The sequence below is a fragment of the Rhodococcus sp. NPDC055112 genome, from assembly GCF_053607505.1.
Genome location: NZ_JBSGTR010000019.1, coordinates 1 through 55766 on the forward strand (window position 1 = coordinate 1; position 55766 = coordinate 55766).

Below are 55766 nucleotides of genomic sequence, written 5' to 3' on the forward strand. Positions count from 1 at the left end.
CAACGGAAGAAGCGGTGGAGCCCGGTGCACCGGGCTCCACCGCTTCTTCCGTTGTCCCGCACGGTCGACCGATACCGTGGGGTGAGCCCGGATTCACGCCACGGGGTGATGCCCGCTGCCGCTCCCGGGCGGCACGCTCGGAAACCATGACCACCACCGAGATTCGCACCCGCCCGCCACATCAGGTCGAGCTCTCCTTCACCCTGCTCTGCGTCGCCTTGCTCGCGGGCATCGTCGAGGCGATCCTCCAGGCCGCTCGCGCGCTGGAGGAGGGCGGCGCGAGTCCGTCCGCGGTTGCCGTCAATGGCGCGATCCGGCTGGCGATCTACGGCGCGGTGTACGCGCTCGCCGTGGCGATGCGGCGCGGCTCGAACCCCGCCCGGACGACCCTGCTGGTAGGCCTCGGGACGGTGGGGATCGCGTCGCTGGTGATCGAACCGGCGGCCTGGCTGTTGTCGGCGAACGGATTCGACGTCGCGGACCTCACCGTCGCGTCGACCCTCATCGGTCTGGCACGGACGGTCCACCTGATCGCGGTGGTCGCCGGGCTCGGCCTGCTGCTGGGCACGAACTCCCGGCGGTACTTCGCGCGCCTCTAGACCGCGCAGGAGTCGTCGGCGCAGCTGCCAACGTCGTCGCCGAGCACGGCGATCGCCCCCGACTGCGCGTAGGCCTGCTCGAGCAGCTGGACGAACACCTCGACGGGCTGCGCGCCGGAGACGCCGATCGCCCGGTCGGCGGCGAAGAACGGCACCCCGGTGACGCCGAGCAGCCGCGCCTCCTCGATGTCCCCACGCACCTGCTCCGCCGCGGCGTCGGTCTCGAGCGCTGCCCGGATCGCGGTCGCGTCGAGCCCGCTCTCGGCGGCGATCGCGACGAGTTCGTCGCGGTCGTCCACCACCCGGCCGTCGGTGAAGTGGGCGCGGAACAGCGCCTCCATCACGTCCTCGCTCCTGTCCCCCGCCAGGTGGACCAGCCGGTGGGCGTCGAAGGTGTTCGCGGCGATCACGGTGTCGAAGTCCATCGTGAGGCCGTCGGCCGCCGCGGTGGACGCGACGTGGGCGAACATCTGCTGGATCTGATCGGCTGGCAGGCCCTTGTGCCGGGCCAGCGCCTCGAGCTCGCCGACCCTGGCACCGACCGGCGTCTCGGGGGCGAGCTGGTAGGAACGCCACACCACCCGTACCCGGTCACGGTGCTCGAACTGTTCCAGCGCGGCCGCGAAGCGGCGCTTGCCGATGTAGCACCACGGGCAGGCGATGTCCGACCAGACCTCCATCACCACGGCGGGCTCGACGGCGGATTCGGGCTGGCTGTTCGTTTCGAGGCTCACAGATGGTTGAAACGTCCACCATCGCGATTCTGTTCCTGGCCCCTAGGTGACCAGCGCCGCATCGAGGGTGATCGGGACCCCGGTCAGGGCCTTGCTCACCGGGCAGGTCTGCTTGGCGGCCTGCGCCGCAGCGGCGAACCCGTCGGCGTCGAGTCCGTCGACCTCACCTCGGACGGTGAGCGCGATCCCGGTCAGCTTGAATCCGGGATCGTCGGGGCCGAGCGTCACGTCGGCGGTCACCTCCAGGCTCTGCGGGGTGCCGCCCGCCTCGGCGATCAACGCGGAGAGCTGCATGGCGTAGCAGGACGTGTGCGCCGCGGCGATCAACTCCTCCGGGCTCGTGGTCCCGTCGGCGTTGTCGGCGGCACGCTTGGGGAACGAGACCTCGAAGGTGCCCGCACCGGAACTGCTGAGTTCGACCTGCCCTGACCCGTCCTGCAGGGTGCCGTTCCAGGCCGTGCGGGCGGTGCGTGTTGGCATGGGTGTTCCTTCCGTCGGGCGTGAGTGCGGTCAGGACCAGTGTTCCCGCGTTCGCGCCAGGGAACACCCAAATCCGGCACACCGGCCGCGGGCGCTACCGCACGTCGCTCGACTGCTCCGCGGCGGTATCCGTCTCGTGATATCCCGCCAACAGGGTTCGTTCCTGCTCGCGCTTCGGGAAGGCGAAGAAGACGAGGGCGGCGCCGACCAGCACGATGAGGATCGCCGCCGCGTAGGCCTTGGTGTCGCCGTCGAGGAAGGCCGAACGCGCCGCGCTCATGATCGGCTCCGCGTACTGCGGGTACCGCTCGGCGATGTCCGCTGCGCCCGCGAAGGACTTCTCCAGGGCGGACTCCACCTCCGAGCTGACCTGATCCGACTCGGGGGACGAGGCGATGGCCGCGGCGAACGAGGCCGTGTACCCGGCGGTGAGCAGTGCCCCGAGAACGGACTGGACGATGGCGCCGCCGAGGTCGCGCTGCAGATCCGCCGTGCCCGAGGCCATCCCGGCCCTGGACACCGGCACCGAGCCCGTCAGCGACCGGGACGCAGGCGTGCCCGCGAGGCCGACACCGATGCCGAGGAAGATGTAGCCGAGCGCGATCTTCCAGTACTGGGCGTCCTCCTTCCACAGCAGCAGCGCCACCAGCAGCCCCGCCACGATCGCCGCGTACCCGAGCAGCAGGGTGAACCGGGCGCCGTGGGATTCGACCAGCTTCGCGGATTGCGGTGCGACCAGGACCATCACCGCGGCGGCTGGCAGCCCGGCCGATCCTGCCGCGAGCGTGGAATAACCGAGGACGTTCTGCATGAACTGCTGGCCGATGTACATCGTGCCCATCAACGTCCCGAACACCACGATGCCGGCGACCGCGGCCACCCAGAAGATCCTGCGACGGGCCACACTGAGATCGAAAAGCGGAGCGGGAGCCCGTAGTTGGCGCCAGAAGAACACCACCCCGGCAGCGAGTGCGATCGACAACAGACCCAGCGCGGTGGCGCCCATCCCGTCCACGGGCGCGAAGTTGATGCCCAGCACGAGTGCGGCGACCAGCACCACGGACACCATTCCGCCGAGGTGGTCGACCGGATCCGTCGACTCGTTCACGTGGCTGGGCACGAAGACGATCGAGAGGCCGAGCGCGATCAGCGCGAGGGGCAGCGTGATGAAGAAGACCGAGCCCCACTCGAACCACTGCAACAACGCCCCGGAGGCGAGCGGCCCGAGCGCCGAGATGCCGCCACCGATCGCCGACCACAGCGCGATCGCCTTGGTCCGCGCCGCCCCGGACCACAGCGCGGTGATCAGTGCCAGCGTGGTCGGGAAGGCCAGCCCCGCGCTGATGCCGCCGAACAGTCTGGCCGCGAACAGCACCTCGAAGTTGGGCGCGAACGCGGCGATCAGGCTGGCAGGCACCGAGAGTGCCATGCCGAGGACCAGCATCGTCTTGCGCCCGTACCGGTCGCCGAGGGCGCCCAGGTACAGCACGGACGCGGCCAGCCCGACCGAGTAGCCGACCGCGATCAAGTTGAGCTGCGTCTGGCTGGCGTCGAAGGCCTTCCCGATGTCCGGCAGCGCGACGTTGGCCACCGCGAGGTTAAGGTTCGCGACGGCGGCGACGATGATCAGCGACAGTAGGACGAGCCGCGGCCGTGCGGGCTGGTCTCCGAGGGATGCGATTGCCACGCGCCCAGTTCACACCATCGAGGGCCCGCCGGTGCGATTTGCGGTCCGTGGCGCGGTAGCCATTCCGAAGGAAACGGGGGTCGGCCTCGGCGGGCGGTGTAATCTCAGAAGGCCGCGACACTGTGATCGAGGATCAGCTCCCCGACCGCGAGAACACGCCGACCTTCGCATGGAACCACGGGACGTCCCGTTACCAGGAGGAACCATGGCAGTAGTCCATTCACCAAGCGGGACAGTGGAATCGCTCGGCGCCATCGCGCTCACCATCGGAGTGATCCTGTTCGCGCTGCTCACTCTCTACCTGGTCGGATTCGACCAGGGCGCGGTCTCACGCGCCGGCATGTACATGCACGAACTGATGCACGACGGCAGGCACCTGCTCGGCCTGCCCTGCCACTAGCCGAACCGGAGAACATGAGCCACCGGTTCGGACACCCCGGCCATCGCCCCTGGCGATCGGCCGAAGGCTCGACGAACGACGGAGACCTCGATGAGTTCACCGAACAGTTTCGACGCGCTGCAGACTCGCGTCGCAGATATCGCACCGGTCTATCGCAATCCGCTCGACTCGCCCTACGAGATCTCCAACGAGATGTTCGCGGCGTTGCGGCACGTCCTCCACGACGTCGGCGGACAGCCCGATCTGCCGATCGAGTACAAGGAGAAGGACGAGGAACCATGGGAGATGCGCACGTACGTCACCTGTGAATGCCTTGGCTGGCGCGGGGTGTGGAACTCCGAGGAACGGCGCCGGGCCGAGAACGACCTCGGCGCGACGCTCTACTTCGGACTCCCCTACTACGCCCGCTGGGCCACCGTCGCCGCGAAGACCCTGATCAACAAGGGCCTGATCACCCCAGACGAACTGTCGGCCAAGCTGGACGAGGTGCGGGCACGCTCGGGGGCGACGTCATGACGAAGTTCCAGATCGGAGACCGCGTCACCGTCCGGGACGCGACGTCGATGTTCCACACCAGGACCCAGGCATACACCCGCGGCCGGACCGGGGTGGTGGTCGAATACCGCCCGGAGTGGGTGATCCCCGAGGACGAGGCGTGGGGACGCGAGGACGGCCGCACGGAACCCTTCTACGTCGTGCGGTTCAAGCAGCGCGACCTGTGGCCGAAGTACACCGGATTTGACGCCGACACCCTCGAGACCGAGTGCTCGGAGCGGTGGCTGGAACCCGCCGAGGAGGAGCCGAAGTGAGCCAGACGCACGATCACCACGCACCGATCCAGGAATCGGGCGAGATCAGCGAGTTCGAGATCCTCGAGACGGCCGTCCGGGAACTGGCGATCGAGAAGGGCCTGTTCTCGGCGGAGGACCACCGCCGCTTCTCGGAGTGGGCCGAGTCCGTCGGCCCCGCGGGCGGATCCCGGCTGGTGGCCAAGGCCTGGACGGACCCCGAGTTCAAGGCACGACTGCTCGCAGATGGCACCGAGACCTGCAAGGAGGTCGGCATCGACTGGCGGGACCCGACCGGGTCAGGGACCCCGAGCGACTACACGTACTTCTATGTCCTGGAGAACACCCCGACGGTGCACAACGTGATCGTCTGCACCCTGTGTTCCTGCTACCCGCGGCCGGTGCTCGGTATGTCGCCGGACTGGTATCGCACCCCGAACTATCGCAGGCGCCTGGTCCGCTGGCCGCGAGAGGTGCTCGCGGAGTTCGGGTTACACATGCCACCCGAGGTCGAGGTGCGGGTGCACGACTCCAACCAGAAGTCGCGGTTCATGGTGATGCCGATGCGGCCCGATGGCACCGAGGGATGGACCGAGGAACAGCTCGCCGCCATCGTCACCCGCGACACCATGATCGGGGTCGCGCTGCCCCAGGTCGACTGGACCGCCGCCGAGCCTCCGTCCGAGGCCGGTGCGTGATGGGCGACGGATACCGGGTGCTGTTCGACACGCTCGCGCCGGGATCCCGGCGCGAGTCGAGCCTGCCCGAACTGGACGGGAAGCCGGCACCGTGGGAGTCGAGCATGCAGGCCACCTGCGAATGCCTGTCCTGGCGGGGGGCGCTGGACAACCTGGAGCGACGCGAGGCCGAGGACGAGCTCGGCGAGACCATCTACCTCGATTTCCCGGTCCGTGCGCGCTCGGCGGTGGTGACCGCGCACGCCCTGCTGGACCTGGGCATCATCGACCAGGAGGAACTGCGGTCGAAGATGCAGGCGGTGCGGGAGCGGTTCGAGCGGGAGTGACCGTACGCCGCGGCGCGGTCCGTCGGCTGGCCGTGAACCGGAAGTGGCGTCCGTGACAAATGGGCATGTGGACACTGATGCACTCCGCGATGACCCTGTTCCGCGGGACAACGAGCTGATCGCCCGGTCGCTGACCGATCCGGAGGCCTTCGCGGGGATCTTCGACCGTCACTTCGGGACGATTCACCGCTATCTGGCCCGTCGGGCCGGGACGGATGCGGCGGACGACCTCGCCTCTGACGTGTTCGTGGTCGCGTTCGGTCGTCGGGCAGATTTCGACCTGTCCTACGAGCAGGCGCTGCCCTGGCTGTACGGCATCGCGGGCAACCTGCTGAATTCGAATCGTCGTCGCCTCCACCGGGACGTCGCCCTGCTCGCCCGTCATCCGACGCCCGTCAGCCCGTTGCCCTTCGAGGACCGGGTGAACGCCTCGCTCGATGCCAGGCGCGAGGTGCGGGCACTCGAGCGGCGGCTGCGGAGGCTGTCGCAGGCAGATCTCGACACCTTGCTGCTCTACTCGTGGGAAGACCTCAGCTATCCCGAGATCGCAGTGGCACTGCAGATCCCTGTCGGAACCGTGCGTTCCCGCCTGAACCGGCTCCGGCGCAAGCTGCGCGAACCGGAAGCCGACGAACTCACAAGAACTAGACGACAGCAGACCGAACCGGGGCAAGGAGATGGACATGGGTGACTTCGCGGAGATTCGTGGCCGGCGACCCGAGTCGCAGCCTCCCCGGGACGAGGTCATCCTCCGAGCGAGACGGAACCTGATGCGCACCATAGAAAGCAGCACGTCCACGCAGCCGCCTGCCTCCGATACCACCGGCGCACCCACCACCACCGTCGTCGCCCTCGACACGCGCCACCGACGGGGACGGCGCGTGTTGGCTGGTGTGGGTGCCGCCTGCGTCGCCGCCGCGGCGATAGCCTTCGGTGTAGGACACGACGGACTGGGCGGTCCCGAGCAGACTCAGGTCGTCGCCGCCGGACCGCAGTTCACGTTGCGGCACACGGCGACCCTGATCGCGGCGACGTCCACGCCGGTCGGGCCAGGGCCGATCCGGCACCTGCGGTTCACCAATCTCACCGACGAGGGGCAGCCGACCTACGACACCTTCGTGCGCCCGGACGGAACCGCGCTCGTGGGCCCGGCCGGTGGGGTCCTCGAAGAAACGTCCGGGTACCGGACGCGCGCCCAGCTGGACGGTCTTCCCACCGACCCTGATCAGTTGCGGACACGGATGCTGAGCCTGTCGCACGAGCTGGGGCTGGGGTATGCCGACGAGGCCCCGGACAGGGCGCTGTACCGGTTGGCGACCGAGCTGCTCCCTGACCCCGCAGTCACCGCCGAGGTCAAGGCCGGGATCTACCAGGTCCTGGCCGCTCTCGACCTCGAGGCGATCAGGGCACGCGATCTCGGCGTCGGCGCGGATCGGACCGGTCGGCCCGGCTTCGTCCTCGAGTTCACCTTCGAGGAGGGCTACGTCGACCGGATGGTGATCGACAGTGGAACCGGAGCGTTGATGAGCGTCGAGACCCTCGACCGAGACGGGACGCTTGCCGGCGGCCAGGTCTACGTCTTTGCCGAGATGGTCGACGCGATGCCCCAGACAACATGACCCCACGCGACTCGATACTCGGACGCCGTCGGTCCTCGCGCACCGGTCAGCCCGACACGGAAGCGGGCAATCCGACGTGCGTCTCCGTTCAGCCGACCTGATAGGTCCCCATGCCCTTGGCCACCAGTGTGCCCCCGACCGTGGTCACGATGTCCACGGAGCAACTGCTCAGCCTGCGGCCCTGCCGCACCCGCGTTCCGATGATGTCGACGTCCTCGGCGAACGCCGGCTCCAGGAACTGGATCGACATGGCGACGGTGACGCCCCGCAGCTTTTCGGGGACCCTCGGCCCGGCCCACGCCGCGGCCATGATCCCGATGTCGATGCACCCGGCGAGCGCACCGCCGTGGACCATCTCGCCGACGGTGACCAGGTTCTCGCGAAAGGGCATGCGCAGGCGGGCGTGATCGTCGCCGATGTCGATGAGCTCGATACCGAGGTGTTGCACGAAGGGCGAATGCGGCAGGAACAGCCGCATCGCCTCGGAGCCCGTGGTGGGTGCCTGGATTGTTGCCTCGGACATGACCTCACCCCTAAATCAGAGTTTGACTACGTTTTCGGAACTGTACTACGGTTTCTTTCATGAGCCTAGACCCGCCCGCCGACCGCAGGCGCCGCCGCACGCACACGGCGGTCCTCGACGCCGCGGATCTACTGTTCGCCAGGGACGGGTACCGCGCGACCAGCGTCGACGCCCTGGCGAACGAGGCGGATGTCGCGCTCAGCTCCATCTATGCGAACTTCCCCGGCGGCAAGTCCGACGTGTATGCCGCCCTCGCCTGCCGCACGGCGAGCGAGCACGCAGAGGGCATGCGCGAGGCGATGACCGGCGTCACCGCCGAGGACCGACTCCTGGCTACCTTCGACGCGTACGTCGCATTTCATCGCGCCCGACCGCTGGCCTTCCGGATCCTCGGCCTGACGGACGTCGACGACCGGGATTCCGAGGTCGTGGCGCAGGCCCGCACGCGCATCGATGCGACGCTGATCGGGATCACCCGCGAACTGGTGACGGCGATCGGTTCGCCCCTCCCCGGCATCGAGGAGATCGTGCTGCTGGCGTGGGCGACCGTCAACGGCGTGCTCAGCCTCGAGCATCGCCGCACGATCTCCCGCGGCAGCGCGGATTCGCTCATCGAGATGGCCAGGGCGGACGGCGCCCGCAGACTGAAGGAGTCGGCACATGCTCAGCGGTGAACTGGGCCGGGCCGACCGGCTTCGGGTCATGCTGCAGGCGGCGGCCATCCAGACCCGTGCGCTGCCAAGCCAATTGGCGGGAATACCGAGGTCCGGCCCGACGGCCCCGCCGCTGTTCGACCCGCCCGATTCCGCCCTGGCCACGGAGGCCCTCGAACATGCCCGCGAGGTGCTAAGCCCGGGCATCCTCGCGCACAGCCTGCGGTGCTGGCAGTGGGCCATGCGATTTCGCACGGTGGACGGCCTCGAACCCGACCCCGAGGCACTGTTCGTCGCGTGCGTCCTGCACGACACGGCGCTCGGCGCGCCCACCGATGCGCACGTCGGCTGCTTCGCGCTGCTGGGGGCCGACGAGGCCAGGCGGTTCGTGGCCGCCCGCGGCGCCCCCGCCGCCTCGGCGGAGACGGTGGCCACCGCGATCGCGCGCCACAACGACCCGCGCACACCGGCCGGGCACGGACCCGAGGCAGTCCTGCTGCACGACGCAACCCACCTGGACATCGGCGGGTATCGGGTTCGGGACATGCCGCCGGACTTCCTGCGCTCCGTCATCGCGGCGCTCCCCCGCGACGGGCTCGGCGCGGAGTTCGGCGCGCTCGCCCGGCACGAGAGCCGGGTCAGGCCCCGATCGACGATGGCCGTGCTGTGGCGCGGCGGGATGCGGATCCCCCTGCGCCTCAACCCCCTCGATCGGCTCGGAGATCGCTGACCGCCGACGACGGCATAGCGTGCCCGTCATGACCACCGATGACGATCCGACATCCCCTGCGCAGAGCGGGGGTGCCACCCGGATCGTGGTGCTGGCACGCGCCGCCCATCGACGGCGGCGGGGACGCGGGCCGACATTGGTGGGCATCGACGGCCCCTCGGGCGGCGGGAAATCCGCCCTCGCCGAGCAGGTCGCCGCGGCACTGGACGACGCACCGGTCGTCCGGATGGACGACCTGTACCCCGGCTGGGACGGCCTTGCCGCGGCCGTTCCCCTGCTGGTGCGGTGGGTCCTCTCCCCCGCCGGGCGCGGCCTGGTCCCGCGGTATCGGCGCTACGACTGGCATCGGGGCGGATACGCGGAGTGGCGGACGATCCACCGCCATCGATACCTGATCGTCGAGGGCGCGGGCGCGACGACCGGGCGGGCGCGGGGGTACTACGCGGTGCGGGTGTGGGTCGACGCCGACCCGGACGAGCGGATGCGGCGCGCCCTGCGGCGCGACGGCGACATGTTCCGGCCGCACTGGGACCGCTGGGCCCGGCAGGAGACGGCGCTGTTCGGGCCCGACCAGACGCGGCGGGCCGCACAGGTCGTCGTAATCACGAGTTCGACTCCCCCTGGCGACGATCGCCCGTAGGCCCACGGTAGGAGAACGGACGGACCAAGATCAGTTCCGGGGCGGATGCCCCGGCGGGAGTGCCCGCGCGAGGCTGGGCCGGTCGGTCTCTCGAAAGAAGGTCCCCGCGTGTTCCCACGCCTGCCCGATCGCACCGCGGCGATCGCCTACATCGCCCTCGTCCTTGCGGTCGCTCTCGGCACCGCGAACATCGCCGAGGGACTGCTGCTCGCCTTCTCGCCACTACTGGTTGTGCTGGTCATGATGCTGGTCGTCACGCGGGAGGGCTACCGCCGCGACGGGTGGCGCCCGCTGGGCATGACCCGCATGGGCCTGCGGTACTGGCCCTTCGCGCTGCTGGCGACCGCGGGGGTCTCGGCGCTCGCGATCGTCGGCGTCGCGCTGGCAGGCGCCGGGAGCCTCGGCGCCCCTTCGGGGGACTGGCTGCAGTCCTCGCTCGTCCTCTGCATCACCGGGCCGATCCTCGCGTTCGCCGAGGAGATCGGCTGGCGGGGATACCTGCAGCCGCGCCTGGAGTTCCTCGGCGAGCGACGGGCGATGCTCGTGGTGGGCGTGGTGTGGATCTGCTGGCACCTCCCGTACATCCTGCTGACGCCGTACTACCACGCCGAGGGGCAGCGCACCCTCGTGCTCATCCTGTTCAGCGGCACGGTGGTCGCGTTCTCGTTCCTCTTCGGCTACCTGCGCATCCGCTCCGGCAGCGTGTGGCCCGCCGTCCTCGCGCACTTCGCGCACAACGCCTCGTTCGCGGTTCTCGCCACCTACGTGGTCACCACCGACCGTCCCGTGGTCGTCAACGAGTATCTGGCAGGGGACACAGGCCTTTTCGTGCTGGTCGGCACCGCGGCCTTCGCGATCGTGCTCGCGCGGCGCGGGGCAGCCGTCAGCGGGGATCCGGTGGAGCGCTCAACCCTGACGTCCAGGCGTGGATGACCGCGTGCATCCGGGCACGGCGCCTACGCCGCTGCACCCGTCCACGCCTGCAGCGCCGTGCGCCACCCGCCGTCGCCCGCTGTGGTCCCGGCCCATGCGATGTATCCGTCGGGGCGCACCAGCAGATCGGGTCCAGCGTCGGTTCGTTCGGCCTGGAGAACGTCGGAGTCGCGGTTGGTCGCGCCGCGCCGACGGACGAGGACGAATCCCGGGGTGCGCTGCACTTCGGTCAGGCGCCCCCGCCGTAGGGGCACCTCGGTGGCGCGGGTGCCGACGAGGGAATGCTGTCCGCGAGCGTGCCGATAGCGCAGAGTGACGCCAGAGAAGGCGCCGGAGATCAGGTTCGAGATCGGCCGGATCTCGAGGGTCTTCGGCACAAGGAAGTCGCGGGCCCTCCGCGCCAGGACCGGCTTCAGCGTCACGGCCCGCATCAAGGCGCCGCTCTGGAACAGCACGAGGCGGCCGATAGGGTGCCGCTCGGACTGGTACGTGTCGAGGATCGCGTCATCGGCGCCACCGAGAGCGAGGTCGAGTTTCCATGCGAGGTTGGCGCCGTCCTGGATGCCGGTGTTCATGCCCTGGCCGCCCATCGGGGAATGCACGTGCGCGGCGTCTCCTCCGAGGAACACGCGTCCGTGTCGATAGTTCTCGACCTGCCGCTCGTCGCAGTGGAACCGAGACCGCCAGCTGATCTCGCCGAGGCCGACCGTGCGCCCGAGAGCCCGGTCGAGCGCCTCCTCGATCTCGCCTGGCTCCACAGGGGCGCTGTCCGGGAGCCGATGGTTGCGGTCCCACGTCACGGACCGATACCAGCCGTCGTCCCCGTACGGCACCAGGAAGGCGAACTCGTTCGCGGTGCTGCCGAGAAGGGGACCGCCGCCCCCAGGGCCGTTCGCGAGACGGACGTCCGCGAGGACGACGGACTGGAGGACGGTCTTGCCGGGGAACGGTGCGCCGAGCAACTCGCGGACGGTGCTGTGGGCGCCGTCCGCACCGACGACGTAGCGGGCCCGCCAGGATCGGGTGACGCCGCCGCCCTTGGGTTGGGCGGTGACCGTGACACCATCCGATTCCTGTTCCAGGCCAATGACTTCGGTACCCCGATGAATGACGGCACCCTGCTCACAGGCGTACCGCGCGAGCGCCTGATCCACGTTGGTCTGCGGAGTGATCAGGGCATACCGGTATCGCGACGGCAGCCGCGTCAGGTCGAGTGTCGCGCCGCCGAACAGATGAACCAGGCCGATCGTGGTGCCCATGTCGAGCAGACCATCCGCCAGGTTGCGGCTGTCGAGCACCTCGAGCGTGCGGGCCATCGTCGCGAAGGCCCGGCTGGACGGATTGATCTGCGGCCAGCGTTCGAGGACAGCGACCTCACGGCCGGCGCGGGACAGATCGCCCGCGATGGTCAGGCCGGTCGGGCCACCGCCCACCACAACCACATCGACATTTTCCATGACTCGCGCTCCCGCTATGTCACCGCCTGTTGACATAGACGCTACGCCGCCCCATCCGGTAAGTCCACGGTCGGTGACTTATCGGATCGTGCGGGATAGGTTCGGGGCATGAGCGGCACGAGCAGCGGCGACACCGGACCCACCCGCACCAGGAACGCCGAACAGACCCGCGCGGACATCCTCGCCGCGGCCAGGGCACGCTTCGCCGCGGACGGCTTCGAACGCACCACCCTGCGGGCCGTCGCGGCCGACGTGGGAATCGACCCCGCGCTGGTCATTCGCTACTTCGGCAGCAAGAAGGACCTGTTCGCGGCCGCTGCCCATGTCACGCTCGATTTCCCGGACCTGCGCGGCGTCCGACCGGACGGGCTGGCCGAGGTCCTGCTGCCCCGCTTCTTCGCCGTATGGGAGGGCCAGAGCACCTTCCTGGCCCTGCTGCGCTCGGCGATGACCAGCGAGAGCGCCGCGGCCACGATGAGGGCGGTCTTCGTCACCCAGGTGGCACCCGCGCTGTCGGTTGTCACACCCGACGAACCTGCCCGGCGGATCGGGATGCTCGGGTCGTTCATCATCGGTCTGGCAACCGCCCGCTACGTGCTCGCCACCCCCGGGATAGCCGAGGCCAGCCATGCCGAGATCACGCGGTGGGCGGGTCCCGTCATCCAGCACCTCCTGACCGGTCCGGCACCGCACCCCGATGTTCGCCCCGACGACGGCTGATGGTCACCCGGCGCCCCTAGGTTCAGCCCTCATGCGCACTCACACAACCATGTTGACCGCGGCCGCCGCCGCGGTGCTCGCCGCCGTCGGGGCCGCTCCCGCCTCCGCCGCGCCGCCCGCGGCCCCGATCGTGAAGTCGTCCGCGACCCTGCCCGCCACCGCACTCTCCGACGTCGAGCGGCAGATCACCGACGACCGGGGCGTCACCCTCGGCGGCATCGGCAGCGGCATCTTCCCCATCGGTGGAAACGAGTACTGGACCGTCACCGATCGCGGGCCCAACGGCGAGGTGAAGGTGGACGGCTCGGACCGACGCACCTTCGTCGTTCCGGAGTTCACCCCCGCGCTGGTCAGGATCCGGGTCCAGGGCGACCGGATCGCCGTGCTCGAGACGCTGCCGCTGACCACCCCCGCAGGCGCGCCCGTCACCGGCCTCTCGAACCTCCCCCGCGACGAGAAGCCGTACGCCGCCGATGCCGCCACGCCGCTCCCGCTGAACCCCAACGGACTCGACACCGAAGGCGTGGTCCGCACCCCGGACGGCCACTTCTGGCTGGTCGACGAGTACGGCCCCTCGATCGTCGAGGCCGACGCCACGGGCCGCGTCGTCGCCCGGCACGTGCCCGCGGGACTCGAGGACGACTACACCGCGGCAGGGGTCGCGTACCCGGTGACCGGCAGCCTCCCCGCCGGCCTGGCCGACCGGAAGGTCAACCGCGGCTTCGAGGACATCGCCCTACTGCCCGACGGCCACACCGTCGCCGTCGCGCTGCAGAGTTCGCTCGTGGTCAGCGGCGACAAGGACCGCACCGTCACCGAGCTGCTCACCTTCGACACCGCGACCCGTGCCACCGTGCACGAGTTCGGGTACCAGTTCGACGACCCGTCCACCTTCGCAGCGGGCACCAGGGGTCGCGACCTGAAGATCTCGGCGCTGATCCCGCTGTCGCAGACCCGGGTCCTCGTCGAGGAGCGCACCGACACCGAGGCCCGCTTCCACGCCGTGGACCTGGACCCCACCCGCGCACTGATCACCGGCGCCGACAAGACGCTGTTCGCGAACCTCGCCGGGGTCGCGGGTGTGCCCGGCAAGATCGAGGGCGCCGCGCTGCGCGGCAACCGACTGATCCTGATCTCCGACAACGACTTCGGGTTCGACGGCACCCGCGCCTATCCCGCGGGCCAGGACGTCGCGGCCAGCGGGATCGAGACGGTGCTGGTCGAGGTGAAGGTGGACGACGGCGGCGGATCCTCGGATCTCCCCTTCCCGGTGACGCCGCTCTCCTGAGCCCGCGATTGCGCCCGAGACACGAAAACGCCCCGCGAGCTCTCGCTCGCGGGGCGTTTGTCGTACGTGAAACCTAGTCGGCGGAACCGCCCTCGACGGGGGCCTCGCCTGCACCCGCCAGCGCCTCCGCGGGCGAATCGGGCACCTTGACCGGCTTCGGGCTACCGGTGAACGTGAACTTCGCGTCCTCGCCGGAGCTCTCGCCGTCCCAGCCCTCGACGTCGACCAGGACGATCTGGCCTGCACCGAGCTCGTTGAAGAGGATCTTCTCCGAGAGCTGGTCCTCGATCTCGCGCTGGATGGTGCGACGCAGCGGCCGCGCACCCAGGACGGGATCGAACCCGCGCTTGGCGAGCAGCGACTTCGCCTGCTCGGTCAGCTCGATGTCCATGTCCTTGTTCTTCAGCTGCTTCTCGACGCGGCCGATCATCAGGTCCACCATCTGGATGATCTGATCCTTGGTCAGCTGGTGGAAGACGATGATGTCGTCGATGCGGTTGAGGAACTCGGGCCGGAAGTGCTTCTTGAGCTCGTCGTTGACCTTGAGCTTCATCCGCTCGTAGTTCGACTCGCTGCCCGTTCCGGACGAGAAGCCCAGGCCGACGGCCTTGGAGATGTCCGAGGTGCCCAGGTTCGAGGTGAAGATCAGCACGGTGTTCTTGAAGTCGACCGTGCGGCCCTGACCGTCGGTGAGACGGCCGTCCTCGAGCACCTGCAGGAGGGTGTTGTAGATCTCCTGGTGCGCCTTCTCGATCTCGTCGAACAGCACCACCGAGAACGGCTTGCGCCGGACCTTCTCCGTGAGCTGGCCGCCCTCCTCGTAGCCGACGTACCCGGGAGGGGCACCGAACAGCCGCGAGGCGGTGAAGCGGTCGTGGAACTCGCCCATGTCGATCTGGATGAGCGCGTCGTCGTCGCCGAACAGGAAGTTCGCCAGCGCCTTGGACAGCTCGGTCTTACCGACACCGGACGGGCCGGCGAAGATGAACGATCCGGACGGACGCTTCGGGTCCTTCAGGCCTGCGCGGGTGCGGCGGATCGCCTTGGAGACCGCCTTGACGGCGTCCTCCTGGCCGATGATCCGCTTGTGCAGCTCGTCCTCCATGCGGAGCAGACGGGTGGTCTCCTCCTCGGTGAGCTTGAACACCGGGATGCCGGTCCAGTTGCCCAGGACCTCGGCGATCTGCTCGTCGTCGACCTCGGCGATGACGTCCAGGTCACCGGAACGCCACTGCTTCTCCCGCTCGGAGCGCTGGGCGACCAGCTGCTTCTCCTTGTCGCGGAGGTTCGCGGCCTTCTCGAAGTCCTGCGCGTCGATCGCGGACTCCTTCTCCCGGCGCGCGTCGGCGATCTTGTCGTCGAACTCGCGCAGGTCCGGCGGCGCGGTCATCCGGCGGATGCGCATCCGGGCGCCCGCCTCGTCGATCAGGTCGATCGCCTTGTCCGGCAGGAAGCGGTCGTTGATGTACCGGTCGGCCAGGGTGGCCGCGGCCACCAGCGCGCCGTCGGTGATCGAGACGCGGTGATGCGCCTCGTAACGGTCCCGCAGACCCTTGAGGATCTCGATGGTGTGTTCGACCGTCGGCTCGCCGACCTGGACCGGCTGGAACCGGCGCTCGAGTGCGGCGTCCTTCTCGATGTACTTGCGGTACTCGTCGAGGGTGGTCGCACCGATGGTCTGCAGCTCGCCGCGCGCCAGCTTCGGCTTGAGGATCGAGGCCGCGTCGATGGCGCCCTCGGCCGCGCCCGCACCGACCAGCGTGTGCAGCTCGTCGATGAACAGGATGATGTCGCCGCGGGTGTTGATCTCCTTGAGCACCTTCTTCAGGCGCTCCTCGAAGTCACCGCGGTAGCGGCTGCCCGCGACCAGGGAACCAAGGTCGAGGGTGTACAGCTGCTTGTCCTTGAGCGTCTCCGGGACCTCGCCGTTGACGATGGCCTGTGCCAGGCCCTCGACGACCGCGGTCTTGCCGACGCCGGGCTCACCGATGAGGACCGGGTTGTTCTTGGTCCTGCGGCTGAGCACCTGCATGACCCGCTCGATTTCCTTCGAGCGGCCGATGACCGGGTCGAGCTTGCCCTCGAGTGCGGCCTGGGTCAGGTTCCGGCCGAACTGGTCGAGGACCAGCGACGTCGACGGGGTGCCCGCCTCGCCGCGGGTACCGCCCGCCTCGGAGGGTTCCTTACCCTGGTAGCCGGACAGCAGCTGGATGACCTGCTGACGGACCCTGTTCAGGTCGGCGCCCAGCTTGACCAGCACCTGGGCTGCCACGCCCTCGCCCTCACGGATGAGGCCGAGCAGGATGTGCTCGGTACCGATGTAGTTGTGGCCGAGCTGCAGCGCCTCGCGCAGGCTCAGCTCCAGCACCTTCTTGGCGCGCGGGGTGAAGGGGATGTGACCGGACGGGGCCTGCTGACCCTGGCCGATGATCTCTTCCACCTGGCTGCGCACGCCTTCAAGGGAGATACCCAACGACTCCAGCGACTTCGCCGCCACGCCCTCACCCTCGTGGATGAGGCCGAGCAGGATGTGCTCTGTGCCGATGTAGTTGTGGTTGAGCATCCGGGCCTCTTCTTGGGCCAGGACAACAACGCGCCGCGCGCGGTCGGTGAACCTCTCGAACATCGCTCTCCCTCACGTTCTTCTTGGGGTAGATCCCTACACGGAATCCACGAGCCGCACCTCTACTCTAGTGGCCAGTGGTGCGACCTGCGCCGCCTCTATCCCATTCACTGCGGGACAGTGTGCCTGCTTACTGGTCCTAACGCAGCAGCCAGGGGTTTCGTTTCCCGTCGGCTCTACGCCAGCAGCGAACAGGGGCGGATGCGGGCGATCCGAGACTCGTCAGGGGCCGGGAGAGGGGCTCAGCCCACGACGGGCGGCACGAATACGCATGGCACCGCACGCTGATGCGCGGGATCGAGCGCGTTGAGCACCATCGTCCGCGCCCGCCGGGCGCCGGCGATCGACAGGTGGTCCGAGTAATCCTGTTCGCAGCCGTCCTGCACGACGATGTTGGTCGCCTGCGGCCCCGGCTCGATGCCGGAGATGTACGGAACCACGATCTCGTCGTAGCGGGTGACGATGTTGGTGTACTCGATACCCGGCACGTACAGGCCGCCGGACCGCATACGGTCCACGAAACCCGAGCCGTGCATCATCTCGGGACAAGCCTTGCAGGCCGGGAACCCGAGCTCGAATTCGTCGTCGACGCCCAACCCGCGCAGCGCGGCTCCGAGGCTGAACCCGTCGACCCCGTAGGTCCCGTCCCACGGCGGCGCCAACGAGACGATCCGGCCGACCTTGCTCGCCCCGCCGCCGAACTTCGCGTAGTTGTTGGCCACCACGGTGCCCTGGGAATGGCCGACCAGGTCCACCTTGTCGGCGCCGGTCGCGGCGAGCACCTGGTCCACGAACGCCGCGAGCTGCTCGGTGCTCTCGTCCACGGGGAGCATGCCGCCGATCGCGCTCAGCGGCCACGGCAGATCGGCGAAGTTGCCATAGGTGAGGGCGAAGACGCAGAAACCCTCGTTCGCCAGCATCGGCGCGTAGGCGGCCCAATTGTCCTGCCGATTTCCTGCGGTGCCGTGCACCAGGACGACGGGTGTGGGGTGTTCCGCGGTCGGCCGGCACGACCAGTCATTACTACCGGGCGCCGATCCGCCCGGATTGGTCAATTCCGGCACAACGCCGGAAAGAAAGGTATCGGGTTCGGGGAGGGGCGCTGCGCCCGCGGCGACTGCGCTCCAGAACAACGCGGCCGCCGAAATCAATGAACCGATCACAATTCGCCAGCGCATGACACTCCCCCTCGAGTTGCTCCCTCGTCCGCCCGCCCGATCGCGAGGCTAACAGCCTGCATACGATGGGGCGGGCGAAACGAGAGCACAAACTTCGGGAAGATCAGTTGGCTTTGTTGTACGCCTCGGTGATTTCCGCCGAGATACGACCGCGGGCCGAAACCTTGTGGCCATTGCGCCGTGCCCACTCACGAATCGCCGCACTCTGTTCGCGGTCGATCGCCACCCGACTCTTGCCGCCTGCTACAGCGGCCTTGGCCCGCCGACGCCCGGTTGAACGTCGGGCGTGGGAAACCCAAACCTCAAGCTGCTCTCGCAGTTTTGCGGCATTCGCTGACGACAGGTCGATCTCGTAGGTGACGCCATCGAGACCGAACTCGACCGTTTCGTCGGCGGCCGCTTCCTGGTCCACATCATCGATCAGGGTGACGGTGACCTTTTTCGCCATGGATCGAGTTTCCTTCCAATGAACTGCAATTTTGCGCTTCCCCGCGCCGGCTGCGACGAGTCTACGCCCATTCCGACGGACGCAATACCGGAGAAAAGCAAATTAGCAATTGAAAGAGGTCAGCGAGCCGAGGGGCGCACAATTGGGAAGAGGATAGTTTCGCGGATTCCCAATCCCGTCAAGGCCATCAACAGGCGGTCGATCCCCATACCGGTGCCCGTCGTGGGCGGCATTCCCTGCTCCATCGCGGCGAGGAACTCCTCATCGAGGGCCATCGCCTCGTCATCCCCAGCCGAGGCCAGCCGGGCCTGGTCGACGAACCGCTCGCGCTGGATCACCGGGTCGACGAGTTCCGAGTAGCCGGTGGCCAGCTCGAACCCACGCACGTAGAGGTCCCACTTCTCCGTCACGCCCGGCTCGGTGCGGTGCTGACGGGTCAGCGGCGAGGTCTCCACCGGGAAGTTCCGCACGAAGGTGGGCGCGAAGAGCTGGTCGCCGCACTGGTGCTCCCACAACTCCTCGACGAGCTTGCCGTGGCCGTACCCCTTGTCCTTGGGCACCTCGAGTCCGACCTTCTCCGCGAGGGCCAGCAGTTCGTCGACGGTCGTCTCGGGGGTGACGGACACCCCGATCGCCTCGGACAGCGACGGGTACATCTCGAGCGTCTTCCACTCGCCGCCGAGGTCGTACTCGGTGCCGTCCGCGAGCGTCACCAGCTGCGTCCCGAAGGCGGCCTGGGCCACCTCCTGGATCAATTCCCGGGTCATCGTCGCGGAATCGTCGTAGGTGCCGTACGCCTCGTACGTCTCGAGCATCGCGAACTCCGGCGAGTGCGTCGAATCGATGCCCTCATTGCGGAAGTTCCTGTTGATCTCGAAAACCTTCTCGATTCCGCCGACGACGCATCGCTTGAGGAACAGTTCCGGGGCGATGCGCAGGTACAGATCGATGTCGAGGGCATTCGAGTGGGTGATGAAGGGGCGCGCCGCGGCGCCGCCTGCCAGCGTCTGCAGCATCGGGGTCTCCACCTCGAGGAACCCACGCCGCTCGAGCGCGTTGCGCAGCTCCCGGACCACCGCCACGCGCTTGCGGGCCATCTCCCGCGCCTCGGGCCGCACGATCAGGTCGGCGTACCGCTGACGGACCCGCGACTCCTCGTTCATCTCCTTGTGCGCGACCGGCAGCGGACGCAGCGACTTCGAGGCGATCTGCCAGGCGTCGGCCATCACGCTGAGCTCACCGCGGCGGGAGCTGATCACCTCGCCGTGCACGAAGACGAAGTCGCCGAGGTCGACATCCGACTTCCACGCGGCCAGCGCGTCCTCGCCGACGGAGGCCAGGCTGATCATGGCCTGCAGCTGGGTGCCATCGCCTTCCTGCAACGTCGCGAAGCAGAGCTTGCCGGTGTTGCGGACGAAGATCACGCGGCCGACGACGCCGACCTCGGTGCCCGTGGCAGTGTCCGGCTCCAGGTCAGGGTGCTGCGCGCGCACCTGTGCGAGCGTGTGGGTGCGCGGCACCGAGACCGGGTAGGCCTCCTGACCCTGCGCCAGGATCCGGTCCCGCTTCTCTCGGCGGATCCGGAGCTGTTCGGGGGTGTCATCGGCCGGCTGGATTGCTGCATCACTCACGGGTGACCAGCATAATGCGCCCTCAGTGAGCGGCGACGGCCGCGGCCTCCCGAACGTAGTGCCGGGCCCTGGTGGCGACGCCGAGCAGACCGGCGGAACGCAGCGCCTGGTACCCGCCGACGAGGTCGGTCGCCCGGTGCAGACCCAGTTCCTGCAGCGCCGCGGCCGCCAGGCTGGAGGTGTAGCCCTCCGAGCAGACCACGATCCACTCCACGTCGTGATCGGCGGCCAGCGCGATGCGCGCGCTGCTCGACGGGTCGAGGCGCCACTCGAGCACGTTCCGTTCGATCGCCAGCGCGCCAGGCAGCGCACCCTCGGCGGCGCGCTGGGCCTGGGGCCGGATGTCGACGATGATCGCGCCGCGGGCGACGGCCTCGGCGACCTCGAACACGTACATGCGGCGGTAGCTGCCGCGGGCCTTCTCCAGCATCTCGTCGATGGTCATGCCGACTGTCCTTCCGGGAGATCGGTCAGCTCGGTGCGGGTACGCCGCAGGGTGCCCTGATCGGTCACCTCGTAGTAGGACATCGCGGTGAGCGGCGGCGAGTAGGCGTGCACGCTCAGCGTCGGAGCGGCCGGAGACACCTGGTCGCCTTGGGCCTGCATGACGTCGTGCACCCAGCCGAGGGGGAACGAGGCCTGATCGCCCGCGTCGAGCGTGCGGTACTTCAGTTCACCACCGCTCCAACGATATTCGGCCAGCACACCGCTCAGTACGGTGAGCGCGCCGAGCGATCCGGCATGGTCGTGCAGTTCGGTCGCGAGGCCGGGCGCCCAGCTGATCAGCCAGACATCGACGTCATCGTCGGCGTGCAGGCGGGTGGACCAGCGCTCGTCCGTCGGCCACGACCCGGTCCCGGGCAGCAGATCGGCGAAGCGGCCGTCGAGCACGTCCTGCGCGCCCTGATCGGTGATGCGCAGCAGGTCGGCGGGCCGCAGACGGCTCGGCGAGGACAGCGCGTTGACTGGTGATGGCACCAAAGAAGAGACCACAGATGTGGAAAGCATGGGAGAGACTCCAGGAGGGTGAATTGGTCAAGGCCGTGAGACGTGCCTCAACGAATCGAGGCGGCGTTCAGCCTCGACAACACTCCTGAGCAACCATGCGGCGATTCACGCCAACCAGTGTGGCACAGAACCCCGGATTGGCAAACCCTCCGTCCATCGGCCGTCAGCCGACCGGCGGGTGCTTCGCGGCCCGGCGGGCCTGGTTGCGCTCGTAGACGATCCGCAGGCCCTCGAGCGCGAGGTCCCGTTCGATGTGCGCGATGGTCTCCGACTCCGGCATCACCAGCGGGGCGCTCTCCCCCGTGGCGATCACGTTCACGTCGTTGCCCGCGAACGCAGGCACCTCGGCACGCACCCGCCGCACCAGACCGTCCACCAAGCCTGCGAACCCGAAGATCGCCCCTGCCTGCATGCACTCGACGCTGTTCTTGCCGACCACCGCCCGCGGACGCACCAACTCGAACTTCCGCAGCGCCGCCGAGTGCGAGGCGAGCGCGTCCGTCGAGGTCTCCAGGCCGGGCGCGATCGCACCGCCCAGGAACTCACCCTTCGCCGAGACGACATCGACACAGGTCGCGACCCCGAAGTCCACGACGATGCACGGCCCACCGTAAAGGTGGTGCGCGGCAAGACTGTTGACGATCCGGTCGGCCCCGACCTCCTTGGGGTTGTCGACCAGCAGCGGCACCCCGGTTCGCACACCGGGCTCGACCACCACGTGCGGGACGTGCTCCCAGTACCGGGTCAGCATCACCCGCAGTTCCCGCAGCACCGACGGGACGGTCGACAGCGCCGACACCCCGACGATCTGGTCCGCACTCTCCCCGAGCAGGCCCCGCAGCATCCAGGCCAACTCGTCCGCCGTCATCCGCGGATCCGTGCGCATCCGCCAGTCCCGCACCAACTTCGAGTGGTCACCCGTGCCGGCGAACAACCCGAGTGAGATGTTGGTGTTGCGGACGTCGACGGTGAGCAGCACGGCTACACCAGCGCCGAGGCGTCTTCGAGGGTGGAGAGCATCCGCGGCGTGATCAGGCCCGAGCCCTCGGGGGCGTGCGCCGGGTCGGCACCGAGCTCGATGGCCTTGTTGTCGGCGTCGACGAAGACCACACGCGGCTGGTAGTCGCGGACCTCCTGCTCGTTCATCACGCCGTAGGCGATGAGGATGACCAGGTCGCCGGGGTGAACCAGATGCGCTGCCGCACCGTTGATCCCGATCACCCCTGAGCCGCGCTCACCCGCGATGACGTAAGTCTCGAGGCGGGCGCCGTTGTTGATGTCCACGATGCACACCTGCTCGCCCTCGAGCAGGTCGGCGGCGTCCATCAGGTCCTGGTCCACGGTGACCGAACCGACGTAGTGCAGGTCGGCGTGGGTCACGGTGGCGCGGTGGATCTTCGACTTCATCATGGTGCGAAACATGTTGTGTCCTTCGGGTCTGGCTGGAAATCAGGGTCGGTGGAGGGGGCGCTCTTACCCCGCCGCTGTCGTCTGCGTGGTGCGGGAATCCTCTTCCCGTTCGAGGAATCCGGTGCCGACGGCGACGCCGACGTTGTCGATCAATCGGGTGCTACCGACCTTGGCCGCGACGAGCAGCCGACCGTCCCCGCGTTCGGGCGCGGGTCCCAGGTCGACGCCGCGGACCTCGAGGTAGTCGACTTCCACCTCCGGGGTCGTCGCCAGCACCTCGCGGGCGGTGGCGAGGATCGCCTCGGCTCCACCGGCCGCCGCGTGCGCCCCCGCCACCAGCGCGGCGGAGATGGTCGCGGCCGCTGTGCGCTGGGCCTCGTCGAGGTACCGGTTCCGTGAGGACAGCGCGAGGCCGTCCTGCTCGCGCACCGTCGGGACCCCGTATACCTCGACGTCCAGGTTCAGGTCGCGGACCATCTGCCGGATCAGCGCGAGCTGCTGGTAGTCCTTCTCGCCGAAGTACGCGAGGTTGGGTCCGACGATCTGGAACAGCTTGTTCACGACGGTCAGCATCCCGGCGAAGTGCGTCGGGCGGCTGGCGCCCTCGAGCTCACTGCCCAGCGGCCCCGGGTGGATCATGGTGCGCCTGCCCGCCGGGTACATCGCGGCCGCCGAGGGCGCGAACACCAGCTCCACGCCGGCCTCGCGCAGCAGTTCGAGGTCCCGGTCCAGGGTGCGCGGGTACGCGTCGAGATCCTCGCCCGCACCGAACTGCAACGGGTTGACGAAGATGGACACCACCACCACGCTGCCGCGGAGCTTGGCCTGGCGGACGATCTCCAGGTGACCCGCGTGCAGCGCGCCCATGGTCGGAACCAACGCCACCTGGCGCCCGACGCCGCGCAGCGCCTTGGTGACCTTGGTCAGCTCGGCGGGTTCGTGGTGCACGGTCAGTTCACCGCGTGTGTAGCCGTTCACGAGCGGCCCTCCAGGATCTCGATCAGTTCGGGCTTGGACCCGGTCCGCTGAGCGGACCGAAGCGAAAGGGCGCGGTAGCCGGCCGCGATCCGGGGGTCGACGTCCTCCAGGACCCGGAGGTGGGTCGCGACAGCCGCGGCGTCGCCGCGAGCAACCGGCCCCGTCAGCGCCGCGGGACCGCGCCGCAGCGCGTTGTCCAGGGCGGCCGACAGCAGCGGGCCCAGCACCCGCTCGGCCACCCCGTTGGGCTGGTCGTCTACGAGCTGCTGGCCGAGGAGTTCGTCTCCCGCCAGCGCGACGCGAAGCGCGGCGACGGCGTCCACGACCAGGGTGACCAGGTGGTTGCTGCCGTGCGCGAGCGCCGCGTGGTACAGCGCACGGGCCTCTTCGGGGACCCGGACGGGCTCCCCGCCGATCTCGAGGACCAGGGACTGTGCGATCGCGTAGCCGATCTCGTCCGCCGCGGTGACACCGAAACACGCGGACGACAGCCGCGCGGTGTCCTCGTCGTGCCCGGTGAACGTCATGGCGGGATGGATCGCCATCGGCAGCGCGCCGAGCGCGGTCAGCGGTTCGAGCACACCGATGCCGTTGGCGCCCGAGGTGTGCACGACGAGGGTTCCGGGCTTGACGGAGCGGGTGGCGGCCAGGCCGCCGACCAGCCCGGCGAGCTCCGCGTCCGGGACCGCCAGCAGCAACAGCTCGCAGCGCGAGGCCACCTCGGCGGCGGGCAGGATCTCGGTCTCGGGAAGCCTGGTCTCGGCCCGGCGGATCGACGCGTCGGACACAGCGGAACAGGCGACGACGATGTGGCCGACGCGCTCGAGCGCGGCACCGATCGCCGTTCCCACGCGTCCCGCCGAGACGATTCCGATGGTCAATCGTGCGGGCGCGGGGTCTTGAGTGATCTCGGAGGAGGTCACCGTTGTCCTCTCGTTCGTTCCAGTCCCGCAGGGCGGGTACCAGACGTTCACAGCGAGGATAGCCGCCGCGCCGGGACGGCCGCCATGGCGGAACAGAGTGATCTAGGGCACGCCCGAGGAAGGGTTCGGCTCAGTCGCGGCGACGGCGGCCGGACCTCTGCCCGTCCGTCTCGGGCTCCGCGCTCTTCATGTTCGCCATGATCTCGGCGACCGAGAGCCCCGTCGAGTGCGCGCCCGCAGGAACGGCAGGCTCCCCCTCGGCCTCGGCCTCGGCTGTGGGCTCCGGCTCGGCCGCGCGCCGCCGCGCCCTGCGGGACGAGACCTCGTCCGTGGGCGTGGTCCCTGGCGTCGGCACCGGCTCTGGCACCGGGACGGGCTCGGGTTCGGGCAGCGGGACGGGCTCGGGTTCGGGCAGCGGTGCGGGTTCCGGGGTGGGCGGCACCGGCTCGGGAACCGGGATCGGAGGCACCGGCTCGGGCGGCGGCTGCGTCGCGGCGGGCTGCGCGGCCGGGCGCGACGGGGCTGGGCGCGGCGGGGGCACCTGCCTAGGGATCGGGGATGCCGCTGCCGAAGCGGCGGGCTCCGGCTCGGTCTCGCCGACGACCATGACCTCGGCGGTGACCGGGTCGTCATCCGGTGTGGCGAACGTCGGCCGCGCGCCTGGGGCGGCCGAGTACGCGGGGTCTGGCGTGAACGTCTTCGGCCGCGCCGGGCTCGCCAGCTCGGGAATCCGGGTGGCGTCGGCCTGCAGAGCGACCCGGTCGACGGGCAGCCTGCCCTCGAACAGCACCTCGAGGCTGCCGCGCAGCGCCGCCAACTCCGCCCGCAGGGCCGCGATCTCGGAGACATCGAGGTTCGCCTCGTCGCGGACCTTGGCCTCGACGCCCATCTCGTACTCACGCCTTGCGGTGATCTCACGCTCGAGCTGCAACTCGTACACGGTCTGCAGATCGCGCACCTTCGCCTTGTCGGCGGCCGATTCGCGGCGGTACTTGGTCATCGCGATGGCCGCGATGACCGCCGCCCACAGGGCGACGACCAGGCCGACACGCAGCAACTGGACGCTGTTGCTGAAGATCATGAACAGGCTCGCGATCACCGCCAGCGCCACCAGCGCGGCGACGAACATCTGGCTCGTGCTGCGCTTGTACCGCCGAAGCGAGCCCGCGCGACCAGAAACCGTCATGCAGCCGAGGATAGCCGTCCGCACCGACCGTCCGCCGTCACAACGGGCCGAGCCCGTGTCCGGTCGGAGCGGAATCGGAGGAATCCGGGAGGCCTCTCCTGAGCCGAGACCATCCGGCGATGCGCGGCCGAACGGTACCGTAGCCATAGAGGACCACGAGACGAGAGGGACGGTGTGATGCCGCCCGACGCAAGGGCCAAAGTCATCGGGAACCTACCCATAGAACCGACGAGTTTCGTCGGGCGTCGCCCCGAACTCGCCGAGGCGAAGCGGCTGCTCTCCACTGCCCGTTTGGTGACGCTGACCGGGATCGGCGGCGTCGGGAAGACCCGACTCGCGCTGCGAGTGGCGGAGGACTCACGCCGCGCGTTCGAGGACGGTGTGTGGCTCGTCGAGTTCGGTGAGCTGCAGGACCCGAAGCTGGTGCCCGACACCGTCGCCACCGCGTTGGGCCTCCGCGAACATCCGGCGCACCCGCCGCTGGTCCTGCTGACCGAATACCTGGCCACCCGCAATGTGCTTCTGGTGCTGGACAACTGCGAGCACCTGATCGACGCGGTCGCGAAGCTCGCGGACTCTCTGCTCCGGTCCTGCCCCGACCTGCGCATCCTCGCGACCAGCCGGGAACCGCTCGTCATCGGCGGCGAGGCCGTGCAGCGGGTGCCCGCGCTGACGGTCCCGGACCGGGGTCCCACTCCAGAACTGCAGAACGCGCCGCGATACGAGGCGGTGGCCCTGTTCGCCGAGCGTGCCGCCGCGGCGAAGCCCGGCTTCGAGCTCACCGAGGACAACCTGGCGCAGATCGTGCAGATCTGTCGGCGGCTGGACGGCTTGCCCCTGCCGATCGAATTGGCGGCAAGGCGGATGCGGTCCATCCCCGCCGAGGAGATCCTGGAACGCCTCAACGACCTGTACATGACCGTCAGCAGGCAAGGCTCGCCGAGCCGGCAACAGTCTCTGCGGATGAGCATCGACTGGAGCCACGAGCTGTGCACCCGGGCCGAGCAGGTGCTGTGGCGCAGGCTCGCGGTGTTCACGGGCAGTTTCGGGCTGGATGCGGCCGAAGGCGTCTGTACGGGCGGCCTGATCGATCCGCCCGACCTGCTCGACGTGGTGTCCTCGCTGGTGGACAAGTCGATCCTGATCCGCGAGGAGGCCGGTGCCGCGGTGCGGTACCGGATGCTCGAGACCCTCCGCGAGTACGGGCGCGAGAAGCTACACGAGGCGCACGAATTCAAGGCGCTGCTCCGGCGGAACCGGGACTGGTACGAGGGGCTGATGCTGGGAGCACGCTCCGAGTGGATCGGCCCCCGGCAGCCGGAACTGATGGTCCGAATCGCCAGGGAGCAACCGAATCTGCGCGAGGCCATGCAGTTCAGCGCGAAGGAACCCGGCGAGGCGGACCACGCGATGCGGATCGCCATCGCGATGTTCCCGTTCTGGCTCTCCCGCGGCCTGCTCAGCGAGGGCCGCTACTGGCTCGACCGCGCGCTCGACCTGCCTGGAGAGGTCCCGACCACCCACCGGATCAAGGCGCTGTGCGCCAACTGCCTGCTCACCGGCAACCAGGGCGACATCGCGGCCGCGACGGCACAGGCGGAGGAGGCGCTCCGCCTCGCCGACGATCTCGGTGACCCGGCGATCCGCGGGGTCGTGATGCATGCCGCCGGCTACCTGGCCGCCTTCGCCGGCGATGTCCCCCGCGCGGTGGCCTGCCTGGAGGAGGCCCTCGAGGTATTCCGGACGCAAGGCAATCCCATCCGGCAGATCTCGACCCTGCTCGGGCTCGCCGTGGCATACGGGCTGCTCGACGACGCCGCTCGGGCCATCGAGTACCAGGAACAGGCCCTCGCGATCAGCGGGGCCAGCGGCGAATTCGTCTACCGCGCCTACGCGGTCTGCGCCCTCGGGCTGGCGTTGTGGAAGACCGATCCGCAGCGGGCGGATGAGCTGCTCGAGAAGGGCCTGCAGCTCGCCCGGCAGACCGACGACATGCTCGCGACCGCGATGTGCGTCGAGGCGAAGGCCTGGATCGCCATCGCCACGGACCGGGCCCGCCGCGCCGCGCTGCTGCTGGGCGCGGCGCGGACCATGTGGCAGCGGGTGGGCAGCCCGGGAGCCGTCGTGCCGAAGTTGGAGTCGTACCACGAGGAGTGTGAGCTGCGGACCCGAAGGGCACTGGGTGAGCAGGCGTTCGAGTCGGCTTTTCGGGACGGCGCCCGCTGGACCGCGCAGGAGACGATCGCATTCGCGCTCGGGGAGGACCTCGGCGAGGAGAGTCCGGAACCGAGGGGCGCCGCGACGGCCCTGACACCACGCGAACTGCAGGTCGCCGATCTGGTCGCGCAGGGCCTGACCAACAAGGCCATCGCCGCCAAGCTGGTGATCGCGCAGCGGACCGCGCAGGGACACGTCGAGCATGTGCTGGCGAAGCTGGGCTTCAACTCCCGCACGCAGATCGCCGCATGGGTCGTCGAGCGCCAATCGCGGTGAGCCGCCGCTAGAGCGCGGGCTCGTCCGGCGGTTCGTCCGGGGCCTTGCAGCAGTGCTCGAGCCAGAGCGCCGCGGCGACGAGCGCCAGGCCCGCGACAAGACCGACGACGGTGCCTGCGGTGTCGTCGGAGGCCGCCTGAACCGTCGAACGCTGCGGCAGCAGATACAGGAGCAATCCGAGCCAGACACCTGAGGTGGCGGCCCCCACCAGAGCCGATGCCTTGGCCAGCGCCACCGCCCGCGCCGCGGTGATGGGATGGAGCTGGCGCGGGCCCTGCCCGAGCTGATGCCCGCTGACCCGCGACCGGATCATGAAGGCGACGCCCACCTCGATGGCGGCGACCGGATAGAGCGAGGCGCCCGCGAACAGCGGGATCGGCGGCAGCGATCCGTAGAAGGCGCGAACAAGGAGCCAGGTCGCGATGGCCGCGAAGGCCGCCAGCCCGAGCAGGTCCCGGATCCGGGTCGTCGACATCACCGGCACACCACCGTCACGGCCGCACCAACCGGAGCTCGGTCCGCCGCACCCCGTCGCGCTCGGTGACGTCGAGGTCGCCGAGCAGTTCGCAGGCCGGCACCCTCGCACCGCGCACGGTCAGCGTGGCATCGGGGTCGATCTCCAGCCACGGGACGAGCACGAACGCCCGCTCGTGGGCCCGCGGATGGGGCAACGTCAATTCCGGGTCGGCACTGACGACGCCGTCGCAGTCGACCACGTCCACGTCCAGGCTGCGCGGGCCCCAGCGCTGTTCGCGCACCCGGTCCGCGGCGGCCTCCAGCTCCTGCCCGAGCCGCAGCCAGCCGCGGCAGTCCAGCCCGGGATCGTCGACGATCAGCGTCGCGTTCAGGAAATCCTGTTGCTCGACGCCGCCCCATGGTGCCGTCGCGTACACCCCCGACGCCGCGACCAGGCGATCCCCGAGCGCGTCGACGACGGACCGCAGGTTCTCGAGCGGGTCGCCGAGATTCGACCCGATGGACAGCACCGCGCGACTCATCCGCGCAGGCCCTTGCGGGAGCGGCGCGCCACGACGGCGACGTCGACGAAGGTCAGCGGGATCGGGGCCGACGGCTTGTGGACCGTCACCTCCACCGCGTTCACCCGCTCGTCGGTCAGCACCGCGTCGGCGATCTCCCCGGCGACCGTCTCGATGAGATCGCGCGAGGGGCCCGCCACGATCGCGGCAGCCGTCTCGGCGAGCTCCCCGTAGTGCATCGTGTCGGCGAGATCGTCCGAGGCCGCGGCGGGCGCCAGGTCCATCCACACCGTGATGTCGACGACGAAGTCCTGGCCGTCCCGCTTCTCGTGCTCGAAGACGCCGTGATTGCCGCGAACCCGCAACCCGCGCAACTCGATTCGATCAGCCATCGTGCTTCTCCTCAGCCGCGCTCCACGCGTTCACCACCGCGATCGCGTCGAGGGATCCCCGCGCGTCGTGTACCCGCACGCCCCAGGCGCCGCCGCGCGCGGCGAGGGCCGAGAGGACGGCCGTCGCGACCTCGCGCCCGTCGGGAGCGCGGTCGCCGTGTTCATCCGCGAGCAGGCTGCCGAGGAAGCGCTTGCGGGAGGCCCCGATCAGCACCGGGAAACCCAGCGCGTTGAGCCGCGGCAGGGCACCGAGCAGCGCCCAGTTGTGTTCGGCGGTCTTCGCGAACCCCAGCCCGGGATCGAGGATCAGCCGGCTCGGATCGACGCCCGCCCGAATCGCGAGGTCGACCTGGGTGAGCAGCTCTTCGCCTACCTCCGCCACCACGTCGTCGTAGTGTTCCACCCCGCCTGCGTGCACGTATTCGCCCGCGGAGCGCCAGTGCATGAGGATCCACGGCAGGCCCGCGTCCGCCATCACCGCGGCCATGGCCGGATCGGCGCGGCCACCGGAGACGTCGTTGACGATCGTGGCCCCCGCCTCGATCGCGGCCGCGGCCACGGAGGCGCGCATGGTGTCGACGCTGACCGTGATCTTCTCGGCGGCCAGTGCCGCGATCACCGGGCGGATCCGCTCGGCCTCGACCTCCGGATCCACCCGCGCCGCGCCGGGTCGGGTGGATTCGCCGCCCACGTCCACGATGTCCACGCCCAGCCGGCTCAGCTCGAGGCCGTGCTCGATCGCCGCGTCTCTGTCCAGGTAACGGCCGCCGTCCGAGAACGAGTCGCTGGTGACGTTGAGGACGCCCATCACCACGCAGCGGCCCGGCATCGGCACCGTCACTTGCGGAGGATCAGGTCCAGAGCCTCGGAACGCGAGGCGGCACTGGACTGCAGCAGACCGCGCACGGCGGAGGTGGTGGTGCTGGCTCCCGGCTTCCTGATGCCGCGCATCGCCATGCACAGGTGCTCGGCCTCGACCACGACGATGACCCCGCGGGGATCGAGCTTGCGCACCATCGCGTCGGCGATCTGACTGGTCAACCGCTCCTGCACCTGCGGGCGCTTCGCGTACAGGTCGACCAGTCGCGCGAGCTTCGAGAGCCCGGTGACCCGGCCGGTGGAGCCCGGGATGTAGCCGACATGCGCGACGCCGTGGAACGACACCAGGTGATGCTCGCAGGTCGAGTACATCGGGATGTCTCGGACCAGCACCAGCTCCTGGTGGCCCTCGTCGAAGGTGGTGTTGAGCACCGAATCCGGATCCGTGTAGAGGCCGGCGAAGACCTCCCGGTACGCCCTGGCCACCCGGGCCGGGGTGTCGAGCAGACCCGGCCGATCAGGGTTCTCGCCGACCGCGATCAGCAGCTCACGAATCGCGGCCTCGGCGCGCGGCTGGTCGAAGACCCGACCGGTCTCGACGCACTCGAGCGGCGCCGCGGGAGCACGCTCAGGGGACTCCGCTGCGTCGCGTTCCTGTGACGTCGATGCGTCACGGGAATTCGCTCCACCGAGTTGATTGACCGACACCCGACCGAACCTCCACTCTCGCCGACCGTTACCCACCGATCACGCCGGTACGACGCGATCAGTGGGTAAGCCTAGTTACCGCCGGACTACTGCTGGCCGTTCGGCCCTTCCCAGCGCTCGGTTGCAGGACCACCCTCGTCCTCGGGCTTCTGCGGCTGCGGCGGGCTCCACTGCGGATACCCGCCGTACGGGTTCTGCGGGTTCTGGGTGTGCTGCGGCTGCTGCTGGTGCTCGCCCGCGTCCCTCGGCGGCCAACCGGGCGCCGACCAACCGGCAGGCGCGCCGTAGTCCGGCATCGTCCCGTGCTGAGGCTGCTGCTGCCGCGGATCCGGGTACGGCTGGTATCCACCGCCATTCGGAGCAGGCATCGGGTAGCCGTTCTGCGGACCAGGGACCGGTGCCGACGGCGGAACCGTCTCACGGGGCTGGCTGAAGGTCGGCTGCCGCACCGAATCGTCGGGCAACGGCTCGCCGCGCTCGATCGCCAGCTCACGCGGCGTCTTCACCGGCGGCTTGTCGGACGGCGTCCGACCACCGAAGTCGTTGAACGCGGTGATCCGGGGGCGCTTCTCCACACTCGAGAAGATCTGCTCCAGATCCTTGCGGGTGAGGGTCTCGCGCTCGAGCAGCTCGGTGGCCACCACGTCCAGCAGATCGCGATGCTCGTTGAGGATCGCCCACGCCTCGGTGTGCGCGGCCTCGATGAGGTTGCGCACCTCCTCGTCGATCTCCCTGGCGACCTCGTGCGAGTACTCGGAGCTCACCCCCATCGACCGGCCGAGGAACGGGTCGCCCTGCTCCTGCCCGTAGCGGACCGCACCCAGCTTGGCGCTCATGCCGTACTCGGTGACCATCGCGCGGGCGATCTTGGTGGCCTGGTCGATATCGGACGAGGCGCCCGTGGTCGGCTCGTGGAAGACGAGCTCCTCGGCGGCGCGGCCGCCCATCGCCATCACCAGCCGGGCGATCATCTCCGAGCGGGTCATCAGGCCCTTGTCGTCCTCGGGCACCGTCATGGCGTGTCCGCCGGTGCGACCGCGGGCCAGGATGGTGACCTTGTAGATCGGCTCGATGTCCGGCATCGCCCATGCGGCCAGCGTGTGCCCGCCCTCGTGGTACGCGGTGATCTTCTTCTCGTGCTCGCTGATGATCCGGCTCTTGCGGCGCGGGCCACCGATGACACGGTCGACCGACTCCTCGAGCGCGGCCTCCGTGATCAGAGCGCCGTTCTCGCGGGCGGTCAGGAGCGCGGCCTCGTTGATGACGTTCGCCAGGTCCGCGCCCGACATGCCAACGGTCCGCTTGGCCAGGCCCTCGAGGTCCGCGTGCTGATCGAGCGGCTTGCCCTGCGAATGCACCTTGAGGATCGCCCTGCGACCCGCCAGGTCCGGGTTGCTCACCGGGATCTGGCGGTCGAACCGGCCCGGACGCAGCAGCGCCGGGTCGAGGATGTCGGGACGGTTGGTCGCGGCGATCAGGATGATTCCGGTGCGGTCGCCGAAGCCGTCCATCTCGACCAGCAGCTGGTTGAGGGTCTGCTCGCGCTCGTCGTGTCCGCCGCCGAGGCCTGCGCCACGCTGACGGCCGACCGCGTCGATCTCGTCGACGAAGATGATGCAGGGGCTGTTCTGCTTGGCCTGCTCGAACAGGTCGCGCACCCGGGAGGCGCCGACACCGACGAACATCTCGACGAAGTCCGAGCCCGAGATGGTGAAGAACGGCACCCCGGCCTCGCCTGCCACGGCCCTCGCGAGCAGCGTCTTACCCGTTCCCGGCGGGCCGTAGAGCAGGACGCCCTTCGGGATCTTCGCGCCGAGCGCCTGATAGCGGGCCGGGTTCTGCAGGAAGTCCTTGATCTCGTACAGCTCTTCGACGGCCTCGTCGGCGCCTGCCACATCCGCGAACGTGGTCTTGGGCATGTCCTTGGTGAGCTGCTTGGCCTTCGACTTCCCGAAGCCCATCACGCCGCCACGGCCACCGCCCTGCATCCGCCCCATCACGAAGACGAACAGGCCGAGCAGGATCACCATCGGCAGCACGAACAGCAGGATCGAGGTCAGCCAGCTCTCCTGGCTCACCTTGGTGTTGTACTTCTCCAAGCCCGCCTTCTGGACTTCGGTGAAGATCTGCTCGGAGGCGGCGCTCGGGTACTTCGTGAGGATCTGCGTCGAGTCGTCGGTCGCGTCGTTGCCCTGCTTCAACGTCAGGCGGAGCTGCTGCTCGCGGTCGTCGATCTGCGCATCGGTGACGTTCTTCGCCTCGAGCTGGGCGATGGCCACCGAGGTGTCGACGTTCTTGTACCCGCGGGTGTCGTTACCGAAATAGCTGAACGCGTAAATGATCAGCAGGATGCCGGCGACAATCGCCAGGTTGCGAAACACAGTCTTGCGATTCATACAGGTTCAGCCTCTGCAGGCCAGTCCTTTCCAGTTCCGGTCGAGCACAGTGCGCCGGGTTCCGGCTGCTCACCGGAGGTTCAAGGTTACCGCGACCGCCGCGAGCAATGCCCGTTAGCGCGGGCATCGGCGCGGAGCGGCTGTCGCAGCGGCTTCTGCCAAGTAGAACGCGCGGGCACAACGGATGGTTCCGTGAGCCCCGCCACCGCGGGCCGCCGAATCCGGATGTCGATAGGCTGCGGCCATGACGCTGCCATACCCCGAGGTCCTGGCGGAGATCGAGCGGTCGCAGGCGCGACTGGAATCCTCGGTCGCCGACCTGTCGGACGCGCAGGCCAGGGGCGGCTCGCTGCTGCCCGGCTGGAGCCGAGGTCACGTCGTCACGCACCTCGCGCGCAACGCCGACGCACTGAACCGGCTCGCCGACGGCGTGTTGTCCGGGACCCAGCCCGAGATGTACCCGGGCGGACGGGAGGCGCGGGGCGCCGCCATCGAGGAGGGGGCGGACCGCCCCGTCGAGCTGCTGGATGCCGACCTGCGATTCGCCGGGCGACGCGTGATCGGATCACTGCGGAAGATCGGGCCCGACCAGCTCGACGCCCCTGTGGCGTGGCGCAAGCCCGTCACCGGTCGGGACATCCCGGTGCTGCGTTGGTGCGAGCTCGAGATCCATCACGTCGATCTCGGTACCGGATACACCGTTCAGAACTGGCCCGACGCGTTCGTCGAGGCGATACTGACGCGGGACCTGCCCGAACTCGCCGAAGCGGCGCCCGAGGTCGTGCCACCCGACCTGCCCCGGGCCGAGCTGCTGGCCTGGCTGGTCGGCAGGCCGACGCGCGCCGGGCTCCCCGAGCTGCCCGCCTGGCCCTTCTGACCTGCGGCTCTCACCGGCGCGACCCGTGTCTGTCACACAGGCGCGACCCGCGGCCAGGGCTGCAGCGCTTCGAGCTGTGCCGCCAGCGCCAGGATTCTCGACTCCCCACCGGGCGGCGCCGCGATCTGCACGCCCAACGGGGTCCCGGACTCGGGGTGCATCCCCACCGGCACGGTCGCGGCCGGCCAGCCGATCAGGTTCCAGACCGGGGTGAACGGCGCGAAACGCACGGCCGCCATGACGTTCGACGGCCAAGACCGATCGCTCCAGCCGTGCGCCCCCATCGGCGGCCTGGCCAGCGTCGGGGTGAGCACCACGTCGAAGTCCGCGAAGAACCCCCGCATCGCGGCGTCCATCTTGTCGACCTGCCGGGGCCGGACGAGCCTGCGCATGGCATGCCCGACCGCGATGTGCGTCCGGGTTCGCGCCTGCAGCAACGTGTGATCGAGACCCTCGGCATATGCGGCCGTGCCCGCCGTCCAGCGCGACACCAATGGAATCGGGTTCTTCGGGTACGGCAGTTTCGCGGCCGTGACCTGGTGCCCTGCACCGCCGAGCACCTGTGCGGTGCGCTCGGCCCCCTCCCGCCAGTGCCGGTCCACCGGCGTCATCGGCATCGGCGAGCCGGCCGCCACGGCGATGCGCAACCGCCCCGGATCGGTGAGCTCCGCCAACTCCTGGCGGTCCGCCATCACCGACAACAGCAACGCAGCGTCCTCGACCGTCGTCGTGAGCGGACCGTTCTCCGCCATGCCGAACCAGTCCTCGCCCAACTCACGGGGCACCAGGCCGCTGCCGGGTTTGATGCCCACCAGCCCGCAGGCGGCGGCCGGGATCCGGATCGAGCCGAGACAGTCCGATCCGTGTGCCACCGGCACCATCCCCGCGGCCACCGAGGCGCCTGCGCCGCCGGATGACCCACCCGCCGTCAGCTGGTGATTCCACGGGTTCTTGACGATCGAATCGTGCGAATCGGTCGACGGCCACACACACAGTTCGGACAGCCTCGTCATTGCCACCGGAACCGCGCCCGCGCGGCGCAGTCGATCGAGCACGGGATGGTTCTCGGTCGAGGCCTCCACGAGTCTGGTCGCGGATCCGTTCCCCAGCGGATGCCCGACGATCGGGATGTTGTCCTTGATCGCGATGGGCACGCCCGCCAAGGGCAACGCCGACAGGTCCGGCCGCGCGGCCAGGGCCACGGCCTCGGCGCGGGCCTGCTCGCCGCGCACGACCACGAACGAGTCCAGTTCGGGATCACGTTCGGAGATCCGGCTCAACGCACCCTCGACCGCGTCGATCGGTGACAGTCCGCGCGAGCGGACCCGCGCCGCGATGGCGGCAGCGGTGAATTCGAGTTGGGCGCCGGTGAACAGGGCGTCCACCGAAGGGTTGGACATATGCAATAACCGCCTCACCTGGTTGGTCACTCGATCCTCCTGCCGCGCGGGACCCGTCGCCAGGCACCCAGGGGATGGGTTCGACCACCCCATGGAGGGATCCGAAGACCCTGGTATGAAGCGAAAACGGTTGCTGCCGCCGGACCGGAGTGCGATCGTTGCAGGGCAAGCCCCAACCATCCACGTCGCGCGGAGGTAGGCATGGCTGATGCAATCGTGGCCGAGGGACTGGTCAAGCGGTACGGCAAGGTCGTGGGCCTCGACGGACTCGACCTCGCGGTGCCCGAGGCCACCGTCCTCGCGCTGCTCGGTCCCAACGGTGCGGGTAAGACGACGGCGGTGCGTGTGTTCACGACGCTGCTCGAACCCGATGCCGGGCACGCCACCGTCGACGGACTGGACGTGGTCGCCGACGCCAAGGAGCTGCGCTCCCGGATCGGGGCGTCCGGCCAGTACGCGGCGGTGGACGAGTACCTGACCGGCTTCGAGAACCTGGAGATGGTCGGGCGGCTGTACCACCTCGGCACCAAGTTCAGCAGGGACCGGGCACGCGAGCTCCTCGAGCAGTTCGACCTCGTCGAGGCCGCCGACCGCCCGGTCAGGGGGTATTCCGGCGGCATGCGCCGCCGGCTCGACCTGGCAGGGGCGCTGGTCGCGAACCCGCCGGTGCTGTTCCTCGATGAGCCGACGACCGGGCTCGACCCCAGGGCGCGGCTCGGCCTCTGGGACGTCATCGAGGAACTCGTCTCGGGCGGCACCACGCTGCTGCTCACCAGCCAGTACATGGACGAGGCGGACCGCCTGGCCGACTCCATCGCCGTGGTCGACCGCGGCAGGGTGATCGCGAGAGGCACCTCGGACGAGCTCAAGGACCAGGTCGGTGGGGAACGGATCGAACTCGCCCTCGACCCGGGAGCCAGCCTCGACGACGCGCGGGCAGCACTCATCCCGCTGGCCGATGGCGAGATCCAGGTGGACCAGCACGCGCGCCGGATCACCGTTCCTGTCGCCGACGGCTCCAGCGCCCTCGTCGCCGCCCTCGGTGGACTGGCGGGGCGGAACGTGACGGTCACCGACGTCGCCTTGCGCAGACCCACCCTCGACGACGTGTTCCTCGCGCTGACCGGCCACCAGGCCGACAACGCCGGGAACGACACCGATGGGAGCGCCGCCGACGGTGCAGGCCCGGTCGACGGGGCCGAACGTGTCGGCGCCCACCGAAAGGAGCGTGCATCGTGAACGGTCTGGAGATGGCGGTCCGCGACGGGGCGACGATCGCCAAGCGAAACGTCATCAAGATCAGGCGGGTGCCGGACCTGCTGATCTTCACGACGCTGTCACCGATCATGTTCGTGCTGCTGTTCGCGTACGTCTTCGGAAGCTCCATCGAGGTGCCGGGGATGTCGTACAAGGAGTTCCTGATCGCGGGCATCTTCACGCAGTCGGTCATCTTCGGCGCCACCTGGACCGGGCTCGGGCTCGCCGAGGACATCCAGAAGGGGTTCATCGACCGGTTCCGGTCGCTGCCGATGGCCCAGTCCGCGGTGCTCGTCGGGCGCACCACCAGCGACGTGCTGATCAACGTCGTGAGCCTGATCGTGATGTCACTGGCCGGGCTCGCGGTCGGCTGGCGGATCCACACCTCCCCGCTCGAGGCCGCGGCCGCGTACGTGTTGCTGCTGCTGTTCGCCTACGCCCTGTCATGGGTGATGGCCGTGGTGGGGCTGTGGATCCGCACGCCGGAGGTGTACAGCAACGCCAGCTTCATGGTGATCTTCCCGCTGTCGTTCATCGCGAACACCTTCGTCCCCACCACGAATCTGCCAACGGTGCTCCGGGTCATCGCCGAGTGGAACCCCGTCTCGGCTGTGACACAGGCGGTCAGGGAACTGTTCGGCAACACCAATCCCGCGCTCGTCGTACCGGACGTGTGGCCGCTGCAGAACCCCGTGGTGGCCTCGCTCGCCTGGATCGTCGGGATTCTCGTGGTGTTCGTGCCGCTGGCGATCCATCGCTACAAGAAAGCGGTCAGTCGCTGATGGATCGGACCGGGCAGTCGATGCCCGAGGGGACAGTCATGGGGGATCCGACACGCAGAGGGCACGTTCGGACCCTGTCGCCCGAACGGATGGACGACGAGCGCGCCTCGCCGACCGGATCGATCGACGACATCGTCGTCGGCCAGCGCATCGACGACTTCGACCTGCTCATGGGGCTCGGCCGCGGGGCATTCGCCCGGGTCTTCCTCGCCCGCCAACGTTCCATGCACCGACTGGTCGCGGTGAAGATCTCGCAGGACCACGGCACCGAGCCACAGACGATGGCCCAGCTCGACCACGACTACATAGTCCGGGTCTTCGACCAGCGGTACCTCGAGCGATTCGGGGTGAAACTGCTCTACATGCAGTACGTCCCCGGCGGCACCCTGCTCGCCGTGTTGCGCCGGATCCGAGAGAGCCCGCGGGAGCCACACAGTGGCCAGATGCTGCTGGATGCGATCGACGAGGAACTGGCGGCCAGGGGCGAGATCCGGCCCACCGACTCCAGCGTGCGGGCCGAGATCGCCGCCCTGTCCTGGCCGGAGACGGTCGCCTGGATGGGCAGGCGTCTCGCCTTGGCGCTCGACCACGCGAGTAGTCACGGGGTGATCCACCGCGACATCAAGCCCGCGAACGTGCTGCTCACCGCCGAGGGCGTCCCCAAGCTCACCGACTTCAACATCAGCTTCAGTACCCACATCGGCGGCGTCAGCCCCGCTGCGTACTTCGGCGGCTCGCTGGCCTACATGTCGCCGGAGCAACTGGCTGCCCGGCATCCACAAGAGATCGGGAGCGCCGCCGACCTCGACACCCGCAGCGACATCTTCGCGCTCGGCGTACTGCTGTGGGAACTGCTGACCGGCAGGCGCCCGTTCCGCGACGCGATCGACGCCGACGAGTCGGACACCTCGCTCAGCACCATGCTGGACCTACGCAGCCGTCGGATCGACCCCGACGTGGTGGCCGCACTGCCACCCGACTGCCCGGCCACGTTGCGCCGCGTGCTGTTGACCTGCCTCGCACCCGAGCCTTGCGACCGGTGGCAATCCGGCGCGGATCTGGCGCAGCAGTTCGAGCTGTGCCTGGATCCACAGGCCCGTGATCTGGTCGATCCGCCGCCGGGTAGCTGGCGGCTGCGACTGCGGCCGTGGTCGGTGCCGATCATCTTCATCGGGCTCGTGTTCCCGAACTTGCTCGCGGGTCTCTACAACTACGTCCACAACCGCACGCTGATCGTCAGCAAGCTGTCCCCCGCCGCTGTCCAGCAATTCGGACTGTTCCAGCTGCTCATCACCGCGATCGTCTTCCCGGCAATGGTGGTATTGCTGGCCTACATGTGGCGTCGTCCGATCGCGGTGACCCGGGCACTGTCACGCGGGCACACCTTCGACCAGGCGACCCTCGCCAAGGCACGCACCGACACCCTGCTGCTCGGTTCCCGCATGGTGGACATCTGCTTCGGCGCGTGGTGGGTCTCGACCGTCGTGAACCTGTTCGCGATGCAGGTCGCCACCGGGGTCCCGCGTGGATCGTACGTCCACTTCCTCGCCTCGACGGTGGTGTGCGGCGCCATCGCGATGGCGTACCCGTTCTTCCTGGTCACCTTCTACATGGTGCGCTGCCTGTACCCGGTGCTGCTGCCGCCCGGCATCATCAGCGGGGACGACACCCGGCGGCTGCGGGGGCTGGAGCGGCTCAGTACCCGCTACCTGGCTCTCGCCGCCTCCGTCCCGTTGCTCGGCATCGCAGGGGCGACGTTCCTGCCCGCCGCCGATCTGGAGGCGATCGTCGTGCCGATCCGGGTGCTCTGTCTCGGCGCGATCGTCGCGTTCATCGCGGCCTACTGGATGTTCCGGCAGCTCGAGCAGGACCTGCACGCACTCGAGCGAGTGGTGTCGGGCGAACCCGGTCCCGCAATCACCCTCGGCGGTCCCACCCGAGCGGCGCTATCCTGACGAGGGGCTTCCCTCACGACATCGAGCGTTACAGGCGCACGAGACAGTCCGAGGTTTTCGTGACGAAACGGACCATTCGACCAGCACCGGACCCTACGGTCACGGCGCAATCATCGCCGGACTCGACGGTCACGGCGCAATCATCGCTGGACTCGACTGTCGTGGCGCAGTCGCCGGTCGCCCGTTTCACGGCCAAGTGGGAGATGACCGGCACTCCCCCGAATCTCGCGGACTACCTCCCCGAGCGCGCGGAGGATCGGCGCGAGTCGTTGATCGAAATGATCAGGGTCGACCTGCGGTACCGATGGCTGGAATACGAGAAGCCCAAGCGCCTGGCCGCGTACCGCGAGGAGTTCCCCGAACTGAAGTCCGCGCCGTTGCCGCCCGAGCTGATCGACGAGGAGTTCCGCCTGCGGCGCCAGAGCGGGCTCACCGTGGAGGCCAGCGACTACTCGCGGGACTTTCCTGAGGAGTCCCAGGTGATCGAGCAATCGCCGATTCCCGGCGACGAGAAGTCCACCCTGATCGCGAAGCCCGCCGCGGAGACGGCGCTCGACGACATCGACGTAGGCCAGCGGGTGGACGACTTCGACCTGCTGATGGGTCTGGGGCGGGGCGCGTTCGCCCGGGTCTTCCTCGCCCGCCAGCTCTCGATGCAGCGCCTGGTCGCGGTGAAGATGTCCCACGATCACGGCACCGAACCGCAGACACTGGCCCAACTGGACCACGACTACATCGTCCGGGTGTTCGACCAGCGGGTGCTCGACGAACACAAGCTGAAACTGCTCTACATGCAGTACGTCCCCGGGGGCACCCTGCTCGGGGTGCTGCGGCGGGTCCAGGCGACACCACCGGAGGACCGCAGCGGACAGCTGCTGTTGGACGTGATCGACGATTCGCTCGAGGCCAAGGGCGAGATCCGGCCTGCCGACTCCAGCGTCCGGCCCGAGATCGCCTCCCTGAGCTGGCCGGAGACCGTCGCGTGGCTGGGCCGGCGACTGGCGGAGGCACTGGACTACGCGGGCAAACACGGCGTGCTGCACCGCGACATCAAACCGGCGAACGTGCTGCTCACCGCCGACGGGGTGCCGAAGCTCGCCGACTTCAACATCAGCTTCAGCGACACCGTGGCGGGCGCGAGCCCCGTCGCCTATTTCGGCGGATCCCTGGCCTACATGTCGCCCGAACAGCTCGAGGCCTGCCATCCGGGCCTGCCGGGCACGGCGAGCGACCTCGACACCCGCAGCGACATCTTCGGGCTCGGGGTGATGCTGTGGGAGTTGCTCACCGGCACGCGCCCCTTCGACGACTCCGCGGCGGGCGGCCAGTCGGAGAAGTCGCTGGAACGGATGCTGGCGATCCGCGAGCGCGGCGTCGACCCGCAGGCACAGGCCACACTGCCGCCGGACTGCCCGGCCGCACTGAAGCGAGTGCTGCTGACCTGCCTCGCACCGGACCCGAGCGGCCGGTGGTCGACGGGCGCGGAGCTGGCCCAGCAGTTCGAACTGTGCCTCGACCCGCGTGCCCGCGACCTCGTCGACCCCGATCCGCGGAGCTGGCGGATGCGGCTGCGGCGGTTCGTGGTTCCGATCACCGTGGTGGCGATGCTGGTGCCGAACGTGCTGGCAGGCGTCTACAACTACCACCACAACAAATCGCTGATCATCAGCAACCTGGCGCTGGAAGCACAGCAGAAGTTCGAGCAGATCCAATCCGCGATCAACATGATCGCGTACCCGATCGGCATCCTGGTCGTGGTGTACCTGAGCCGCTATCCGATGCGGATGCCGCGCGGGCTGCGCAAGGGCCGGACATATGACAAGCAGACCCTGGCGAAGGCCCGAAGCGACACCCTGTTGCTGGCCGACCGGGCGGTGCTCGTCATCTTCAGTATGTGGGCCGTGGCAGGCATCGCGTACCCGATCACGCTGCGGGTCGTCGCCGGCGAGATCCCCACGAGCACCTACGTACATTTCATGGGCTCGCTGATCGTGTGCGGGGCGATCGCGGTCGCGTACCCGTTCTTCCTGGTGACGTTCTACCTGATGCGGTGCATCTATCCGATGATGCTGCCGCTGGGGATCACCAGCAGCGACGACGCCCGCAAACTGCGCGGGCTGAGCAGGCGCAGCGTCCGCTACCTGGCGCTGGCCGCCTCGGTGCCGCTGGTCGGGGTGGCCGGGGTGACCTTCCTGTCCCCCGACGAGATCACCTCCGTGATCGTTGCCGTCCGCGTGCTGTGTGTCGGGGCCATCGCCGCCTTCATCGTCGTGTACTGGCTGTTCCGGCTGCTGGAGAAGGATCTGCGCGCGCTGGAGCGGGTCGTCTCGCACGAACCGGCGACCCGGTCCGCCTGACCGGCGCGGCCGTGCGGTCGTCGCCGAGATCCCCGCGGGCGCGCGTCTTCACCGTTGGCTGACACTGCGCCCGTCAGACCGGCGCCGTGCGCTCCCACGGCCGCAGGCGTTCCAGCTGTGCCGCCACCGACAGGATCAGCGCCTCCCCACCGGGCGGGGCGGCGATCTGCACACCAAGCGGGGTGCCCGACTCCGGATGGATCCCCACCGGCACGCTCGCCGCGGGCCAGCCGACCAGGTTCCACAGCGACGGGAACGGGGCATAGCGGATGTTGGCCGCGAGGTTGGACAGCCAGGACTTCTCGCTCCAGCGCAGCGCCTCGATCGGGGACCTGGCCAGCGTCGGGGTGATGACCACGTCGGAGTCGGCGAAGACCCGGCGCAATGCGGCGTCCACCTTCCGCACCTGCGCGGGGTCGACGAAACGGATCAGCACGCGTCCGACGGCGGCGTGCCTGCGGGTCCGCGGCTGCAACAACGCCGGATCGAGTTCGGCCGCGTCGGTCGCGGCTCCCCCCATCCAGCGCGCCAAGATCACCAGCGGGTTCTTCGGATAGGGCAGCCGAGCCGTCGTCAGGTGGTGGCCCGCCCCGCCCAGCACCGCGGCCGCGCTCTCCGCGCCCGCCCGCCAGTACGGATCGACCCGCACCAGCGGCAGCGGCGAACCGGTTGCCACCGCGATCCGCAGCGGACCGGGCTCGGCGACGGTCGCCAACTCCGGGCGGTCCGCCATCACCGACAGCATCAGCGCGGCGTCCTCGACCGTCGTCGCCAGCGGGCCGTTCTCGGCCATCCCGAACCAGGAGTCGACCCCCAGTTCGGCGGGCACCACACCGAGTCCGGGCTTGATACCGACCAGACCGCAGCCTGCGGCGGGGATCCGGATCGAGCCCATCCCATCCGCCCCGTGCGCCGCGGGAACCATCCCGGCCGCGACCGCGGCCGCCGAACCACCGGAGGAACCGCCTGTCGTCCGGCCGGGGTTCCACGGGTTCCTGGTGACCGTGTCCGGGGTGTCGGTGGTCCCCCACAGGCACAGCTCCGGCACCGCGGTGAGTCCGACCACGACCGCCCCGGCCGCACGCAGGCGCGCGACCACCGGATGATCCGCGGGTGAGGGCTCGCGTGAACTCGCCCTCGAACCGTTGCCAAGGGGATGTCCCGCCACAGGAACGTTGTCTTTGACCGCGATCGGGACACCGGCCAGCGGCAGCGCGGCCAGGTCGGAGCGCTCTCCGACCGCGTCGGCCTCGGCCAGTGCCTGCTCGGCGCGGACCGTGACGAACGCACCCAGCCCCTGATCCCGCTCGGCGATCCGGGCCAGGGCCGACTGAACGGCGTCGCGGGGAGTCAGCGCGCCGGAGCGCACCTGCGCGGCAATGGCAGCGGCGGTCAGATCCGTGGACATCCCACGAGTATGGCCTGTCAGCCGCCGTAGACCGTGGGTTCGAGCGTTCCGATGTACGGCAGGTCGCGGTACCGCTCGGCGTAGTCGAGACCGTAGCCGACGACGAACTCGTCGGGGATGTCGAAGCCGACGTTCGCGACCTCCACGTCCACCTTGATGGCGTCCGGCTTGCGGAGCAGGGTGACGACCTCGAGCGAGGCGGGATTGCGGGTGCGCAGGTTGCGCATCAGCCAGGAGAGCGTGAGACCGGAGTCGATGATGTCCTCGACGATCAGCACGTGCCTGCCTGCGATGTCCTTGTCCAGGTCCTTGAGGATCCGGACGACACCCGACGAGGAGGTCGACGAGCCGTAGGAGCTCACGGCCATGAACTCCATCTGGGTCGGGATCGGCAGTGCCCTGGCCAGATCGGTCATGAAGAAGACCGCGCCCTTGAGGACGCCGACCAGCAGCAGGTCGCCCTCGGGTGCGCCGACCGGATAGCGCTCGGCGATGATCCCGGCCAATTCGGCGATCTTGTCCTGGATCTGTTCCTCGGAAATCAACACCGATGCGATGTCGCCTTCGTACACGGCGCGAATCCCTTCATTTCGACTGACCTGGTCATGGACGGAACTGTTCATTCACCGGTCCGGGCCGATCGCTGTCAGCCCGAGCGTTAGCCTGCCATGCCGCCGCGACAGCACCAACCTGGCTCCTGGGCGACCCCCGCCGATCGCGACGCCGCCCTGCCCGCGCCACCGGCCGATCAGGTCGTCGGCGGCCCGCAGCTGCCGGTCGGTCAGGTCCCTCGCACCGTTCCCGAGCAGCCACAGTCGCAGCGCCCTGCGCCGCACAGCAGGGTGGATGTCGACCAGTTCGGCCACGTCCAGCCCTCCCCCGGTCTCCGCGTCGGCGAGCGACCGGACCGCGATCGCGTCGAGCACCTCGCCGTCCTCGCGCAGCTGGTCTGCGGTGCGGGCCAGCGCCTGCGCGACACCGCCGCCGAGGATCTGTTCGAGCAGCGGCAGCGCCTCCGAGCGCAACCGCACCCGAGTGAACTCGGGACTGAGGTTGTGCGGATCCCGGTACGGGTCGAGCTCGAGCTCCTCGCAGGCCTTGGCCGTGACGCCGCGGCGCACCGTGAGCAACGGCCGGCCCCAGGGCGCGTCGAAGTCGCGCATCCCCGCGAGCGAGCGCGGTCCCGAGCCACGGGCCAGCCCGAGCAGGACCGTCTCCGCCTGATCGTCGAGGGTGTGCCCGAGCAGGACCGGCCGGTCTGCCCGCGCGGTGCCGAGCGCCTCGTACCTGGCGCGGCGGGCGGCGGCCTCCAGCCCGCCGTCGCGGTCGACACTCACCGTCAGCACCCGCGCCGAGGCGCAGCCGAGTGCCAGGGCGCGGGCGGCGGCCTGCTCTGCCACCGCGGCCGAGCCCTCCTGCAGCCGGTGGTCGACCACGAGGGCGTGCGCGGGCCCGGCCTCTGCGACCGCGGCGGCGGTCAGCGCCAGCGAGTCGGCTCCACCGGACAGGGCCACCGCGACACCCGTGCCGGTGCCGTGCGCGGCGACCCAGCGCCGGACGGCGTGCCGCACCTCCAGCAACGCCGGTCCCTCGGGCAACGGCGGTCGGCTCATGCGAGGACCCGGGCGATCCAGCTCTCGGGGTCGTCGATCTCGGCGAGCAGCGGCAGCGTGTCGGGTCCGGTCCAGATCGCGTTGAACTCGGCCATCCCGACCCGGCCGACGACGGCGTCGACGAAGGCCTTGCCCCGCACGTACTGGGCCATCTTGGCGTCCATCCCGAGCAGCGCGCGGACCAGCCGTTGCAGCGGGTTCACCTGCCGGGCGCGGCGGCGGTCGAATGCACGCCGGATCGCGACCACCGACGGGACGACCGCGGGCCCGACGGCATCCATCACGTGGTCCGCGTGCCCCTCCAGCAGCGTGCCGAGCATCAGCAACCGGTCGAGGGCCGCCCGCTGCGACTCCGTCTGGGTGGCGCGCAGCAGCCCGAGCACCCCGCGGTCCTCGGGCGCGGCATCGTCGCCCCGGCGCTGGCGGAGCACCGTGGTGAGCCTGCCGAGCAAATCGGCGACGGACTCGTCGCCGCCCTCCCCGATCGACCCGACGTTGTCCCGCATGTAATCGGCCAGCCAGGGCGAGGAGGAGAACTGGACCCGATGGGTGACCTCGTGCAGGCACACCCACATCCGGAAGTCGCTCGGCACCACCTTCAACGCCCGTTCGACGCTGACCACGTTGGGCGCCACCAGCAGCAGCGTGCCGTGCTCGCCGGTGAAGGGGTCGTACTGGCCGAGGATCGCCGAGGACAGGAACGCGAGCATCGCGCCCGCCTGCAAACCGGCGGGCACGCCGCCGAGCAGGCCGCGGTCGGTGACCGAGTCGTCCCCGGTGAGGTTGGCCATCGATCGGGCCGCGGCGCGGACCCAGCCGGCCCGGTCCACGACCTGCGCCTCCGGGACGGGCAGGCCGTCGGCCAGGCCGGTGACGTCCCGGACCGGGCCCTCCGCACGGATGGAGGCAGCGGACAGCTCCGCGACCGCCGCCTCCGCGGAGTATCTCGTGGTGCTCGGGCCCGGCTTGGTCAGCCGCACCCCGGTTCGGGAAGCCAGGTCCCAGTCGACGACGCCGGCGAATCCGCCGGATCGTGGAGAGTTCGCCGCCTCGCGGCTCACAGGCACCCGCAGGATCGCAGGGCAGACGCGATGGCGTCGAGAGCGGGGCGACTGACCTCCGGCGGCCGGTCATTGGACATCAGCGCGAAGGTCAGCACCCGGTTGTCGACGTCGGTGACGTAGCCGACGAGCGCGCTCGCATTGGACAGCGTCCCGGTCTTGGCCCTGACCCACCCGGCGCCGCGGCGATCGCCCGAGGCGTAGCGGTCGGACAGCGTCCCGGTGGCCCCCGCCACCGGCAGGTAGTCCAGCATCGGCCGCAGTCGCGGGTCGGCGTCGCCCGCGGCGTCGGTGAGCGCCTGGTCCAGCAGCCGCGCCGGGATGCGGTTGTCCACGGACATCCCGCTGGCGTCGTGCAGGGTCATCCCGGTGGTGTCGAAGCCCGCCGAGTCGAGGGTCCGGCCGATCGCGGTGACCGCGCCCGCGAACGAGGGCTCGGTCCCGACCGCGATGGCGATCTCCCGGGCGATGCCCTCGGCGAGCACGTTGTCGGAGTGGCCCATCATCTGACCGAGCCTGTCACGCAGGGGGGCGGATTCGACGGAGGCCAGCGGCGCCGCGCCTGGCGGTGCGGTCCCGGGGATGACCTTGGCGGGGTCGACGCCGAGCGCGGCGGCCAGCGCGCGGCCCGTGTCCAGGGCTGGGGTGGCGCTGCGGGGCGACTCGTCCTCGAGCGGGTTGAGCCGCCCGCCGTCGAGCATCAGCGACTCGATGGGAGCGATGTAGCCGGCTCCGATGTCCGCGGGGAACCAGCCCTGCGCCAGGGTCGGCCCGGCGTACGCGCTCGTGTCCACCACGATGCTGTCGACAGGTGCCCCGGCGCCCCGGATCTGGGCGGCCAGATCCTCCACGCGGGGCGCGCCAGGGAAGAAGCCGGGGTTACCCGCCTGCTGCGCGGTGAGGGTGGGATCGCCGCCGCCGATCAAGACGATCTGGCCGGGCACTGCGCCCTGCACCACCCGCGTGGCCACCCGATGCTCGGGGGGCAGCGCGAGCAACGCCGCCGTCGCGGTGGCGATCTTGGTCGTCGACGCCGGGAGCATCGGAACCTCGGGACGCTGACTCCAGAGCACGGTGCCGGTCGCCGCATCGGACACGGCGCCTGTGAAGTTGCCGAGACCGGGGTCGGCCAGCGCCGCTCCGAGAGCGGCGGAGAGGGCGGCGGGATTCGGCACCGGGGCGTCCGTCGGAACCGGCGCGACCTTGGGGTCGGGCAGGATCGGCGGCGGCTCCGGCATGGTGGTGGTCGCCGCGTCGGCGGATGCGTCGCCGTCGAATCGCTGGCCTGCGAATACCGCCGCGCCCGCACCGACGACGAGGACCAGCCCCGCGGACAGCAGGAGCCGGACCCGCTTGCGCCGTCGCGCCGCCAAGGACCCGAGCTTCCGGTCCTTGGATCCGAGCTTTGCCAACACCCCTCCGTTTGTTTTCCGGCACGTCGCTGCGCCGCAGGTCCGTCTATTTCCTCCACATTATCCCGGACCGGCTACCCTGACCCCGCACCATCCACCGAGACAAAGCGAGGAAGAGGCGTGGAGTTCGAAGTCACCATCGAGATCCCCAAGGGTCAGCGCAACAAGTACGAGGTCGATCACGAGACCGGCCGCGTCAAGCTGGACCGCTACCTCTACACCTCCTTCGGCTACCCCGCCGACTACGGCTACATCGAGAACACCCTCGGTGAGGACGGCGACCCGCTCGACGCGATGGTGCTGCTGCCCGAGTCGGTCTTCCCCGGCGTGATCGTCGAGGCCCGTCCCGTCGGCATGTTCAAGATGGTCGACGAGGCCGGCGGCGACGACAAGGTGCTGTGCGTGCCCGCGGGTGACCCGCGCTGGGACCACATCCAGGATCTCGCCGACGTCTCGCAGTTCGAGCTGGACGCGATCAAGCACTTCTTCGTGCACTACAAGGATCTCGAGCCGAACAAGCACGTCACCGGCGCCGACTGGGTCGGCCGCGCGGAGGCCGAGAAGGTCATCACCGAGGCGGTCGAGCGGCTGAAGGCCAACGGCGGCCACTGAGCCTGCTACCGGCCATGCGGGCCGGTGATCACGACGAATGTGGGATCTCACCCGAACCGGGTGGGGTCCCACACTCTTTTGTATTGCCGGACGGGTTCCCACCCCTTGTGGGCACCTCGACCACCCCTTTTGGGGACGAATTCCGTTGGGCCCGAGGACGAGAATTTTGTGCAGTCCACTCCGCTCCCTCCCTCCCTCGAACAGGAATTGCACATGTCCACTCTCGACAAGATCGCCCGGCCGGTGGCGATGATCGCCATCGGGGCGGCAGCACTGCTCGCCACCCCCACGCTCGCATCGGCGAAACCCTCGCCCTCCGCGTCCCCGACAACGTCCTCGGCCGCCTCTGCTGCGGATTCGGATTCCGCTTCGGTTGGCCGCAAGATCGACAAGACCGGCTGGTACGGCGGATTCGCGATCACCGTCGACGAAGTGGCGACAGAGGTCAACGGCGGGGCGACCGAACTCGACCTCGAACTGAGTTACGAGAACCTGGTCGGCGAGGCCCTCACGCCGCCGGACAAGGCCTACCTCGAGGTCAACGGCGGCGAGGTCATCGATCTCGGCTTCGACAACAAGAAGATCGCCGGTTTCGGGAAGGGAAAGGGTGCCGCGACGGCCTCGCTCGGCAGCACCGAGGGCGATGTCGACGAGGTCCTCGACAATGTCGTCCTGGTCTACGGCGAGGCCGACGGAAATCTGACCAAGATTCCGCTCGCCGAGGACGCGAAGGTCGAGAGCATCGAGCCGAAGGGCATCACGGTCGGACAGACGATCGGCGACAAGGTTGCGGTCACCCTGACAAAGGCGTTCCTGTGGCCGAGCTATCAGCCCGGGGAGAAGGGGAAGTACGAACTGTGGGTCGAGGTGTCGATGGCCTCCAGTCCTGATGTCTCGTACGGATACAACGTGTACCCCGAGCACTTCTCGGTGTCTTCCCCCAAGGGCAACCGTGCAACCGCCGACAAGCGCAGCACGTTTCACAGCGAACTGCTCAGCAAGGGCTCGTCCATCGAGGGCGAATGGTTGATCTTCCTCATCGACGAACCCGCGAAGGGTGACTACACGTTCACTGTCGAGATGGACAGCAACCCGAAGGTCGCCAAGGACAGAGTCGACGCGTCCACGACTGTCGCCCTCTAGTATCCGTTCCGACGAAGGTGGGGTCTCGCTCCGAGACCCCACCATTGCGTGCATCCTGGGGGCATGGCCGGCTCCGGTCCGGCCGCGGGCCGAAACCTGGACAACCGGATGTCGTCGGTCACCACTACCATCGCCGGGTGACCGGATACGACGATCTCGACTACCTCGACACCTCGACCCTGCCTCCCCGCCAGCAGCGAATTCTGGCTGTCATTCGAGACTTCGTGGTCGAGAAGGGGTACTCGCCGAGCACCCGGCAGATCGGGGACGCGGTGGGCCTACGGTCCCCGTCGACGGTATCGAAGCACCTGAAGAGCCTGGAGGAGAACGGCTTTCTGCGGCGCGGCGACTCGGTGTCGCGGCCGATCGACGTGCGTCTGTTCCTCCGGGGATCCGCAACGCGGGAATCGACGAAGGGCTCGGTGCAGGTGCCCGTGGTCGGTGACATCGCGGCAGGCACCCCGATCCTCGCCGAGGAGCACGCCGACGACATGCTGACCGTGCCGCGCGAACTGGTCGGGTCCGGCACGGTGTTCGGCCTGCGGGTGCGCGGCGATTCGATGGTCGATGCCGCGATCCTCGACGGCGACATCGTGGTGGTTCGGCAACAGCACGAGGCACATTCGGGTCAGATCGTCGCCGCGATGATCGACGGCGAGGCCACCGTCAAGGTCTACCGGCGCCGGAACGGGCACATCTACCTCGAACCCCGTAACCCTGCCTTCGAGGTCATCGACGGCGACGAGGCCGTGGTGCTGGGCAAGGTGGTCTCGGTGATGCGCCGAGTCTGAGCGCGCACCCCGTCGTGCGGCGATCGAGCATTCGCCCTCGGTGTGACGGCCTTCCTCCCCAGTGGGGATGGAATCCCATTCGCTTTCGGACGACAGTTGACGTGTCCGAAGAAACCATTCCGCTTCGGCGGAGTACCCCGAATGCGGATGGCCCATTACATCTTTCGCGTGGACCGTCCGATCCCGAAAGGAATCGTCATGTCCAGCCTCACGAAATTCGCACGCCCAGCCGCCATCCTGGCGATCGGCGCCGCCGCAGCGGTCGGCGTGCCGGGCCTCGCCTCCGCGGCCCCGTTCACCTGGAACTCCGGCAATGACGGCGGATCCGCGGCAGGCGTCACCGTCAACGGAGCAGGGAAATTCGACTACACGCTCGACAACCCCACTGGATTCGCCGTCGCCAACATGCAGGTGTCGACCTTCCAGTTCCTCGGGTCCGCGGGGCCCTTCGTCCCCGGCGGCCCGGTGACCCTCGCCCCCGGGGCCACGACCGGTGGCACGGAAGACGGGATCACGGTCCACGTCATCAACGGCGGGACCTACGACCCCGACAGCACGGATCTGGTGGCTGCGAACGAGGTCGGCACCGGATACGCCGTCACGTGGTGACGGTCGGGCTCGCACACCGCTGAAAGTGTGGGATTCCGGTCGGATACCGATCGGAATCCCACACTGTGCGGTTCAAGCCCTACTGCTCCTCACCTTCGCCGGGTTCCTTCCGAGCCGCCGCCGAGGCCGCCAATCCCCCTGCCATGCGCAGCGGGACCTCCTTCCAGAAGAAGACCAGCACCAGCCCGACCAGCGCGACACCGGTCACCGACAGGAACACCGTCGACATCGACTCGGAGAACCCGACCTTGAACGGCTGGGCCAGCGCCGGGCTCAGCTGCTGGATGATCGAGCTGTCCTCGAGGACCCGACCGGCCGAGGTGACGTCCTGGCTCGCCAGCCCGGTCGACAGCGCGGCATCGGCCGGGTTCGAGCTGTGCAGTCCCTCCACGACCGCCTGCTGAAAGGCCGGATCCTTTGCGGCCGAACGCAGCTCGTCGCTGATGTTCGGGGTCAGCTGCGAGAACAGGATCGACAGGAACACCGCGACGCCGAGGGTGCCGCCGATCTGCCGGAAGAAGGTCGCGGCCGCCGTCGACACCCCCATGTCCTGCGGGGGCAACGCGTTCTGGATCGCCAACGTCAACGGCTGCATCAGGTTGCCAAGACCGAAGCCGGTGATCGCCATGAAGACCATGACCAGTGGCAGCGGCGAATCCGCGTGCACGAAGTGCAGCAGGAACATGCCGAGGGTGAGCAGCGAGGCACCGATCAGCGGGTACGCCCGGTAGTGCCCCGTCTTGGAGATCCGCTGACCCGAGATGATCGAACCCGCCATCAGCCCGAGCACCATCGGCAGCATCTGCATGCCCGCCAACGTGGGGCTCGACCCGCGAACCACCTGCAGGTACTGCGGCAGCAGCGTGATGCCGCCGAACATCGCGGCCCCGACGACGATCGAGATGACCACGCCCATCGCGAAGGTGGAGTTGCGGAACATCCGAAGCGGGATCAGCGCGGCGTCGCGCATCCCCCGTTCCACGAGAATGAACCCGAGCACGCCGAGCACGCCGATGACGTAACAGGCGATGGAAAGGGAACTGCCCCAGCCCCATTCGCGACCCTGCTCGGCGACCACCAGCAGCGGGACGATGCCGATCGCGAGGACGAGCGCACCCCACCAGTCGATCCGCACCCCTGGACGGCGGACCTTCGGCAGGTGCAGCACCTTCGAGACCACCGCCAGCGCGAACACCCCGATCGGGACGTTGACCAGGAAGACCCAACGCCAACCGTCGATTCCGAGGATCGTCTCCTGGCCGGCCAGCAGCCCGCCGAGCACCGGGCCCAGCACGCTGGACGTGCCGAAGACGGCGAGGAAATAGCCCTGATACTTGGCGCGTTCGCGGGGGCCGACGATGTCACCGAGGATGGCGAGCGCCAGCGACATCAGCCCGCCCGCGCCGAGGCCCTGGAAGGCGCGGAACGCCGCCAGCGCGTACATCGACTGGGCGAGGGTGCACAGCAGCGACCCGAGCACGAAGATGACGATCGCGGCCATGAAGAACGGCTTGCGGCCGTACATGTCGGACAACTTGCCGTACAGCGGGGTCGAGAGCGTCGCGGTGATCAGGTACGCGGTGGTCACCCACGCCTGCAGCGCGTACCCCTGCAGGTCGTCGGCGATCGTCCGGATCGCCGTCGAGACGATGGTCTGGTCGAGCGAGGCCAGGAACATGCCCAGCATCAGTCCGCTCAGGATGACCAGGATCTCGCGGTGGCTGAACTCTCCGGCGACGGGTGCGGGGGCCGGGGCGGTGTGTTCGGGCGACTTGGTCATCGGACACCCTGCTCCGGCTCACTGTCGCTCGGCAGGCTCCGCTCAGCGACACTGTCGCTCGGCAGGCTCCGCTCCGGCGTGAACAGCGGGCGCATCCGCTCGTAGTCCGTCACAAACCGGTCCATCAGGCGCGCGAAGTCCTGCAGGTCCTCGATGGACCAGTCGCCGAGCATCATCCCGAGCCGCTCGTTGCGCAGGGCGCGGATCCGGCCCGCGGCGGCCCGTCCGGACTCGGTGACGGCGAGCACGCTCGCCCTGCCGTCGGTCGGGTCGGCCTGGCGCTGCACGTGCCCGCGTTCGACGAGTTGCGCCACCTGGCGACTGACGGTCGACGGGTCGGTGTACATCGATTCCGCGAGCGCGCCTGACCGCATCGGGCCGTCCTTGAGCAGGCGGAACAGGCACGCATAGGCCGCCGGGTCGATCCCGTCGGTTGACTTGGCGTGCGCGATGGTCCGGTCCCGCACCCGCTGCAGCCGAACCAGGTAATTGCCGATCTCGTCGGCGTACGGCTCGATCTCGTCTCGCATCCCGCGCCCCAATGCTTGCGTCACTCAACTAGTTTCCGGCCGCAAGTATGTGACGGGGGCACGCCGTTGGGCAAGCGGCGAATGACGAGAACCCCCGTCCGGTTCGGCCGGACGAGGGTTCCCACCATCGGAGGAAAGGGAGGTCAGCGACCCTGGAAGTCCGGGGTGCGCTTCTGGAACACCGCGGCCATGGCCTCACCGATGTCCTCGGAGGCGAGGAATGCCGCGTTCCAGGCCGCCACGTACCGCAGGCTGTCGTCCACGCCTGCCGAACGGCGGTGATCGAGCACGTCCTTGATGCCGTGCACCACCAGCGGCGGGTTCGCGGCGATCTCGGCTGCGGTGGCGTGTGCGGCCGCCAGGACGGCCTCGGCATCGGCGAACACGTCGTTGACCAGGCCGATCTTCTCGGCCCGCGCCGCGTCGATGTCCTTGCCGGTGAGCGCGAGTTCGCGCAGGTGTCCGTCGCCGATGATCGCGGGCAGGCGGGCGAGGGTGCCCATGTCCGCGACGATCGCGACCTTCACCTCGCGAATGCTGAACTTCGCGTCCGCGCTGGCGTAACGGATGTCGGCCGCGGTCACGAGGTCGACGGCGCCACCGATGCACCAGCCCTGGATGGCCGCGACGACCGGCTTGCGGCAGTCCGCCACGGCGTTGATCGAGCGCTGCATCTGCTTGATGTTCTCGTGGAAGGCGGTCCGCGGTGCGGCCTGCGCCTTGTCCCCGAGGACCGGCGCCATCATCGGAGCCATGGCCGCGAGGTCGAGGCCGAAGGAGAAGTGCTTGCCCGCTCCGGCGAGGACCACCGCCCGCACCTCGGGGTCGGCGTCCAGCTCGGCGAAGATCAGCGGCAGCTCGCGCCAGAAGTCGGGACCCTGCGCGTTGCCCTTGCCGGGCCCGATGAGGGTCACCTGCGCGACGCGGTCCTTGCGCTCGACGGTGAAGGCATTCCAGGTCTGCTCGGTCATTACTCAAGAGTAACAATCCCCGGCGGCGCACGTTAAGGCTGCGCAAACTCCACCCGCGAGGTCTTTTCCGGGGTCAGACTGAGGCGCAGAATCGGCTTTCAGGAGCCGGGCGAGATCGGAGATGCCATGTTGATGCATCAGGGGATCGGACTCGACAGGTTCAATGCGCTGTCCGAGCGGGGCGCGGTGCACGCGCTGTTCGAGTGTTGCTGCTCGGCGACCTGGGCCCGGCATGTCGCTGCAGGCAGGCCGTACGGATCACACCTCGAGCTGCTCACCGCGGCGGACTCCGAGCTGTTCGAGCTGTCCGAGGCGGACATCGACCGCGCGCTGGAGTGTCACCCCGGGATCGCCCGCCGGGCCCAGACCACGGCCTCGAGTCAGGAGCAGTGCGCGGTCTGGGCACCCGACGAGGCCACCATGTCCGCGGTGCTGGAGGCCACCACCCGCTACGAGGAGAAGTTCGGGCACGTCTACCTCTGGTGCGCCGCCGGTCGCGATGCCACGGACCTGCTCGATGACCTCACCCACCGGCTGGGCAACTCCCCCGACACCGAACTCAAGACCATGCTCGGCGAGCTCGCAAAGATCAACCGGAGCCGGATCGAGCGAATGCTCGGCCCGGAGGGCGGCTACCTCGACTACTGACGCGCGGGCACCGCGCCCTCGCGAGGGGCCTGCTCAACCGCGGGTGGCGCTCGCGATCGCCCCGGCGAACAGCTCGGACACGGCCGTCTGAACGGCACGCCGGTCGACCTGCTCGGGGTCGACCGCGTGCTCGAGCATCAACCCGGAGATCAACGCCATCAGCGTGATCGCGGTGTTGCGGGCGTCGAGGCGCCGCCCGACGCCCCAATCCGATGCGCGCTCGGCGATGAGTTCCTCGAGCTGGCCGCGCAGGTGCCGCCGCTCGCGCAGGTAGGCCTGCGCGATCTTCGGGTCCCTGGCGGCCTGCAGGCCGAACTCGAGCACGAGCAACGCCCAGCCGGGGTCGGCGACCAGCCAGGAGCTGATCGTCTCACCGCCGCGACCCGCGGCGGCGGTGGGACTGAGCCCCGCGATCTCCGCGAGCACCCGCCCGGCCAGCTCGAGGGACCGCTGCGCGAACAGCTCCGCGAACAGGTCCTGCTTGGAATCGAAGTTCGAGTACACCGCGCCCTTGGTGAACCCGGCCCTGCGGGCGATGTCCGCCAGCGTGGCCGCGGCGAAGCCGTTCTCGACGAACTCCTCGGCGGCCGCGTCGATCAGCCGTTGGCGCACCACGTCGCGTCCTGGCCGGGCGAGCGGACCCGGCGGTGACGCAGCTCTCCCTTGACCTACCTCGTTCACGATACCTACGGTATTCAATACCGAGAGTATCGGCAAGGATGCGCCGCGAGAGCAAGGAAGCCATGACGACCACCACCACCGAACCGCACCGGTCCACCAGCCCGACCGACCGCTACAGCCCGCGGCAGATCATGGTCGCGGTGGTCCTGGGCGTGCTGCTGCTGCAGCTCGGCTTCATCACCAGCTACGTGGCCGCGTTCCACCAGCCGACCCCGCGCGACATCCCGATCGCGGTTATCACCGAGCCCGGACTGCCCGACGGCATCGGCCAGCAGGTCACCGACGAGCTCAATCGGATCGACGGCCACCCGGTCGAGGCGCGCACGGGGGCGAACACCTACGAGGCGCGCTCGATGATCCGGGACCGCGAGATCATGGGCGCCTACGTCATCAGCCCCACCGGAACCGACACCCTCATCACCGCCAACGCCGCG

The 55766-nt window shown here is 69.2% G+C and carries 58 protein-coding genes (1 of these 58 running past the window's edge); 26 read left to right on the top strand and 32 right to left on the bottom strand.

Annotation, left to right across the window (positions count from 1 at the left end):
- The first annotated feature begins 146 nt into the window (after positions 1-146).
- Positions 147-599, top strand: a complete 453-nt coding sequence (locus tag ACWFRB_RS11545) for a hypothetical protein (RefSeq protein ID WP_452641092.1) — start codon at positions 147-149, stop codon at positions 597-599.
- Here ACWFRB_RS11545 and ACWFRB_RS11550 read toward each other — a convergent pair.
- The 3 genes from ACWFRB_RS11550 to ACWFRB_RS11560 form a co-directional block, all read right to left on the bottom strand.
- On the bottom strand, positions 596-1279 hold the full coding sequence (locus ACWFRB_RS11550; protein WP_452641201.1) for a DsbA family oxidoreductase: 684 nt from the start codon (positions 1277-1279) through the stop codon (positions 596-598). The genes ACWFRB_RS11545 and ACWFRB_RS11550 overlap by 4 nt on opposite strands.
- 96 nt (positions 1280-1375) lie before the next feature.
- Positions 1376-1813: an OsmC family peroxiredoxin gene (locus tag ACWFRB_RS11555; protein ID WP_452641093.1), complete on the bottom strand. Its 438-nt coding sequence runs from the start codon at positions 1811-1813 to the stop codon at positions 1376-1378.
- Between the two features lie 94 nt (positions 1814-1907).
- Positions 1908-3500 (bottom strand): MFS transporter, encoded by a 1593-nt coding sequence (locus ACWFRB_RS11560; protein ID WP_452641095.1) that lies wholly within the window; start codon positions 3498-3500, stop codon positions 1908-1910.
- A gap of 205 nt (positions 3501-3705) precedes the next feature.
- Between ACWFRB_RS11560 and ACWFRB_RS11565 the strand changes: the two genes are divergently transcribed.
- From ACWFRB_RS11565 to ACWFRB_RS11595, 7 genes are all read left to right on the top strand, one after another.
- The gene (locus tag ACWFRB_RS11565; protein WP_452641097.1) at positions 3706-3900 is read left to right on the top strand and encodes a CbtB domain-containing protein; all 195 of its coding nucleotides are present in this window, start codon (positions 3706-3708) and stop codon (positions 3898-3900) included.
- 90 nt (positions 3901-3990) lie between these two features.
- Entirely contained in the window at positions 3991-4416 is a 426-nt protein-coding gene (locus ACWFRB_RS11570; RefSeq protein WP_378409446.1) for a hypothetical protein, read from the top strand.
- Entirely contained in the window at positions 4413-4709 is a 297-nt protein-coding gene (locus ACWFRB_RS11575; protein ID WP_452641098.1) for an SH3-like domain-containing protein, read from the top strand. Before ACWFRB_RS11570 ends, ACWFRB_RS11575 begins: the two co-directional genes overlap by 4 nt.
- On the top strand, positions 4706-5386 hold the full coding sequence (scnC, locus tag ACWFRB_RS11580; RefSeq protein ID WP_452641099.1) for a thiocyanate hydrolase subunit gamma: 681 nt from the start codon (positions 4706-4708) through the stop codon (positions 5384-5386). The genes ACWFRB_RS11575 and scnC overlap by 4 nt, the downstream gene beginning before the upstream one ends.
- A complete protein-coding gene (locus ACWFRB_RS11585) occupies positions 5383-5712 on the top strand; it encodes a ScnB (protein WP_452641100.1) in 330 nt (109 codons plus the stop codon). Before scnC ends, ACWFRB_RS11585 begins: the two co-directional genes overlap by 4 nt.
- 67 nt (positions 5713-5779) lie before the next feature.
- The gene (locus ACWFRB_RS11590; RefSeq protein ID WP_452641101.1) at positions 5780-6403 is read left to right on the top strand and encodes an RNA polymerase sigma factor; all 624 of its coding nucleotides are present in this window, start codon (positions 5780-5782) and stop codon (positions 6401-6403) included.
- Between the two features lie 79 nt (positions 6404-6482).
- Positions 6483-7331 carry a hypothetical protein gene (locus ACWFRB_RS11595; RefSeq protein ID WP_452641103.1) on the top strand — a complete coding sequence of 283 codons (849 nt, stop codon included), beginning with the start codon at positions 6483-6485 and terminating at the stop codon, positions 7329-7331.
- Between the two features lie 88 nt (positions 7332-7419).
- Here ACWFRB_RS11595 and ACWFRB_RS11600 read toward each other — a convergent pair whose 3' ends face one another.
- Positions 7420-7854 (bottom strand): PaaI family thioesterase, encoded by a 435-nt coding sequence (locus ACWFRB_RS11600; RefSeq protein WP_452641105.1) that lies wholly within the window; start codon positions 7852-7854, stop codon positions 7420-7422.
- A gap of 59 nt (positions 7855-7913) precedes the next feature.
- On the opposite strand from ACWFRB_RS11600, the gene ACWFRB_RS11605 reads away from it, so the two are divergent.
- The 4 genes from ACWFRB_RS11605 (at position 7914) to ACWFRB_RS11620 (ending at position 10810) form a co-directional block, all read left to right on the top strand.
- Positions 7914-8528 carry a TetR/AcrR family transcriptional regulator gene (locus ACWFRB_RS11605; RefSeq protein WP_452641106.1) on the top strand — a complete coding sequence of 205 codons (615 nt, stop codon included), beginning with the start codon at positions 7914-7916 and terminating at the stop codon, positions 8526-8528.
- Entirely contained in the window at positions 8515-9237 is a 723-nt protein-coding gene (locus tag ACWFRB_RS11610) for an HD domain-containing protein (protein ID WP_452641108.1), read from the top strand. The genes ACWFRB_RS11605 and ACWFRB_RS11610 overlap by 14 nt, the downstream gene beginning before the upstream one ends.
- A gap of 28 nt (positions 9238-9265) precedes the next feature.
- A complete protein-coding gene (locus tag ACWFRB_RS11615) occupies positions 9266-9877 on the top strand; it encodes a hypothetical protein (RefSeq protein ID WP_452641110.1) in 612 nt (203 codons plus the stop codon).
- Positions 9878-9985: 108 nt separating this feature from the next.
- Entirely contained in the window at positions 9986-10810 is an 825-nt protein-coding gene (locus ACWFRB_RS11620) for a CPBP family intramembrane glutamic endopeptidase (protein WP_452641112.1), read from the top strand.
- 23 nt (positions 10811-10833) lie between these two features.
- On the opposite strand, the gene ACWFRB_RS11625 is transcribed toward ACWFRB_RS11620, so the two are convergent.
- The gene (locus ACWFRB_RS11625) at positions 10834-12267 is read right to left on the bottom strand and encodes an FAD-dependent oxidoreductase (protein WP_452641114.1); all 1434 of its coding nucleotides are present in this window, start codon (positions 12265-12267) and stop codon (positions 10834-10836) included.
- A 108-nt stretch (positions 12268-12375) separates the two neighbouring features.
- On the opposite strand from ACWFRB_RS11625, the gene ACWFRB_RS11630 reads away from it, so the two are divergent.
- Complete coding sequence (locus ACWFRB_RS11630; RefSeq protein ID WP_452641116.1) at positions 12376-12987, top strand: TetR/AcrR family transcriptional regulator; 612 nt, start codon at positions 12376-12378, stop codon at positions 12985-12987.
- A 31-nt stretch (positions 12988-13018) separates the two neighbouring features.
- Positions 13019-14275, top strand: a complete 1257-nt coding sequence (locus ACWFRB_RS11635) for an esterase-like activity of phytase family protein (protein WP_452641117.1) — start codon at positions 13019-13021, stop codon at positions 14273-14275.
- Between the two features lie 73 nt (positions 14276-14348).
- On the opposite strand, the gene ACWFRB_RS11640 is transcribed toward ACWFRB_RS11635, so the two are convergent.
- The 11 genes from ACWFRB_RS11640 to ACWFRB_RS11690 form a co-directional block, all read right to left on the bottom strand.
- Positions 14349-16901 (bottom strand): ATP-dependent Clp protease ATP-binding subunit, encoded by a 2553-nt coding sequence (locus tag ACWFRB_RS11640; RefSeq protein WP_077042982.1) that lies wholly within the window; start codon positions 16899-16901, stop codon positions 14349-14351.
- Between the two features lie 239 nt (positions 16902-17140).
- Positions 17141-18076, bottom strand: a complete 936-nt coding sequence (locus ACWFRB_RS11645; RefSeq protein WP_452641118.1) for an esterase/lipase family protein — start codon at positions 18074-18076, stop codon at positions 17141-17143.
- 103 nt (positions 18077-18179) lie between these two features.
- Positions 18180-18524, bottom strand: a complete 345-nt coding sequence (locus tag ACWFRB_RS11650) for a histone-like nucleoid-structuring protein Lsr2 (protein WP_027500495.1) — start codon at positions 18522-18524, stop codon at positions 18180-18182.
- Positions 18525-18643: 119 nt separating this feature from the next.
- Positions 18644-20155: a lysine--tRNA ligase gene (gene lysS / locus ACWFRB_RS11655; protein ID WP_452641121.1), complete on the bottom strand. Its 1512-nt coding sequence runs from the start codon at positions 20153-20155 to the stop codon at positions 18644-18646.
- A 22-nt stretch (positions 20156-20177) separates the two neighbouring features.
- The gene (locus ACWFRB_RS11660; protein ID WP_452641123.1) at positions 20178-20600 is read right to left on the bottom strand and encodes a rhodanese-like domain-containing protein; all 423 of its coding nucleotides are present in this window, start codon (positions 20598-20600) and stop codon (positions 20178-20180) included.
- Positions 20597-21163, bottom strand: a complete 567-nt coding sequence (locus tag ACWFRB_RS11665; protein ID WP_452641125.1) for a cysteine dioxygenase — start codon at positions 21161-21163, stop codon at positions 20597-20599. Before ACWFRB_RS11665 ends, ACWFRB_RS11660 begins: the two co-directional genes overlap by 4 nt.
- A 163-nt stretch (positions 21164-21326) precedes the next feature.
- Positions 21327-22142 carry a type III pantothenate kinase gene (locus ACWFRB_RS11670; RefSeq protein ID WP_452641126.1) on the bottom strand — a complete coding sequence of 272 codons (816 nt, stop codon included), beginning with the start codon at positions 22140-22142 and terminating at the stop codon, positions 21327-21329.
- 2 nt (positions 22143-22144) lie between these two features.
- Positions 22145-22585, bottom strand: a complete 441-nt coding sequence (gene panD / locus ACWFRB_RS11675; protein WP_027500490.1) for an aspartate 1-decarboxylase — start codon at positions 22583-22585, stop codon at positions 22145-22147.
- A 51-nt stretch (positions 22586-22636) separates the two neighbouring features.
- Positions 22637-23551, bottom strand: coding sequence for a pantoate--beta-alanine ligase (gene panC / locus ACWFRB_RS11680; RefSeq protein ID WP_136910876.1), 915 nt, complete (start codon positions 23549-23551; stop codon positions 22637-22639).
- Positions 23548-24474, bottom strand: a complete 927-nt coding sequence (locus ACWFRB_RS11685) for a Rossmann-like and DUF2520 domain-containing protein (protein ID WP_452641127.1) — start codon at positions 24472-24474, stop codon at positions 23548-23550. The genes panC and ACWFRB_RS11685 overlap by 4 nt, the downstream gene beginning before the upstream one ends.
- 130 nt (positions 24475-24604) lie before the next feature.
- Entirely contained in the window at positions 24605-25660 is a 1056-nt protein-coding gene (locus tag ACWFRB_RS11690; protein ID WP_452641129.1) for a DUF6779 domain-containing protein, read from the bottom strand.
- A 177-nt stretch (positions 25661-25837) separates the two neighbouring features.
- On the opposite strand from ACWFRB_RS11690, the gene ACWFRB_RS11695 reads away from it, so the two are divergent.
- On the top strand, positions 25838-28153 hold the full coding sequence (locus tag ACWFRB_RS11695) for an ATP-binding protein (RefSeq protein ID WP_452641131.1): 2316 nt from the start codon (positions 25838-25840) through the stop codon (positions 28151-28153).
- Positions 28154-28160: 7 nt separating this feature from the next.
- On the opposite strand, the gene ACWFRB_RS11700 is transcribed toward ACWFRB_RS11695, so the two are convergent.
- The 6 genes from ACWFRB_RS11700 to ftsH all read right to left on the bottom strand — a co-directional run bounded on the left by ACWFRB_RS11700 (position 28161) and on the right by ftsH (position 33445).
- The gene (locus ACWFRB_RS11700; protein WP_452641133.1) at positions 28161-28628 is read right to left on the bottom strand and encodes a DUF3180 domain-containing protein; all 468 of its coding nucleotides are present in this window, start codon (positions 28626-28628) and stop codon (positions 28161-28163) included.
- A 16-nt stretch (positions 28629-28644) separates the two neighbouring features.
- Positions 28645-29151: a 2-amino-4-hydroxy-6-hydroxymethyldihydropteridine diphosphokinase gene (gene folK, locus ACWFRB_RS11705; protein ID WP_452641134.1), complete on the bottom strand. Its 507-nt coding sequence runs from the start codon at positions 29149-29151 to the stop codon at positions 28645-28647.
- Positions 29148-29522 carry a dihydroneopterin aldolase gene (folB, locus tag ACWFRB_RS11710; protein ID WP_452641136.1) on the bottom strand — a complete coding sequence of 125 codons (375 nt, stop codon included), beginning with the start codon at positions 29520-29522 and terminating at the stop codon, positions 29148-29150. The genes folK and folB overlap by 4 nt, the downstream gene beginning before the upstream one ends.
- The gene (gene folP / locus ACWFRB_RS11715) at positions 29515-30351 is read right to left on the bottom strand and encodes a dihydropteroate synthase (RefSeq protein WP_452641203.1); all 837 of its coding nucleotides are present in this window, start codon (positions 30349-30351) and stop codon (positions 29515-29517) included. The genes folB and folP overlap by 8 nt, the downstream gene beginning before the upstream one ends.
- 8 nt (positions 30352-30359) lie before the next feature.
- Positions 30360-31049 carry a GTP cyclohydrolase I FolE gene (gene folE / locus ACWFRB_RS11720; RefSeq protein ID WP_452641137.1) on the bottom strand — a complete coding sequence of 230 codons (690 nt, stop codon included), beginning with the start codon at positions 31047-31049 and terminating at the stop codon, positions 30360-30362.
- A gap of 86 nt (positions 31050-31135) precedes the next feature.
- Positions 31136-33445 (bottom strand): ATP-dependent zinc metalloprotease FtsH, encoded by a 2310-nt coding sequence (gene ftsH, locus ACWFRB_RS11725; protein WP_452641139.1) that lies wholly within the window; start codon positions 33443-33445, stop codon positions 31136-31138.
- Positions 33446-33689: 244 nt separating this feature from the next.
- Here ftsH and ACWFRB_RS11730 point away from each other — a divergent pair, with 244 nt between their 5' ends.
- Positions 33690-34322: a maleylpyruvate isomerase family mycothiol-dependent enzyme gene (locus ACWFRB_RS11730; RefSeq protein WP_452641141.1), complete on the top strand. Its 633-nt coding sequence runs from the start codon at positions 33690-33692 to the stop codon at positions 34320-34322.
- Between the two features lie 32 nt (positions 34323-34354).
- Here ACWFRB_RS11730 and ACWFRB_RS11735 read toward each other — a convergent pair whose 3' ends face one another.
- Positions 34355-35722: an amidase gene (locus ACWFRB_RS11735; RefSeq protein ID WP_452641143.1), complete on the bottom strand. Its 1368-nt coding sequence runs from the start codon at positions 35720-35722 to the stop codon at positions 34355-34357.
- Positions 35723-35923: 201 nt separating this feature from the next.
- Between ACWFRB_RS11735 and ACWFRB_RS11740 the strand changes: the two genes are divergently transcribed.
- The 4 genes from ACWFRB_RS11740 (at position 35924) to ACWFRB_RS11755 (ending at position 42073) form a co-directional block, all read left to right on the top strand.
- A complete protein-coding gene (locus ACWFRB_RS11740; protein ID WP_452641145.1) occupies positions 35924-36961 on the top strand; it encodes an ATP-binding cassette domain-containing protein in 1038 nt (345 codons plus the stop codon).
- An 11-nt stretch (positions 36962-36972) separates the two neighbouring features.
- Positions 36973-37761, top strand: coding sequence for an ABC transporter permease (locus ACWFRB_RS11745; RefSeq protein WP_452641204.1), 789 nt, complete (start codon positions 36973-36975; stop codon positions 37759-37761).
- A 38-nt stretch (positions 37762-37799) separates the two neighbouring features.
- Positions 37800-39716, top strand: a complete 1917-nt coding sequence (locus tag ACWFRB_RS11750; protein ID WP_452641147.1) for a protein kinase domain-containing protein — start codon at positions 37800-37802, stop codon at positions 39714-39716.
- A 203-nt stretch (positions 39717-39919) separates the two neighbouring features.
- The gene (locus ACWFRB_RS11755; RefSeq protein WP_452641205.1) at positions 39920-42073 is read left to right on the top strand and encodes a serine/threonine-protein kinase; all 2154 of its coding nucleotides are present in this window, start codon (positions 39920-39922) and stop codon (positions 42071-42073) included.
- A 73-nt stretch (positions 42074-42146) separates the two neighbouring features.
- On the opposite strand, the gene ACWFRB_RS11760 is transcribed toward ACWFRB_RS11755, so the two are convergent.
- Genes ACWFRB_RS11760 through dacB form a run of 5 tightly spaced genes read right to left on the bottom strand, consistent with a single transcriptional unit; the run spans position 42147 to position 47570 of the window.
- The gene (locus ACWFRB_RS11760) at positions 42147-43481 is read right to left on the bottom strand and encodes an amidase (protein WP_452641149.1); all 1335 of its coding nucleotides are present in this window, start codon (positions 43479-43481) and stop codon (positions 42147-42149) included.
- 17 nt (positions 43482-43498) lie between these two features.
- Positions 43499-44053, bottom strand: coding sequence for a hypoxanthine phosphoribosyltransferase (gene hpt / locus ACWFRB_RS11765; protein WP_097212903.1), 555 nt, complete (start codon positions 44051-44053; stop codon positions 43499-43501).
- 51 nt (positions 44054-44104) lie between these two features.
- A complete protein-coding gene (gene tilS, locus ACWFRB_RS11770; RefSeq protein ID WP_452641152.1) occupies positions 44105-45094 on the bottom strand; it encodes a tRNA lysidine(34) synthetase TilS in 990 nt (329 codons plus the stop codon).
- On the bottom strand, positions 45091-46167 hold the full coding sequence (locus tag ACWFRB_RS11775; protein WP_452641206.1) for a zinc-dependent metalloprotease: 1077 nt from the start codon (positions 46165-46167) through the stop codon (positions 45091-45093). The genes tilS and ACWFRB_RS11775 overlap by 4 nt, the downstream gene beginning before the upstream one ends.
- Complete coding sequence (dacB, locus tag ACWFRB_RS11780; protein WP_452641154.1) at positions 46152-47570, bottom strand: D-alanyl-D-alanine carboxypeptidase/D-alanyl-D-alanine endopeptidase; 1419 nt, start codon at positions 47568-47570, stop codon at positions 46152-46154. The genes ACWFRB_RS11775 and dacB overlap by 16 nt, the downstream gene beginning before the upstream one ends.
- 117 nt (positions 47571-47687) lie before the next feature.
- On the opposite strand from dacB, the gene ACWFRB_RS11785 reads away from it, so the two are divergent.
- From ACWFRB_RS11785 to ACWFRB_RS11800, 4 genes are all read left to right on the top strand, one after another.
- Entirely contained in the window at positions 47688-48179 is a 492-nt protein-coding gene (locus ACWFRB_RS11785) for an inorganic diphosphatase (protein WP_392980122.1), read from the top strand.
- A gap of 213 nt (positions 48180-48392) precedes the next feature.
- Positions 48393-49322, top strand: coding sequence for a hypothetical protein (locus ACWFRB_RS11790; RefSeq protein ID WP_452641156.1), 930 nt, complete (start codon positions 48393-48395; stop codon positions 49320-49322).
- Positions 49323-49459: 137 nt separating this feature from the next.
- Entirely contained in the window at positions 49460-50113 is a 654-nt protein-coding gene (gene lexA / locus ACWFRB_RS11795) for a transcriptional repressor LexA (RefSeq protein ID WP_452641158.1), read from the top strand.
- Between the two features lie 198 nt (positions 50114-50311).
- The gene (locus tag ACWFRB_RS11800; protein ID WP_452641159.1) at positions 50312-50722 is read left to right on the top strand and encodes a hypothetical protein; all 411 of its coding nucleotides are present in this window, start codon (positions 50312-50314) and stop codon (positions 50720-50722) included.
- Between the two features lie 79 nt (positions 50723-50801).
- Here ACWFRB_RS11800 and ACWFRB_RS11805 read toward each other — a convergent pair whose 3' ends face one another.
- The 3 genes from ACWFRB_RS11805 to ACWFRB_RS11815 form a co-directional block, all read right to left on the bottom strand.
- Entirely contained in the window at positions 50802-52502 is a 1701-nt protein-coding gene (locus ACWFRB_RS11805; protein WP_452641161.1) for an MDR family MFS transporter, read from the bottom strand.
- On the bottom strand, positions 52499-53056 hold the full coding sequence (locus ACWFRB_RS11810) for a MarR family winged helix-turn-helix transcriptional regulator (protein ID WP_452641163.1): 558 nt from the start codon (positions 53054-53056) through the stop codon (positions 52499-52501). The genes ACWFRB_RS11805 and ACWFRB_RS11810 overlap by 4 nt, the downstream gene beginning before the upstream one ends.
- Before the next feature lie 119 nt (positions 53057-53175).
- Complete coding sequence (locus ACWFRB_RS11815) at positions 53176-54003, bottom strand: crotonase/enoyl-CoA hydratase family protein (RefSeq protein ID WP_452641165.1); 828 nt, start codon at positions 54001-54003, stop codon at positions 53176-53178.
- 126 nt (positions 54004-54129) lie between these two features.
- Here ACWFRB_RS11815 and uraD point away from each other — a divergent pair, with 126 nt between their 5' ends.
- The gene (uraD, locus tag ACWFRB_RS11820) at positions 54130-54651 is read left to right on the top strand and encodes a 2-oxo-4-hydroxy-4-carboxy-5-ureidoimidazoline decarboxylase (protein ID WP_452641167.1); all 522 of its coding nucleotides are present in this window, start codon (positions 54130-54132) and stop codon (positions 54649-54651) included.
- 33 nt (positions 54652-54684) lie between these two features.
- Here the strand turns inward: uraD and ACWFRB_RS11825 are convergent, their stop codons facing one another.
- Positions 54685-55263, bottom strand: coding sequence for a TetR/AcrR family transcriptional regulator (locus ACWFRB_RS11825; RefSeq protein ID WP_452641208.1), 579 nt, complete (start codon positions 55261-55263; stop codon positions 54685-54687).
- A 131-nt stretch (positions 55264-55394) separates the two neighbouring features.
- Between ACWFRB_RS11825 and ACWFRB_RS11830 the strand changes: the two genes are divergently transcribed.
- A protein-coding gene (locus ACWFRB_RS11830) for a hypothetical protein (protein ID WP_452641168.1) crosses the window boundary here: on the top strand, positions 55395-55766 show its 5' portion. Its footprint extends 672 nt past the window's final position; only the first 372 of its 1044 coding nucleotides appear in the window; the start codon lies at positions 55395-55397; its stop codon lies beyond the right edge, outside the window.

Coding starts and splice junctions, on each gene's coding strand:
- ACWFRB_RS11555 (WP_452641093.1), bottom strand. CDS start 1,813: ATGCCAACACGCACCGCCCGCACGGCCTGGAACGGCACCCTGCAGGAC.
- ACWFRB_RS11790 (WP_452641156.1), top strand. CDS start 48,393: ATGTCCACTCTCGACAAGATCGCCCGGCCGGTGGCGATGATCGCCATC.
- ACWFRB_RS11565 (WP_452641097.1), top strand. CDS start 3,706: ATGGCAGTAGTCCATTCACCAAGCGGGACAGTGGAATCGCTCGGCGCC.
- tilS (WP_452641152.1), bottom strand. CDS start 45,094: ATGAGCCGACCGCCGTTGCCCGAGGGACCGGCGTTGCTGGAGGTGCGG.
- ACWFRB_RS11665 (WP_452641125.1), bottom strand. CDS start 21,163: ATGCTTTCCACATCTGTGGTCTCTTCTTTGGTGCCATCACCAGTCAAC.
- folB (WP_452641136.1), bottom strand. CDS start 29,522: ATGGCTGATCGAATCGAGTTGCGCGGGTTGCGGGTTCGCGGCAATCAC.
- ACWFRB_RS11545 (WP_452641092.1), top strand. CDS start 147: ATGACCACCACCGAGATTCGCACCCGCCCGCCACATCAGGTCGAGCTC.
- ACWFRB_RS11650 (WP_027500495.1), bottom strand. CDS start 18,524: ATGGCGAAAAAGGTCACCGTCACCCTGATCGATGATGTGGACCAGGAA.
- ACWFRB_RS11740 (WP_452641145.1), top strand. CDS start 35,924: ATGGCTGATGCAATCGTGGCCGAGGGACTGGTCAAGCGGTACGGCAAG.
- ACWFRB_RS11645 (WP_452641118.1), bottom strand. CDS start 18,076: ATGCGCTGGCGAATTGTGATCGGTTCATTGATTTCGGCGGCCGCGTTG.
- ftsH (WP_452641139.1), bottom strand. CDS start 33,445: ATGAATCGCAAGACTGTGTTTCGCAACCTGGCGATTGTCGCCGGCATC.
- ACWFRB_RS11735 (WP_452641143.1), bottom strand. CDS start 35,722: ATGTCCAACCCTTCGGTGGACGCCCTGTTCACCGGCGCCCAACTCGAA.
- ACWFRB_RS11760 (WP_452641149.1), bottom strand. CDS start 43,481: ATGTCCACGGATCTGACCGCCGCTGCCATTGCCGCGCAGGTGCGCTCC.
- ACWFRB_RS11615 (WP_452641110.1), top strand. CDS start 9,266: ATGACCACCGATGACGATCCGACATCCCCTGCGCAGAGCGGGGGTGCC.
- ACWFRB_RS11690 (WP_452641129.1), bottom strand. CDS start 25,660: ATGACGGTTTCTGGTCGCGCGGGCTCGCTTCGGCGGTACAAGCGCAGC.
- folK (WP_452641134.1), bottom strand. CDS start 29,151: ATGAGTCGCGCGGTGCTGTCCATCGGGTCGAATCTCGGCGACCCGCTC.
- folP (WP_452641203.1), bottom strand. CDS start 30,351: ATGCCGGGCCGCTGCGTGGTGATGGGCGTCCTCAACGTCACCAGCGAC.
- ACWFRB_RS11600 (WP_452641105.1), bottom strand. CDS start 7,854: ATGTCCGAGGCAACAATCCAGGCACCCACCACGGGCTCCGAGGCGATG.
- ACWFRB_RS11570 (WP_378409446.1), top strand. CDS start 3,991: ATGAGTTCACCGAACAGTTTCGACGCGCTGCAGACTCGCGTCGCAGAT.
- ACWFRB_RS11575 (WP_452641098.1), top strand. CDS start 4,413: ATGACGAAGTTCCAGATCGGAGACCGCGTCACCGTCCGGGACGCGACG.
- ACWFRB_RS11605 (WP_452641106.1), top strand. CDS start 7,914: ATGAGCCTAGACCCGCCCGCCGACCGCAGGCGCCGCCGCACGCACACG.
- ACWFRB_RS11695 (WP_452641131.1), top strand. CDS start 25,838: ATGCCGCCCGACGCAAGGGCCAAAGTCATCGGGAACCTACCCATAGAA.
- uraD (WP_452641167.1), top strand. CDS start 54,130: ATGTTGATGCATCAGGGGATCGGACTCGACAGGTTCAATGCGCTGTCC.
- ACWFRB_RS11755 (WP_452641205.1), top strand. CDS start 39,920: ATGACCGGCACTCCCCCGAATCTCGCGGACTACCTCCCCGAGCGCGCG.
- ACWFRB_RS11815 (WP_452641165.1), bottom strand. CDS start 54,003: ATGACCGAGCAGACCTGGAATGCCTTCACCGTCGAGCGCAAGGACCGC.
- ACWFRB_RS11595 (WP_452641103.1), top strand. CDS start 6,483: ATGCGCACCATAGAAAGCAGCACGTCCACGCAGCCGCCTGCCTCCGAT.
- ACWFRB_RS11640 (WP_077042982.1), bottom strand. CDS start 16,901: ATGTTCGAGAGGTTCACCGACCGCGCGCGGCGCGTTGTTGTCCTGGCC.
- ACWFRB_RS11805 (WP_452641161.1), bottom strand. CDS start 52,502: ATGACCAAGTCGCCCGAACACACCGCCCCGGCCCCCGCACCCGTCGCC.
- ACWFRB_RS11750 (WP_452641147.1), top strand. CDS start 37,800: ATGGGGGATCCGACACGCAGAGGGCACGTTCGGACCCTGTCGCCCGAA.
- ACWFRB_RS11625 (WP_452641114.1), bottom strand. CDS start 12,267: ATGGAAAATGTCGATGTGGTTGTGGTGGGCGGTGGCCCGACCGGCCTG.
- ACWFRB_RS11610 (WP_452641108.1), top strand. CDS start 8,515: ATGCTCAGCGGTGAACTGGGCCGGGCCGACCGGCTTCGGGTCATGCTG.
- ACWFRB_RS11635 (WP_452641117.1), top strand. CDS start 13,019: ATGCGCACTCACACAACCATGTTGACCGCGGCCGCCGCCGCGGTGCTC.
- panD (WP_027500490.1), bottom strand. CDS start 22,585: ATGTTTCGCACCATGATGAAGTCGAAGATCCACCGCGCCACCGTGACC.
- ACWFRB_RS11700 (WP_452641133.1), bottom strand. CDS start 28,628: ATGTCGACGACCCGGATCCGGGACCTGCTCGGGCTGGCGGCCTTCGCG.
- ACWFRB_RS11800 (WP_452641159.1), top strand. CDS start 50,312: ATGTCCAGCCTCACGAAATTCGCACGCCCAGCCGCCATCCTGGCGATC.
- ACWFRB_RS11730 (WP_452641141.1), top strand. CDS start 33,690: ATGACGCTGCCATACCCCGAGGTCCTGGCGGAGATCGAGCGGTCGCAG.
- ACWFRB_RS11745 (WP_452641204.1), top strand. CDS start 36,973: ATGGCGGTCCGCGACGGGGCGACGATCGCCAAGCGAAACGTCATCAAG.
- ACWFRB_RS11660 (WP_452641123.1), bottom strand. CDS start 20,600: ATGACCATCGACGAGATGCTGGAGAAGGCCCGCGGCAGCTACCGCCGC.
- ACWFRB_RS11630 (WP_452641116.1), top strand. CDS start 12,376: ATGAGCGGCACGAGCAGCGGCGACACCGGACCCACCCGCACCAGGAAC.
- ACWFRB_RS11550 (WP_452641201.1), bottom strand. CDS start 1,279: ATGGAGGTCTGGTCGGACATCGCCTGCCCGTGGTGCTACATCGGCAAG.